Below are 55583 nucleotides of genomic sequence, written 5' to 3'. Positions count from 1 at the left end.
CGCGTAGCCGACCAGCTGCGGTTTCCCCGGCACCGTCTCCACCTCGACGACGGCCGCCTCCCGTACCGCCGGGTGCCCGCGCAGCACGCCCTCCGCGCGGACCGCCGCCCGGACCCGCGCCAGCACGCTTGTCGGCCGTCTCGTGCCGAGCGGTCCGATCACGGTCGCGGCCCGGGCGGTGAACTCCAGTACGCCGTCCGCCCGCAGCACCCCGAGGTCGCCGGTCAGCAGCACCCGGCCGTCCGGGTCGAAGTCCGCCCGGACGAAGCGACGGGCGGTGTCCGTGGGCCGGTTGAGGTAGCCGCGGGTCAGGCCAGCGCCGGCGATCGCGATCTCGCCCGTCATCCCCTGCTTGGCGGGGGTACCGTTCGGGCCGAGCACGTACACCCGGCTGCCGGGAAAGGGCCGGCCGACCAGCGAGACCCGTTCGGCGCCCTCGGCGGCGGCGGTGCCCTGCGCGTCGAAGTAGGTGCTGTCCACGGTGGCCTCGGCCAGCCCGTAGACGTTCAGCACCCGGGTGCCCGCGCCGAGCAGGCGTTGCAGGCCCAGCTGCTCGTCCAGGTACCACTTCTCGGCGCCGACGGTGAGCAGCCGTACCCCGGGCAGGCCCGCGCCGGCCCCCGCGCCGCCGGCCTCGGCCAGCAGGGCGGTCAGCCGGCGCGCGGTGCGGACGTTCAGCTCCAGGACGGTGATCCGCTCCGCGGCCACCAGGGCGGGCAGCGCCCCGAGGTCGGCGGCGCGGTCCAGGGTGAGGTTGAACGGGGTGACCACCAGGGTGGCGCCGGTGCAGAGCGCACGCACCCAGTCGGCGGTGAAGACGTCGAACTCCAGGCTCGCCGTCTGCAGGATCCGGTCCTCGGCGGTCAGCCCGTACACCTCGCGCCAGCCCTCGTACGCGGCCAGCAGGTTGCGGTGCTCGACCAGCGCGCCGGCGGGCAGGCCGGTGGAACCGGAGGTGTAGAAGACGCAGGCGAGGTCCCCGGGGCCGGTCTCGGGCGGCGCGAACGGCGCCTTCGCGGGTGTCTCCGTCGTGGTTGTCTCCGTCGTGGGTGTCTCCGTGTCGACGCAGACCAGCCGGGCCCTGCCCGCGTCCGCCAGCCGCACCCGGTGGCACTCCTCGGTGACCACCAGGTCCGGTGCGGCGTCCGCGAGCACGTGCCGCAGCAGTGCGTCCGGCGCGGTCGGTTCCAGCGGCACGAAGGCCGCGCCCGCCTTCAGCACGGCCAGCAGCGCCACGTACACCTCGGTGCCCCGGCCGAGCGCGACCGCCGCCCGGCCGCCCGGGGCCAGGCCCCGTTCCGCCAGCACCGCGGCCAGCCGCCCGGCCCGCGCGTCCAGCTCCCCGTAGCTCAGCTCCCGCCCGCCGCAGCGCACGGCCACGGCCTCCGGCGCCAGCCGGGCCTGCCGTTCGACCAGCGCGTGCAGGGTGTCGACCCGCTCCCCGGTCATCCTCGTCCCCCTCGTCCCCGCTTCCCCTCGGAGGCACGATCCTCCTCCCAACTCCCTCCGGGCAACAGGGTTCTGGCGCGTCCACCCCTCGGACGTCCGGGCCCGTCCGCGGCCGACGGTTGTACTCTGCACGCGGACGGACGGCGCCGACCCGTCCGGTGCGGCGCCCCGCCCGCACCCTGCCCGGCGCCGCGATCGGAGTCCCATGAATTCATCCGCCCCCGACTTCGCCGGGCCGCTGCTGCGCACCCGGGACGTGGACGTCGTGCGCGACGGCCGCCACCTGCTGCGCGGGATCACCCTGGAGATCAGGCCGGGCGAGCACTGGGCGCTGCTCGGTCCGAACGGCGCGGGCAAGTCCACCCTGCTCGCGCTGCTCGGCGCGGTCTCCCACCCCACCCGCGGCGAGGTGGACGTGCTCGGGCGCCGGCTCGGCCGGGTGGACGTGCGCGAGCTGCGCGCCCACCTCGGGCACGTCAACCCGCGCCACCCGCTGCGTTCGCCGCTGACCGTGCGCGAGGTGGTGCTCACCGGGCACACCAACACCATCGAGCCGGAGTTCCACCGCAAGCCGGCCCCGGAGGCGCTGGAGCGGGCCGAGCGGCTGATCGACACGCTCGGGATGCGCGCGATGGCCGACGCCGCGTGGACCACGCTGTCCCAGGGCGAGCGCGGCCGGGCGCTGATCGCCCGTGCGCTGATGCCCAGCCCCCGGCTGCTGCTGCTCGACGAGCCCGCCACCGGGCTGGACCTGACCGCCCGCGAACTGCTGCTGGACAGCCTGGACCTGCTGCGCCACCAGCATCCGGAGCTGGCCAGCGTGCTGGTCACCCACCATCTGGAGGAACTGCCGGAGAGCACCACCCACGCCCTGCTGCTGCGCGGCGGCGAGTGCGTCGCGGCCGGGCCGGTGGCGGAGGTGATGACGACGGAGCTGATCAGCGAGACCTTCGGGCACCCGATCAGGATCAGCCGTCACGAGGGCCGCTGGACGGCCCGGGCGGCCGCCCGCCGGACACCGGGAAGGTAACGGTTCAGGGGGTGGGTGTAGACGAAAAATCGTCTTTACGTAAGGTATGCCTTAGCTAATGATGGTCGGCTGGCCCCCAGCCGCCCGCACTGCCATGGCACACCCATGCCCTTTTCCGTTGGAGCCCGCATGTCCGCCCGTCGCCGTTCCACCGCAGCCGCGCTGCTCACCCTCGCCGTGGCGACCGCAACCCTGGCCGGCTGCGCGTCCAAGAAGGACGACAAGGCGGCCTCCTCCGGCGCGGTCACGGTGAACGCGACCGACACCGCGTGCGAGGTCTCCAAGACGACCTTCCCGGCCGGCCACGTCGTGCTGGACATCAGCAACAAGGGCTCCAAGACCACCGAGGTCTACGTCTACGGCGACGGCGACAAGATCGTCACCGAGCGCGAGAACATCGGCCCCGGCACCAAGGCCAGCATCAACGCCGAGATCAAGGCCGGCTCGTACGAGATCGCCTGCAAGCCCGGCATGGTCGGCGACGGCATCCGCCAGAAGATCACCGTCACCGGCGCGGGCGGCAGCGCCGCGCCGGCCGACCCGCGCCTGGCCGCCGCCGTCACCGCCTACCGCACCTACGCCCAGGAGCAGGCCGACGCCACCATCCCGGCCGTCGAGGCCTTCGCCGCCGCGATCAAGTCCGGCGACCTGGAGAAGGCCAAGTCGCTGTACGCGCCCTCGCGCACCGGCTGGGAGCGGACCGAGCCGGTCGCCGAGAGCTTCGGCGACGTCGACCCGAAGACCGACACCCGCGAGGACAAGCTGGAGCAGGGCCAGGAGTGGACCGGCTGGCACAAGCTGGAGAAGTCGCTCTGGGCCGACGCGAAGATCGGCGACGACGAGAAGAAGCTCGCCGACCAGCTGGTCGCCGACCTCAAGGACTGGCAGAAGAAGATCCCCGAGGCCGAGATCACCGCGACCAGCATGGCCAACGGCGCCAAGGAGCTGCTGGACGAGGTCGCCACCAACAAGATCACCGGTGAGGAGGACCGCTACAGCCACACCGACCTGGCCGACTTCCAGGCCAACGTCGAGGGCGCGCAGAAGGCCTACGAGCTGCTGAAGCCGGTCGCCTCCGAGAAGGACGCGGAGCTCGCGAAGACGCTGGACTCCGAGTTCGCCGCCATCAACACCCTGCTGGCCAAGTACAAGCAGGCCGACGGTACCTTCACCTCCTACGACAAGGTCACCGAGACCGAGCGCAAGGCCTTCTCCGACGCGGTCAACTCGCTGGGCGAGCCGCTGTCGAAGCTGGCCGCCGCCGTGGTCGTCAAGTAACCGGCCACCCACCCGAAGTACCCCGCCGACGCCGTGGCGGCCCGCGATCCGGGCCCCACGGCCGCCGCGGGTCAGCGCACAGTCCAGCACAGTAGAAGGGCCCGCCCGCCGATGGACGCGGAGAACGAGCAGCAGAACGGGACGCCGGCCACCGCCGACGCCGCCGGCACCAGGAGCGCGGTCAGCCGACGCGCCGTCATCGGCTGGGCCGGCGCGGGCGTCGCGCTCGGCGCCGCCGCCGTCGGCTCGGTGGCGGCCGCCACCCGGCAGGACGACGCCGTCCCGGTCGCCGCCCCGGTCGGCGCCGAGCTGCCGTTCTACGGCGAGCACCAGGCGGGCATCTCCACCCCGGTCCAGGACCGGCTGCACTTCGCCGCCTTCGACGTCTCCGAGAAGGCCACCCGCGAGTCCCTGGTCAAGCTGCTCAAGGAGTGGACCAAGGCGGCCGCCGCGATGACCGGCGGCCGCGAGGTCGGCACCGGCGCGGTGCCCGGCTCGCCGGAGGCGCCGCCGGACGACACCGGCGAGGCCCTCGGCCTGCCCGCCTCCCGGCTCACCCTGACCATCGGCTTCGGCCCGAGCCTGTTCGAGAAGGACGGCGTGGACCGCTTCGGCCTCCTGGCCAAGCGCCCCGAGGCCCTGATCGACCTGCCGAACTTCAAGGGCGACAAGCTCGACCCGGCCCGCAGCGGCGGCGACCTCTGCGTCCAGGCCTGCGCCGACGACCCGCAGGTCGCCGTGCACGCGATCCGCAACCTGGCCCGGATCGGCATGGGCACCGTCAACATCCGCTGGTCGCAGCTGGGCTTCGGCAAGACCTCCTCGACCACCCCGGACGAGCAGACCCCGCGCAACCTGATGGGGTTCAAGGACGGCACCCACAACATCGCGGGCACCGACACCGGGAAGCTGGCCGACCACGTCTGGGCCGCGCCCGGCGACGGCCCGGAGTGGATGACCGGCGGCTCCTACCTGGTCGCCCGGCGGATCCGGATGCACATCGAGACCTGGGACCGCGCCTCGCTCAAGGACCAGGAGGACACCTTCGGCCGCACCAAGGGCGAGGGCGCCCCGTACGGCAAGGGCAAGGAGCACGACGCGCCGGACCTCAAGGCGATGCCCGCGACCTCGCACGTCGCGCTCGCCCACCCGGACGCCAACGACGGCCTGATGATCCTGCGCCGCGGCTTCTCCTTCACCGACGGCACCGACGGCCTCGGCCGCCTGGACGCCGGGCTGTTCTTCCTCGCCTACCAGCGCGACACCCGCAAGGCCTTCGTTCCGCTGCAGACCCGCCTCGCGGCGAGCGACAAGCTCAACGAGTACATCCAGCACGTCGGCTCCGCCCACTTCGCCTGCCCGGCGGGCGTGCGCAAGCCGGGGGAGTGGTGGGGTCAGGCCCTGCTCGGCTGACCTCACCCGCCCCCGGTACCACCTCTACACCCCCCAGGAGCCCGCGTGTTCGGCAACTACCTGATCGGCCTGCGCGAAGGCCTCGAAGCCAGCCTGGTCGTCTGCATCCTGATCGCCTACCTGGTCAAGACCGGCCGCAAGGACCGGCTGCCGCCGGTGTGGATCGGCGTCGGCTCGGCCGTGGCGCTCTCCATGGCCTTCGGCGCCCTGCTGCAGTTCGGCTCCTCGCAGCTCACCTTCGAGGCCCAGGAGGCGCTCGGCGGCTCGCTGTCGATCATCTCGGTCGGCCTGGTGACCTGGATGGTGTTCTGGATGCGGCGCACCGCCCGGCACCTGAAGACCGAGCTGCACGGCAAGCTGGACGCGGCGATCGCGATGGGCACCACGGCCCTGGTGGTCACCGCCTTCCTGGCCGTCGGCCGCGAGGGCCTGGAGACCTCGCTGTTCATCTGGACCGCGGTCCAGGCCACCGGCGACGGCTGGAACCCGCTGATCGGCGCCGCGCTCGGCCTGCTCACCTCGGTGGTGCTCGGCTGGCTGTTCTACCGGGGCGCGCTGAAGATCAACCTGGCCAAGTTCTTCACCTGGACCGGCGCGATGCTGGTCGTGGTCGCGGCCGGCGTCCTCGCCTACGGTGTGCACGACCTCCAGGAGGCCGGCTGGCTGCCCGGTCTGCAGAGCACGGCCTTCGACATCTCCAGCACCATCCCCAAGGACAGCTGGTACGGCACCCTGCTGAAGGGCGTCTTCAACTTCCAGCCGGACCCGACGGTGCTCCAGCTGGTGGTCTGGCTGCTCTACCTGGTCCCGACCCTGGCCGTGTTCTTCAACGTCCTCGGCGGCGGGAAGAGCGGGAAGCCCGCCCGGCCGGTGGCCGCGAAGCCGGCCGCCTGATCCGGTCCTCCTCCACCCGTAGCCCCGTACCGCCCCGTCCGGCATCCGCCGGGCGGGGCGGTGTCGTGCGGGCGGCGCCGGTTCGCGCCAGCAGCGGCCGAATCCGGTCAGGAAAAGGAAGAAAACGGTCAGCTCTGACAAACTGCAGCCTCAATGGAACCGTTCTGCCACGGCCTTCGTACTTAGGGTGACAGACCCATGCCATTACTCACCCTTGGGGGGACCATGACCGTTCGCAGGCCTGCCAGGTTAGTCGCCGCCGGTGTCGCCGCCCTCGCGGCGACCGTCCTGCTGACCGCGTGCGACGACGTGAAGTACACCGACGACAAGCCGGGCGACCCGAAGGCGAGCGCCGCCGGGGCGACCGTCCCCGGCGACCCGATGGCCGGCCAGGCGGCCGGTTCGCGGTGCAAGAGCGACGAGATCACCGCCACCGTGCAGCTCAAGGGCGCGGGCTCGGCCATGCTGACGATCAAGAACAAGAGCGACCACAACTGCACCCTGTACGGGTACCCGGGCTTCGGCGGCCTGAAGGCCGACAACAGCGCGGACGCGCTGTCGGCCAACCGCGAGGCCCACCCCGGGCCGGCGGTGCTGGTCACCCTGAAGCCCAACAAGTCCGGCTACGCGGGCCTCAAGTGGACTGCCTGCGACAAGTCGGACGCGACCTGCCACGCGCTCACCGGCCTCCAGATCACCGCGCCGGACGAGACCACGCCGGTCACCGCCGAGGTGCTCGGCACCGACGGCAAGCCGGCCGGCCAGCTGCTGGTCTCGGCCGCCGGGGTGACCACCGGCACGCTGCAGCCGAACAACGAGAAGGTCCTGTTCTGACGCGTGCCGTCCACCTGACGCCGCTCGGCCGACGACAGTCGCCCGACGACGCACCGGAGCCCCCGGGGCGGTTCGACGAGAACCGCCCCGGGGGCTCCGGGCTTCCGTACCTCCGGACCGCTACTGGCTCTTGATCGAGTCCAGGATGTCCAGCCTGGCCGCCCGGTGGGCCGGCCAGAGCGCGGCCAGCAGACCGATCACGGCGGCCGCGAGCAGGAAGCCGACGGTCTGCACCGGCGGGACGACGGTGGTGATGTCCTTGAGGCTGTCCGCCAGCGTGCGCACGCCCGCCCAGGCGACCAGGATGCCGAGGCCGACACCCACCAGCCCGCCGAACAGCGCGATCAGCAGCGACTCCAGCCGGACCATCCGGCGGATGCCGAGCCGGTCCAGGCCGATCGCCCGCAGCATGCCGATCTCCCGGCGGCGCTCGAACACCGACATCGCCATGGTGTTGACCACACCGAGTACCGCGATGACCACGGACATGCCGAGCAGGCCGTACATCATGTTCAGGATTCCGGTGATCATCTGGCGGTTCTCCGCCTTGATCTCCTTCGCGCCCTTGACCGCGATCAGCGGGTTGCCGCCGGTCGCGTCGCGCAGCGCCTGCTTCAGCTCCTCGGTCGCGCCGTTCGTGCCCTTGACCAGGACCTTCTCCAGGCCGGTGCCGGGCGCCAGGTGCGGGCCGACCACGGCCTCCGGGACGACGACCGAGGCCAGCGCGGTGTTGGCCTCCAGGATGCCGCCGACGGTCAGCGAGCCCTTGGCGCCGTCCGGGTAGGTGACGGCGAGGGTGTCGCCGACCTTGTAGCCGGCGTGCTCGGCCCGGCCCGAACTGACCAGCAGCTTGCCCTGCTTGAGGGCGTCCGCGGAGCCCTCCTTGACCTTGACGGTGGCCAGCTGGTCGATGGTCGCGGCGTCCACCGCGGTCATCCACTCGCTGTCCTCCCCGTTCTGCCCGGTCTTGACGGTCACGCCGCGCTCGGTGCTGATCACGCCGACGCCGGGCGCCTTGGCGATCTGGGCGGCGACCTCGGGGGAGAGCTTCGAGAAGTTCTGCATCGCGACCGTGTAGTCGGCCTTGAGGTCGCTCTCCGCGGCCTTGTCCACCGCCTGGTTCACCGAGGCGCCGATCACGGTCAGCGAGGTGATCAGGGTGACGCCGATGGTCAGCGCCGAGGCCGTGGCGGCGGTGCGGCGCGGGTTGCGGATCGCGTTCTCCTGGGCCAGCTTGCCCGGTGCGCCGTACACGGCGCGCAGCAGCGGGGCGAACAGCGCGATCAGCGGACGGGACAGCAGCGGGGTCAGCACGAACACGCCGATCAGCAGCGCACCGGCGCCGAGGCCGACCAGCTTGACCTCCTTGCCGGCCACACCGGCCGCCAGCGAGACGAGGCCGGCCAGCGAGAACAGCAGGCCGATGGCGTTGCGGACCCGCAGGCCCTTCTGGGTGGCGGGCTGCTCGGCCGAGCTCATCGCGGCCACCGGGGCGATCCGGGAGGCCCGGCGGGCGGGCAGCCAGGCGGCCAGCACCGTCACCAGCACGCCGACCGCGAGTGCGGCGATCACCGTGCCGGGGGCGACGATCAGCGGGCCGTCCGGAAGGTTGGCGTCCATCGGGCCGTTGAGCAGCGACTTGAGCCCGGCGGCGATGCCGATGCCCGCCAGCAGACCGGTCACCGCGGCGGTCAGACCGACCAGCACGGCCTCGATCAGCACCGAGCGGGTGATCTGGCGGCGGGTGGCGCCGACGGCGCGCAGCAGCGCCAGCTCCTTGGTGCGCTGGGCGACCAGCATGGTGAAGGTGTTGGCGATGATGAAGATCCCGACGAACAGCGCGATGCCCGCGAAGCCCATGAGGACGGTGGTCAGGACGGTGGTGCCCTTCCTGATCATCTCGTCCTGCTCGGCGGCGAGTTCACGGCCGGTCTTCGCCTCGATGAAGTCGCCCTGCGGGACGGCCTGCTTGACGGCGGCGAGCAGCGCGGCGTCGTCGGTGCCCGGCTTGGCCTTGACGTCCAGCTCGGCGTAGCGGCCCGGGGTCAGGTAGAGCTGCTGGGCGGTGGCGGTGTCGAAGGCGGCGAGCGAGCCGCCGGCCACCACACGCGGGTCGTTGGTGGTCAGGGTGCCGGTGAGCTTGAGCTTCATCACCGGGCCGTTGACCGCGACCCGGACGGTGTCGCCGACCTTGTAGCCGCCCTTGTCGGCGGTCTTGCGGTCCAGGGCGATCTCGGTGGCGTCCTTCGGGCCGCGGCCCGCGACCAGCGGGTAGCGCGGGTCGGTGCCGTCGGCGCCCGGCACGTAGTTGGTGCCGGTGGTGGAGAAGCCGTTGCCGATCAGCGCGCCCTTGGTGTCGGCGATGCCGGCGAAGCCGCTGACCACGCCGCGGACCTCGGCGGCGCCGGGCACCGCGGCGACCTTGGTACGGGTCTCCTCCGTGAGGGTCGGGCCGGCGATCCGGCCGCCGTCGTCGTCGCTGAGGTTGCGGGCCTCGCGGTCGCTGACCGTGACGGCGACGTCGGTGTAGCTCTTGGAGTTCTGGGTCCTCAGCGCGTTGCCGAAGGTGTCGGAGAAGACCAGCGTGCCGGACACGAAGGCGGTGCCGAGCATGACGGCCAGTACCGTCATCAGCAGCCGGCCCTTGTGGGCGAGCACATTGCGCAGTGCGGTGCGGAACATGGGGAGGCGTCAGTCCTGGGGGTACTCGGGGACGGGTGGCGTTTCGGGGCCGGGGGCCTTTAGCTGGTGCGGCCCTTGGCGTCGAAGCGGCGCATGCGGTCCAGGACGGTGTCGGCGGTGGGGTGGTGGAGTTCGTCGACGATGCGGCCGTCGGCGAGGAAGACGACGCGGTCGGCGTAGGAGGCGGCGACGGGGTCGTGGGTGACCATGACGACGGTCTGGCCGAGTTCGCGCACCGAGTTGCGCAGGAAGGAGAGGATCTCGGCGCCGGAGCGGGAGTCGAGGTTTCCGGTGGGCTCGTCGGCGAAGATGATGTCGGGCTTGCCGGCCAGGGCGCGGGCGCAGGCGACGCGCTGCTGCTGGCCGCCGGAGAGCTGGGAGGGGCGGTGGCTGAGGCGGCCGGAGAGGCCGACGGTGTCGACGACGCGGTCGAGCCAGGCCTTGTCGGCCTTGCGGCCGGCGATGTCCATCGGGAGGGTGATGTTCTCCAGGGCGGTCAGGGTGGGGAGCAGGTTGAAGGCCTGGAAGATGAAGCCGATGTGGTCGCGGCGCAGCTGGGTGAGCTGCTTGTCCTTGAGGCCGACGAGCTCGGTGTCGCCGATGGTGGAGGAGCCGGAGGAGACGGTGTCCAGGCCGGCCATGCAGTGCATGAGGGTGGACTTGCCGGAGCCGGACGGGCCCATGATGGCGGTGAACTCGCCCTGGGGGAAGGTCACGGTGACGTTGTCGAGGGCGACGACGCGGGTCTCCCCCTCCCCGTAGACCTTGTTCAGGCTGGTGGCTCGGGCGGCCGCCCGCCCGGTGTGGACGGCGGTTGCGGGGAACGTCACGTGGACTCCTGGGACGGATTAACGGAATGTTTAACTCCGTAACATCATCCCAAGCTGTTCGAATGCGATGTGTATGCCGCGCGGACGGTCGGCCCCCGCCCACCCGGCGGGGTGGCGGGGGCGATCTCCTCCTCAGGTATGACGCCGGCCCCTGAGGGATCTGGTTCCGGTGGGCTACTCGACCGCCACGCCGAAGGCCGCCGCCAGCCCGGCCAGACCGTTCGTCACCGCCCGCCCGGACGGGCTGAACTCCCAGCCGCCGGCGCCCCGGCGGAACGCCCCGAGCAGCATCGCGGTGTCCGGCACCCCGCCGGTCGGTCCCGCCCAGGCGTCCGGACCGCCCGCGCCCGGCCCGTACGCGGCGGCGAGGGCCAGCCCGTGCACGTAGCCGAGCGGCAGCGCCGGGTGCTCCTCCTCCTCGGTGGACACGGCGACCACCACCTCGTCGACGGCGGCCGGCAGCCGGTGCAGGTCCAGCGCCAGCCGGGCCGCCCGGGTCGGCTCGCCCGGCACCGAGCGGGTCGGATGCAGCCGGACGGAACCGTCCGGATCCTGCGGGCTGTTGAAGAACACGAAGTGCTCGTCGCTCAGCACCCGGCCGCCCGCGCACAGGAAGGCGGTGACGTCCAGCTCCACCGCGTCCCCGCCGGCCGTCCGGCTCTGCCAGCTCACCGTGAGGGCGGTCTCGCCCGCCCCCTCGGGACCGCCGTCCGCGGCGGTGGTGGCGGCGGCAGCGGCGGCCCCGGACCCGCCGCCGAGCCGGCCGCGCAGACCCTGCTCGGCGAGCAGGACGACCAGCTCCGGACCGCTCACCAGCGTCAGCGGCTTGCCCTCGATGTAGCTGTACGAGCCGCGGCCGAAGCCCGCGGTGGTGACCAGGATGCCCTTGTTCGCGCCGTGGTGGCGGACGGTGGACTCCAGGTCGCGCACCGCCGTCGGCGGGACGGTCTTCTTGTAGCGCTTCGCCTGGATCACGATCTTGCCGCCGGTCACCGGGTCCAGGTCCTCCGCCACCACGTCCACCCCGACGTCGCCGCTGCGGGCCGTGGTCATCACCCGGAAACCGCGCAGCCGGAACAGCTCGGCGATCAGGTCCTCGAACTCCAGCGGGTCCATCTCGAACAGGTCCGGCTCGTCCTCGCCGCCGTGCCCGGCCAGGCTCCCGCCGACGCTCTCCGGCCGCCGGTCCGGGCGCACCTCGTCCAGCCGCTCCGGGCGCGCCGACAACCGGCCGCCCAGGCCCTGGAAGCACTCCAGCGGATCCACCCGGTCCAGTGCCAGGCCGGCGAAGCCGGCCCGGGTCGCGGTCAGGGTGGACAGGAAGCGCTCGGCCTCCCGGCCGGTCGCCGGGTCGATGCCGAGGACGAAGCCGTTCAGCACCACCGAGTCCAGCAGCCCGTCCCGGTCCGCCCGGAACAGCTCCGCCGCCACCCGCAGCGCCGACTGCGCCAGCACCTGCCGGTACAGCGCCTTGCGCTCCGTCGCCGGGCGGGCCACCTCGGCCTCGCGGTCGTCCGACTTCACGTACCGCACCCGCGCGGCGGCCGGCACCACGTCCGGCCCGGGCAGCTCCCAGTCCACCACCAACTGGCGGCTCCCGGCGTCGAACGCCGCCGCCAGCCGGTGCGGGAAGCCCTCCGGCCAGGCCGCCGAGGCGTACAGGCCCGCGGTGAAGTACTCCTGCACCGCCTCCGGCTCACCCGCCCGCAGCCGGCGCAGCAGCTCCTCGGTCCGCGCGGCCAGCTCCTCCTGCTGCCGGCGGGACTGCTCGGCCCAGGCCAGGTACTCCTGGTGGTACCCGGCCAGCCGCTGCTGCCGGTCCGCCTCCCGGGCCTGGGCGGCGTACCAGTCCTGCTCGAACCGGGCCCGGGCCTGGGTCAGGTACTGCTCGTACTGCTGCCGCACCCCCGGGTTGCGGGCCTGGACCGGGTCCGGCGGCGGCACGAAGTACCGGGCCGAGGACTGGTCCGGCATCGGCACCGGCTCGCCCAGCGGACCCGGATCGAACGGCGGCACCGCCGGCGGCGCCAGCAGGGCCTGCGGGCCGAAGGCCGGCGCGGCCAGCCCGGCGGCCAGCAGCCCCCTCAACTCCTCCACCCGGGCGTCCAGTTCGGCCGTCCGCCGGGCCACCTCCGCCTCCCGCGACTGCTGGTGGGCGCGCAGCGCCTCGCGCTCGTCGCGGGCCGCCGCCTTCTGCGTCTCGCGCTGCTCCCGCTCCCGGCGGCGCAGTTCCGCCGCCTCGGCGCGCCACCGGGCCTCCTCCCGGCGCTGCTGCTGTCGCTGCGCCTCCGCCCAGATCGCCAGCACCCCGCTGCTCCGCCGCCCCGACACCGTCCGCCCACCCCATTCGCCTCGCGCCGACCGGCCGCCGCGGCACCGCCTCCCGGCTGCGCCGCCGACCGCGCCCGCAAGAATAGAACGTGAACACCCCGCCGGGCCAAGCGCCGGTGACCTGCGGGGCTTTCGGGCGGGGCGACGGCGCCGGAGGGCGTGGTGGCCGAGGTGGCGGAAAGCCGACGTGGGCCCGCCCGGCGGTGTGTCGCCGGACAGGCCCACGGTCTCCCGCGCCGTGCTGCCGCAGGGTCAGGAGGAGGCGGCGTCGGCCTTCTGGATCGTCGCGCCGAGGTCGCACCAGGTGGTCGAGGTGCCGCCGGACTCGACGCGGTTGCCGTAGTGGGTGTAGTTGCCGTAGCCCGGCTTGTAACAGACGATCCGGCCGGTGAAGGCCGAGCCGACGCAGCGGATCGAGGCGCCCGCGTGGCCGCCGCTGCCGGTGAAGTAGGACGGCGCGTTGCAGCTCAACGCGGTCGTGGTGGCCGAGGCCGGGCCGGCGGCCAGGAGCAGGCCCGAGGCGGCGAGGGCGAGAGCGCCGGTGGTGGCGGCGGCACGCTGGAGAATGCGCATGGCTGTTCCCTTCCCGAGGGGGTCGTTCGTGGGGGATTCACTGCCGAGGACGCTAGCCGTGTGTTTTGACGGGGTCACGTCGACTGGAGGGTCCGTCGAGCGGGGTTCGAGCGGAGGTCCGGCCGCCGCCCGCCCACCAGGGCCCGGAGGCTGCGCGGGAGCGACCGGCCTGTCGGCGGCACCGGGTAGTCTCGACGGCTACCGAAAGCAAGGAGAGACGTGACGATCCCCCCGCACCACCCGGAGCCCCAGGGCCGCCCCGCCGGCTGGATCTCCACCGGCCTGAGCTGGCAGGACGGCCGCGCCCTGCTCGGGGCCGCGTGCGGCGCCCGGGTGCACGAGCGCGCGGTGGCGCCGGGGGCGGAGGTCGGCTGGCTGCTGGGCGGCCCGCGCCGCTGCGTCGGGGCGTGGCTGGCGGGGGCGACGGAGCGCACGCCCTGCCCGCACCACGCGGTGATCGATCCGGCCGGCGGGGCGACCCAGTGCCCGGCGTGCCAGAGCGTGGACCGCGGCCTCGCCCTCGCCCGGGACCAGATCCTCGACGACGGCCGCACCTACCTGCTCTACCTCGCCTGGTTCGGCGAGGGCCTGCTCAAGGTCGGCCTCACCGCCGAGCAGCGCGGCGACAGCCGACTGCTCGAACAGGGCGCGCTGGCCTACGCGTTCACCGCGCGCGGCGCCCTGCCGGCGGTTCGGCGCGCCGAACTCACCGTCGCCGCCTCGGGCCTGGCCCGCGAGCGGTACAAGTCCCGGCTCAAGACCGAGCACTGGTGGTCGCAGGGTGACGCCCCGTACCGCCGCACGGTGCTCGCCGAGGCCCGCGCCCGGGCGCACCGGCTGCTGGACGGCCACGCCGTGGAGCTGCTCGCCGACCGCCCGGTGGTCGACCACGTCGAGCGCTACGGCCTGGCCGGCGGCGCCCCGGAGGCGTACCGGGAGATCGTCGGGCTGGCCGACGGCGCGGTCGTCGCGGGCCGGCTCCGCCCGCCGGTGGGCCGGCACCTCTTCCTCGACCAGGCGGACGGCTCCGGCCCGCTGCTGCTGGACACCCGGCTGCTCACCGGCTGGACGCTCGGCCCGGTCACCGGCCGCGGTTCTACGGGTCTGACCCTGCGCGAGCGACTGCGTCCGCCGGAGCCGGACACCCAGGAGGCGCTGTTCTGAGAGCGGTCGCGGAACCGCCCCGACCAGCGTGGTTGTGTAATAAAACCACAAGGGCCTAGCCTCGGCCTTTCGGTTTTCATTCCGATCGCCCGGGTGGTGAGCGTCAACGGGCCCACGCCCTTCGGCCAGCCAGGCCTCGGCGCGGCGCTCGCCGCCCGGCCCGCGCTCGCCCTGTGGGGCGCGGCCGACCGCACGCTCGCCGCCCGGCACTTCCTGCCGCTGTTCGCCGAGGCGTTCCCCCGCGGCCGGATCGTCGAACTGCCCGGCGTCGGCCACTGCAGCCCCGAGGACGCCCCGGACGCCGTCGGCGACCTGGTACAGCGCTTCCTCGCCGAGACGGAGACGGAGACGAAGACGGAGGCGGAGGCGGAGGCGGAGACGAGGGGCGCGGCATAGACCGGCGCCCGGCACGGCCGGGCGCCGGCGGACGGTCAGCCGCTGAGCAGGGCCAGGAGCTGGTTCGCCAGGCCCAGCGCCGGGGCGGCCGCCTCGCCGAGGCTCTGGGCCACACCGGCCAGCAGCAGCAGGGTGTTGCGCCGGCTCCTCGGCTCCTCGGCGGCCGGGCTGGTCAGCACCGGCAGGGCCTCGGCGAGGCTCTGCCGGTCCGCCTCGTGCAGCCGGCCGTCCCGGGCCAGCTCGGTGACCACGGCGGCGAGCCGGGCGAACAGCGCGGCGACCTCCGGCGGCAGGGCCTGGTCGGCGGCCGGGCCGTTGTTGTGCTGGATGCCGATGTTGTTGCTGCCGCCGTGCATGGTGACCCGGTCGCCGTACTGGACGTCCGGACGCTGGTTGTCGTTCACTTGCTGACTCCCGTGTTTCCCTGGCCGCCGTAGATGTTGACGCTGTCGCCGAACTGGTACTGCCGCAGGTCCACGCTGATGGTCTGGACGACCTGCTGGAACTCGGCCTGCGGGTTCTCGATCGCGCGGGTGATGGTGGCCTGCAGCTCGAACGCCGGCTCCGCGGTGAGCCAGGCCAGCACCGCGGTCGGCGGGCCGGCCGTGTCCACGGCCAGCACGTACAGGTCGGGCCGGCGCAGCACCGGCCAGGTGAAGATCAGGAAGTAGATCGCCACGAGGATCACCGCGACGAGGACCAGCGTGCCGGACCCGGAGTCCGAGGACGAGCTGTCGGCGGCCTGCGCGATCACGAACACGGGCAGGAAGACGACCACGGCGAAGCCGAGCAGCCGCAGGAGCGCGCGGCGCCGGCCGGGCACGATCAGGGAGGTGCCGACCCGGGCCACGTTGGCCAGCGGGTACGCGGCCTGCCCGATCCAGAGGATGCGGTTGGTGACCGCGACGCGGGTGGTGGTCGGGGTGCCGCTGGGACCGCCCGCGAAGGCCGGCGGGGCGGTGGGCGGGGGCGGCCCGAACGGGGCCGGTGTCGGCGGCCCGCCGGGCGGAGGCGGCGGAACGAACGGGAAGGAGCCGGTCTGGCCGGCCCGGGTCGAATCGGTAGGATCGGTCGGCTGCATGGCCATGTCCCCCAATACTGTCGTGCAGGGGAGGACAATGTGCCAGCACGGTCCGGGTCTGCACAAGTTCATTGCCGTACCCGGTAACTGACATATCGTCGGTTCGTATGCCCTGGCCCCGCCGACCGCGGTCCGTCAGCTCAGCTTGCCCCGGACCACGCCCGGGCCGGAGCGGGCCCGGCGGGACAGCGGCGGGCGGGACGGGCGGACGTCGGCGCGGGCCGGTTGCTCGGCCGCCTCCGCGGCCCGCCCGGCCAGCGCGGCCCGGGCGGCGGCCAGGGCGACCCGGGCGAGCAGCGGGTCCTCCCGGACACCGGCCGCGTGCTTGGCGCTCTGGCAGGCGGTGCACCAGACCGGAGAGGCCGGCCCGTCCGGGTACACCATCTCCTCGGGCGGCAGGTAGTGCCCACCGCACTCGACGCACTCGAAGACGAACCTCATCCGACGATCACCGTCCCGGATCCGTGGCACCGACCGCAGGGCGACCAGAACGTGTGGACGCTGGGCACCATGCTTCCTTCCTCGTCCAGTTCGACCGTTGCCTCGGTCTTCTGGGTCCCCCCGGACCCGCCGCAACCGGAACAGGACTGAACCTCGGGCATATGCCGTCCTTCCGTGGCGGAGCACCACCGTAGCGCGATTCTCCGTCAGGAAGCACCGCCCGCCGGGATCCGCCACCCGTACGGGTAGCGCGAACCACCGCCGCACGCCCCGCCACACAGCAAGTGTCGGCCCCTGCCTGAGCACCAGAACAGGGGCCGACCGCAGGAGGGGAGTTGTCAGCCGCGGGCGGCCCGCAGGAACTCCCGGTTCATCGCCGCGATGCTGGGCAGCGGGATGCCCTTGGGGCAGGCGGTGGCGCACTCGCCGGTGTTGGTGCAGCCGCCGAAGCCCTCGGCGTCCATGGCCGAGACCATGTTCCGCACCCGGGCGGCCCGTTCCGGCGCGCCCTGCGGCAGCACGTTGAGGTGCACCACCTTGGCGGAGGTGAAGAGCATCGCCGAGCCGTTCGGGCAGGCCGCCACACAGGCGCCGCAGCCGATGCACTCGGCGTGCTCGAAGGCGGTGTCGGCGACCTCCTTGGGGACGGGCGTGGCGTGCGCCTCGGGGGCGCTGCCGGTGGGGGCGGTGATGTAGCCGCCGGAGCCGATGATCCGGTCGAAGGCCGAGCGGTCCACCACCAGGTCCTTGACCACCGGGAAGGCCGCCGCCCGCCAGGGCTCGACGTCGATGGTGTCGCCGTCCTGGAAGTGCCGCATGTGCAACTGGCAGGTGGTGGTGCGCTCGGGGCCGTGCGCCCGGCCGTTGATGACCATGCCGCAGGCGCCGCAGATGCCCTCGCGGCAGTCGTGGTCGAAGGCGACGGGCTGGTCGCCGCGGGTGATCAGTTCTTCGTTGAGGGTGTCCAGCATCTCCAGGAAGGACATGTCCGGGCTGATCCCGCTGACCTGGTAGGTGGTCATCGAGCCAGGTGCGTCCGGGCCGGCCTGGCGCCAGATGCGCAGGGTGAGGTTCACGCGTAGCTCCGCTGGGTGGGGTGGACGTGCTCGAAGTCGAGTTCCTCGCGGTGGAGGACGGGTGCCGCGCCGGTGGCGGTGAACTCCCAGGCGGCGGCGTAGGAGAAGTCCTCGTCGCGGCGGGCGGCCTCGCCGTCCGGGGTCTGGCTCTCGGTGCGGAAGTGGCCGCCGCAGGATTCGGCGCGGTGCAGTGCGTCCAGGCACATCAGTTCGGCCAGTTCGAAGTAGTCGACGAGCCGGTTGGCCTTCTCCAGCGACTGGTTGAGCTCCTGCCCGGTGCCGGGCACCTTGATCCGGCGCCAGAACTCCTCGCGCAGCCGCGGGATCCGCTCCAGCGCCCGCCGTAGTCCGGCCTCGTCGCGGGCCATCCCGCACTCGTTCCAGAGCAGTTCGCCGAGTTCGCGGTGGAAGGAGTCCGGGGTGCGGTCGCCGTTCACCGCGAGGATCAGGTTGAGCCGGTCCTCGACCTCGGCCTCCACCTCGGCGAGCACCGGGTGGTCGGCGGGCACGGCCGGCAGCGGGTGGCGGGCCAGGTAGTCGTTGATGGTCGGCGGCAGCACGAAGTAGCCGTCGGCCAGGCCCTGCATCAGGGCGCTGGCGCCGAGCCGGTTGGCGCCGTGGTCGGAGAAGTTGGCCTCCCCGATCGCGAACAGGCCGGGGACGGTGGTCTGCAGGTCGTAGTCGACCCAGAGCCCGCCCATCGTGTAGTGGATCGCCGGGTAGATCCGCATCGGCACCCGGTACGGGTCCTCGGCGGTGATCCGCTCGTACATCTCGAAGAGGTTGCCGTACCTGGCCTCGACGGCGTCCCGGCCCAGCCGGCGGATCGCGTCGGCGAAGTCCAGGTAGACGCCCTGGCCGCCGGGGCCGACACCGCGGCCCTCGTCGCAGACGTTCTTGGCGGCCCGGGAGGCGATGTCGCGGGGCACCAGGTTGCCGAACGACGGGTAGATCCGCTCCAGGTAGTAGTCCCGCTCCTCCTCGGGGATCTCGGCCGGCGGCCGGGTGTCGCCCTGCGCCTTGGGCACCCAGATCCGGCCGTCGTTGCGCAGCGATTCGCTCATCAGGGTGAGCTTGGACTGGTGGTCGCCGGAGCGCGGGATGCAGGTCGGGTGGATCTGGGTGAAGCACGGGTTGGCGAAGTACGCGCCGCGCCGGTGCGCCCGCCAGATCGCGGTGGTGTTGGAGTTCTTGGCGTTGGTGGAGAGGTAGAACACGTTGCCGTAGCCGCCGCTGGCGAGCACCACGGCGTCCGCGGTGTGGCTGCGGATCTCGCCGGTGACGAGGTCGCGGGCGACGATGCCGCGGGCCCGGCCGTCGACCACCAGCAGGTCGAGCATCTCGGTGCGCGGGTGCAGTTCCACGTTCCCGGCGGCGATCTGCCGGGAGAGCGCCTGGTAGGCGCCGAGCAGCAGCTGCTGGCCGGTCTGGCCGCGGGCGTAGAAGGTCCGGGAGACCTGCACGCCGCCGAAGGACCGGGTGTCGAGCAGGCCGCCGTACTCGCGGGCGAAGGGCACGCCCTGGGCCACGCACTGGTCGATGATCTCCACCGACACCTGGGCCAGCCGGTGCACGTTGGACTCGCGGGCGCGGAAGTCGCCGCCCTTGACGGTGTCGTAGAACAGCCGGCGGACGGAGTCGCCGTCGTTGCGGTAGTTCTTGGCCGCGTTGATGCCGCCCTGGGCGGCGATCGAGTGGGCGCGCCTGGGGGAGTCCTGGAAGCAGAACTGGACGACGTGGTAGCCCTGTTCGGCCAGGGTGGCGCCGGCCGCGCCGCCGGCCAGGCCGGTGCCGACCACGATCACGGTGTGCTTGCGCCGGTTGGCCGGGTTGACCAGCTTGGCGTCGAACCGCCGCTGGTCCCAGCGCTGTTCGATCGGGCCGGCCGGGGCCCTGGTGTCGGCGACCGGTTCGCCGAGGGTGTACTCCAGGTAGCTCATGTCACCACTGCTCGCTTCACCACTGCTCACTCCACGACTGCTCACTTCACGACTCCGGTCATCACGGCCACGGGGACGGACAGGAACCCGGCCGTCAGCACCAGGGCCAGGCCGTTCGCGATCAGCTTGAGCGCCCGGTCGCGGCGGGCGTTGTTGGCGCCGAGGGTCTGCGCGGCGCTCCAGAACCCGTGCCGGATGTGCAGGCCGACGGCCAGCATCGCGACGACGTAGAACACGTCGACGTACCAGCGGCCGAAGGAGGCCACGATGTTCTGGTACGGGTGGCCGTGCTCGGCGGCCGGGTTCACGGTCAGCGTGGTGAGGTCCAGGACGTGCCAGACGATGAACAGCGCCAGGATCACCCCGCCCCAGCGCATGGTCCTGGTCGCGTAGCTCGCCCGGCGGCGCTTGTGCACGTACCGGCTCGGGCGGGCCGCGAGGTCGCGGCGGCTGAGCTGGTACGCGGAGACGCCGTGCAGCACCACGGCGGCCAGCAGGCCGGCCCGGGCGATCCACAGGAACCACTCGTGGCCCAGGAAGGGCTGCCCGATGGTGCGCAGCCAGGCCGCGTAGCCGTTGATGTCGTCCGGGCCGAAGAACACCTTGAGGTTCCCCAGCATGTGTGCGACCAGGTACAGCAGCATGGCCAGTCCGGTGACGGCCATGACCGCCTTCTTGCCGACGGTCGACCGCCACAGGGTCGCCAGGGTGGACGGGTGCCGGGCCGTCCGAGTCGCGGTTGTCATGGCTGCAACGGTAGGGACGGTGGGTCGGGTGCGTCCAAGACATGATGCGGCTGGTGACGATAGGCACCGGCTATCGATGCGGCCTATCCTGGCCCTGTGCAGCTCCAGCAACTCCGCTACTTCCTGGCCGTCGCCGAGACCCGGCACTTCACCCGGGCCGCCGAGGCGGCGCACGTCGCCCAGCCGTCGCTCTCGCAGCAGATCCGTTCGCTGGAGCGGGAGTTGGGCGCCGAACTGTTCCACCGCACCCGGGGCAACATCGCGCTGACCGACGCCGGGGACGCCCTCCTGCCGCTGGCCCGGCGCATCCTCGCGGACACCGAGAGCGCCCGGCTGGCCGTGCAGGAGACGGTCCAGCTGCGCCGCGGCCGGGTCCGGCTGGGCGCGCCGCCGAGCCTGTGCACCAGCCTGGTGCCGGACGTGCTGCGGGTCTTCCGGGACCGTTACCCGGGGGTGACGCTGGTGGTCCGGGAGGGCGGCTCGCGCGATCTGGTCGGCTGGCTGGCGGCGGGGGAACTGGACCTCGCGCTGATCATCACCCGGCCGGGCGGGGAGCAGGAGCCCGCGCTGTCGGTCACCGAACTGCTGCACGAGGAACTGGTGCTGGTCGCCGCCGAGGGGCGGGCCCGGCGCAAGGTCCGGGTGACGGAGCTGAAGGACCGGCCGCTGGTGATGTTCCGGGAGGGCTACGACGTCCGGGAGGCGACCCTGGCGGCCTGCCGGGCGGCCGGGTTCGAGCCGCGGTTCGCGGTGGAGGGCGGCGAGATGGACGCGGTGCTGGGCTTCGTCCGGGCCGGGCTCGGCCCCGCCGTCGTCCCCGGGATGGTGGCCGCCCGCTCCGGCCTCGCGGTGACCGCGTTCGCCGGGCCCGGCCTCGGTCGCACCATCGCCGTCGCGCACGGCCACGAGGTGCCGCCCACCCGCGCGGCGGAGGCCCTGCGGGAGACCCTGCTGGCGCACCTGCGCGACGCCGCACGCGACGGCGAACTGCCGCCGGGCACCCGGCTGTTGCTGCCCTGAGCCCTGCCGCGAGCCGGCGGACGGGGAGCGGGCGTCCCGCGAGCATCGGATCCGGCGGGCGACGGGCCCGCTACGCGGCGGGCGGGGTTCCGCCCGAGCGCAGCGTGAGCAGAGTGATCTCGCTCGGGGCGAAGACCCGGAAGGGCGGGCCCCAGAAGCCGGTGCCGCGGCTGGTGTAGAGCTGGGTCCGCTCCCCGTGCCGGCTCAGGCCGTGCACCACCGGCTGATCGATGCGGACGAGGAAGTTGAACGGCCAGATCTGGCCGCCGTGGGTGTGCCCGGAGACCTGCAGGTCGATGCCGGCGGCAGCGGCATGCGGGACGTACTTGGGCTGGTGGGCGACGAGCAGGACCGGCAGGGCCGGGTCCGCCCCCGCCAGTGCGCCGAGCAGGTTCGCGCGGTGTCCGGCCAGGCCGGAGGACTCCGCGGTCACGTCGTCCACGCCGGCGAGGACGAGGGCGTCCCCGCCGCGCTCCACGACCACGTGGCGGTTGTGCAGCGGCTCCCAGCCCAGGTCCGCCATCCGGTCCAGCCAGCCCTGGGCCTCGCTGCCGTACTCGTGGTTCCCCGTGACGTAGACCCTGGCCAGCCGCGACCGGATCGTCCCGAGGGGCGCGGACTGCTCCCGGCGCTGGGCGGGGGTGCCGTCGGCGATGTCGCCGGCGTGGACCACGATGTCCGCGTCGAGCGCGTTGACCGCCTCGGTGACCCGCGCCGACCAGTCCGCCCGGTCGATCGGCCCGTAGTGGGTGTCGGCCAGCACCACGACCCGGGTCCCGTCCAGGCCTGCGCCGAGCCGCGGGACGTGGACGTCCACCCGCTTCACCCGGGGCACGCGCATCGCCTCGTGGTGCCCCCAGCCCAGCAGCCCGGCCGAGACCAGGGCGACGGCCACGGCCACCGCCCTGGCCCGGTCGGTTCCGCCGACGTCGAGCCCGACGAGCACCAGGTCCACCGCGCCGCCCAGCACCGACCAGGTGAACAGCACCCAGATCATCCCGAGGCTGGTGTCCGCGACGCGGGCGGCCCGGTCGCTGCGCCGCCGCCCGTGGCCCGCGACCATCAGGAAGGGGAAGGAGACCAGCCAGCCGGCGAGGACGACCGTGCCGGCCAGGAAGACCGGGAACGGCCAGTCGGCGCCGGAGGCGAACAGCGTCCACCAGGGCGGGAGGCACAGCAGGACGAGGACGAGCACGAGGACCGTCAGCCGCCGGACCAGGGAACGCCGGCGCCGCGCGCCCCCGCCCGGGGGCTCCGTGCCCGCCGCGGGCCGGGGAGCGGCCACGACGGTCTCCGGGCCCTCGCGGTCCGCCGACCGGTGTCCCGACTCCAACTCCATGGATTCGCCTGCTGTCACCGCGTTGCCCTCACATCCGCTGCCGTGCCCTCGCTCCCATCATCCGGCAGACCGTTGCCGCCGGGCCCGCCCGGGGGCCGCCCTCGTCATCCGGTCCGTGCGCCACGGCGCCGGTCCGTGAATTCGGGCCCGGGCCCGGGGCTCAGCCGCCGCCGTAGGTGGACTGGGTGACCGCGAAGACGTTGCGTCCGCCCGTGGTCTCCTGCAGCGACCACAGCAGGTCGGGCTCGGTGGCGTCCTCCCAGTACGAGAGGCTCTCGCCGCCGCCCACCCAGGCGAAGGTCGAGGGGCCGGCGGTCGGGGTCCAGTAGTAGAGCTTCTTCTGCCCGGAGGAGTTGAACCACCAGCGGCCGTTGTGGGAGGCCACGCCGTTGAGGTTGTACCAGGGCAGTTGGAGGGCCTGGCCGGCGGTCGTCGTCGCGGCGAACGTCGTCGCCCCGGAGGCGAAGGGGAAGCGGACGGCCCGCGGCGGGCGGTTGGGGTAGTCGACGCAGTTCGCCTGGCAGGTGTACTCCGTCATCACGATCGACTTGCTGACCCGGTCGAGGGAGATCGACGACCACACCAGTTTGGCTCCGGTGGCGGCCTGCGCGGTGACCGTGCCGATCTGGGGCAGCACGTACGCGTAGTTGTGGGCGTAGTAGACGGAGCCGGACTGGCGGCCGATCTGGTCGGCGGTGCCGCCGGTGTCGGTGTTGAGGATCTTGCGCATGTCGAAGACGCGCATGCCGCGGCCGGTGTCGGCGACGTAGAGGTAGTCGCCGTACCAGGAGACGCCGCCGGCGTGGATCGGGATGTCCTTGAAGTCCGGCGCGGCCGCGGTTCCGGTCGGCTCCACCAGGAGGATCTTGCGGTACTTGTTGGGGTAGGTGGCGTCCCAGTCGGCCAGGGTGATCCGGCTGCGCTGCTGGGCGCCGTCGCAGCCGTCCTTGGTGTACCAGCTCACCAGCACGAGCTGGTGGCCGTCGTAGTTGCCGCTGTTCGCCGTCCCCACGGCGTCCCGGCTCGTGGTGATGCCCTGGGGGAAGCTCTGGCAGTCGGAGTTGTCGCCGTCGTCGAACCGGAAGCCGGTGGAGAGGCCGGCCACGGAGAAGGACGCGGGGAGCGGCTGCCGGTCGTGGTTCGCGTTCTCCATCACCGTGTGGACGGCGGAGGTCCCCAGCGTCGTGGCGAGTGCCGAGTTGAGCGTGTCGTACTGGTGGTAGTCCGAGGTGAGGGTGTAGTCGGACGCGGTCAGGGCCGTCGGCGCCGCAGCGGCCGCCGCCGGCGAGGCACTCGCGATCGTGCCGGTGACGAGCAGGCCGGCCGCGAGCAGCGCGCGTGCCGCTGTTCTGACTTGACGGAACATCAAGGTGAGCCCTCCGTACGCAATGGATCAACAGGGCCACACACGGTAGGGCGGGTTGAGCATGTCCGCAACACCCGGAGGAGGGCCGACGCGGACCCCGGGTGCGCGCACGGCGAAGGCCCGGACCGTGCCCCCTTGGGTTCCAACGGTCCGGGCCTTCATGGTGCGCGCGGTCAGGCCGGCAGTGCGGCCTCGATGGCAGTGATCAGCTCCGGCGCCTCCGGGTCGACCGGGGGGCGCAGGCGGGCGACGACGGTGCCGTCCGGGGAGATCAGGAACTTCTCGAAGTTCCAGGAGACGTCCCCGGCCTGGCCGTCGGCGTCGGCGACCTCGGTGAGCTTGGCGTACAGCGGGTGGCGGTCCTCGCCGTTGACGTCGATCTTCTCGAACAGCGGGAAGGTCACGCCGTAGGTGGTGGAGCAGAAGGTGCGGATCTCCTCGGCGCTGCCCGGCTCCTGCCCGGCGAACTGGTTGCAGGGGAAGCCCAGCACGGTGAACCCGCGCCCGGCGTACCGCTGCTGGAGCCGCTCCAGGCCCTCGTACTGCGGGGTCAGGCCGCACCGGGAGGCGACGTTGACGATGAGCAGCGCCTTGCCCTTGTGGTCGGCCAGCGAGGTGGGCGCGCCGTCGAGGGTGCGCAGCGGGATGTCGTACAGGCTCACGGGAGTGGTCCTTTCGGGGAGTCGTCGGGCCGGGCCTCTTCCGGGGCCACGGTAGCGGCCGTGACCTGATCAACCGCGGTCGGCGTGCCGGTGTTCCAGGCGCGGGGGCGCGTGGGGGCGCACGGAGCGGCTCGTCCGCCCCCGCACGACCGGTGCGCGCGACCGGCCGCGGCGCGTTCGGAGCGGGTCGGTGGCGGGTCGGTGGCGGGTCGGGCGCGCGTAGGGCGCGGGTTCAGAGCGCCAGCGGCCTGATGGCCGTCGGGGCGTGCTCCGGGAGAGTGGCCGTCTCCTCGAACTCGTTGACCTTGTCGATGTCGGCGGCGGCCATCGAGATGTTGGTGACCCGCTCCAGGATCGCCTCGACCACCACCGGGACGCGGAACTCCGCGGCCAGCTTCTTGGCCTCCTCGAACGCGGGCAGCAGGCCCTGCGGTTCGGTGACCCGGATCGCCTTGCAGCCCAGGCCCTCGACGACCTTGACGTGGTCGACGCCGTAGCCGCCCAGCTCCGGGGAGTTGACATTCTCGAACTCCAGGTTGACCTGGTAGTCGATGTCGAAGGTGCGCTGCGCCTGGCGGATCAGGCCCAGGTAGGAGTTGTTCACCAGCACGTGGACGTACGGGATGCGGTGCTGGGCGCCGACCGCCAGCTCCTCGATCATGAACTGGAAGTCGTAGTCGCCGGAGAGCGCGACGACCTGGCCCGCGGGGTCGGCGGTGGCGACGCCCAGCGCGGCCGGGACGGTCCAGCCGAGCGGGCCGGCCTGGCCGCAGTTGATCCAGTGCCGCGGCCGGTAGACGTGCAGCAGCTGCGCGCCGGCGATCTGGGACAGGCCGATGGTGGTGACGTAGCGGGTCTCCGGGCCGAAGGCCCTGTTCATCTCCTCGTACACGCGCTGCGGCTTGAGCGGCACGTCGTCGAAGTGGGTGCGGCGCTGGAGCAGGGCCTTGCGCTCCTGGGTGGAGGCGGCCCAGGCGCCGCGGTCCTTGAGGGTGCCGGCGGCCCGCAGCTCGCGCGCCACTTCGACGAACAGTTCCAGCGCGGCCTTGGCGTCGGAGGCGATGCCGAGGTCCGGGGCGAAGATCCGGCCGAGCTGGGTGGGCTCGATGTCGACGTGGACGAAGGTGCGGCCCGCGGTGTAGACGTCCAGGCCGCCGGTGTGGCGGTTGGCCCAGCGGTTGCCGATGCCGAGGACGAAGTCGGAGGCGAGGAAGTTCTCGTTGCCGTAGCGGTGCGAGGTCTGCAGGCCGACCATGCCGGCGTTCAGCCGGTGGTCGTCCGGGACGATGCCCCAGCCCATCAGGGTCGGGACCACCGGGACTCCGGTGAGCTCGGCGAACTCCAGCAGCAGCTCGCAGGCGTCGGCGTTGACGACGCCGCCACCGGCGACGATCAGCGGGCGTTCGGACCGCTGGAGCAGCGCGAGGGCCTTCTCGATCTGGGTGCGGTTGGCGGCGGGCTTGTAGACCGGCAGCGGCTGGTAGGCCTCCGGGTCGAAGTCGATCTCGGTGAGCTGGACGTCGATCGGCAGGTCGATCAGGACCGGGCCGGGTCGGCCGGAGCGCATCAGGTGGAAGGCCTGCTGGAACACGCCGGGGACCTGCGCGGCCTCCAGCACGGTGGTGGCGGCCTTGGTGACCGGCCGTGCGATGGAGACGATGTCGACGGCCTGGAAATCCTCCTTGTGCAGCCGGGCGACGGGCGCCTGGCCGGTGATGCAGAGGATCGGGACGGAGTCGGCGATCGCCGAGTACAGGCCGGTGATCATGTCGGTGCCCGCCGGGCCGGAGGTGCCGATGCAGACCCCGATGTTGCCGGCCTCGGCGCGGGTGTAGCCCTCGGCCATGTGGGAGGCGCCCTCGACGTGCCGGGCCAGCGTGTGCCCGATCCCGCCGGAGGCCTTGAGCGCGGCGTAGAACGGGTTGATGGCTGCGCCCGGCACGCCGAACGCGACCTCGACGCCTTCGAGCTTGAGGATCTCCACGGCCGCGCGGGCGGCTGTCATACGAGGCATCGGATCTCTCCTGCTTCGGCCCGCAGTGGCTCGGAGGGCTCATCTCTCGAATTCCACCATACGGAAGAACGGTTTCTGTATGCGGAAACACGGTAGGGCGGGGTCCGTCGGGGCGTCAAGAGGACTTCAACAGAATGTGGAAGCCTCGGGCGGGGTCGGCGGTGGGCCGGCGGCGGGGCGGCGGCGGGTCGGCGGCGGGGCGGGAATCGGGCCGGGAGCAGGGCCGCGCAGCGCGGCCGGACCGGTGGGGATTCGCACGCCCGAACGGCAGTCGCGCTGGTGTGCCCGGGGAAGCGGACGCTCCGCGCCGGGAAGCGCAGCCGGTGTGCAGTGGCGGTGAAGGGACGGTGCCGGTCGTTGGCCCGCCCCGCCGCGCTGGGTACCGTCGGTGGCACGCCGGGCCCGTGATGTCCAACTGAGGCCGCGGCAGGGGGGTTTGGGAGCGCCGCGGAGCGGGGGAACTCCGCCGGTGGCCCCGTCCAGGACCAGCGTGCCCGGTCCGCCGCACCCGAGCGAGGGACGCACCCCCCCGGCCGCACCGACCCGACACCCGCCGCCGCGCTCTGGTCCGCCCGGACCCGCGGCCGTACCGCTGTCGCCGCCCCCGGCGCGGTCCCTTCCCCCTTCTTCCTCGTGCTCCCCGCCCTTGCAACGGCGCGCCCGCTGCGGCGGGCGCGCGGAAGGAACGTCCCCATGCGCTGCTGCACCCCTGCCCGGTCCCTGGTGGTGACCGGGTGAACCCGCCGCCCCACCGGAGCGACAGCCCGCCGGGCCGGCCCCGCACCCCGGTCGCCGTCCTGCGCGCAATCCCCTGGCGTCATGACCTGCCGGCCTCGCTGGTGGTGTTCCTGGTCGCCCTCCCGCTCTGCGTCGGCGTCGCCGTCGCCTCCGGCGTCCCGGCCGAACTCGGGCTGGTCACCGGGATCGTCGGCGGCCTGGTCGCCGGCCTGCTGCCCGGCAGCAGCCTCCAGGTCAGCGGTCCCGCCGCCGGGCTGACCGTCCTGGTCGCCGACGCCGTCCACCGCTTCGGCGTCGGCGCGCTCGGCCTGCTGGTGCTCGCCACCGGCCTGCTCCAGCTGGCGATGGGCGCCCTGCGGCTCGGCCGCTGGTTCCGGGCGATGTCCGCCTCGGTGGTGCACGGCATGCTGGCCGGCATCGGACTGACCCTGGTGTTCGGCCAGCTCTACGCGCTCGCCGACCGCCGCGCCCCCGCCACCGGGCCGGAGAAGATCGCCGGCCTGCCCGCCCTGCTGGGCGACGTGCTGACCGCCGCGGCCAACCCGAGCGCGGTCGCCCTCGGCCTCGGCACCCTGCTGGTCCTGGTCGGCTGGAAGTACCTGCCGGAGCGCGCCGCCCGGGCCGTCCCCGCCCCGCTGGCCGCCGTCGGACTGGCCGCAGCCGTCACCGCGGTCGCCGACCTGCCGGTGGCCAGGATCCGGGTGGCCGGACTGTTCGACGTGGTGCACCTGCCCGACCGCGAGTCGCTGACCGCCCTGGCCGGCACCGCCGGGATCGGCACGGTCGTCGCCTTCACCCTGATCGCCTCCGCCGAGACGCTGTTCAGCGCCGCCGCCGTCGACCGGATGCACCACGGCCCGCGCACCCACTACGACCGCGAACTCACCGCCCAGGGCGTCGGCAACACCGTCTGCGGACTGCTCGGCGCGCTGCCGATGACCGCCGTGATCGTGCGCAGCGCCACCAACGTCCAGGCCGGCGCGCGCACCAAGGCCTCGCGGGTGCTGCACGGCGCCTGGCTGCTGCTGTTCACCGCGCTGCTGCCCGGCGTGCTCGGGCTGGTGCCGCTCACCGCGCTGGCCGCCGTCCTGGTGCACGCCGGCGCCAAGCTGGTGCCGCTGCGCCGGATCGTCGCGCTCTGCCGCGGGCACCTGGGCGAGGCGCTGGTGCTGGTGGTGACGGCGGCCGCGATCATCGCCACCGATCTGTTCGACGGGGTGCTGATCGGCGTCGGCCTGGCGGTGGCCAAGTCCGCCTGGCAGACCTCGCACCTGCAGATCGCGGTGGAGGAGCAGCCGCAGCCGACCGGGGAGGCGCTGCACCGGGTGCGGCTGAGCGGCAACGCCACCTTCCTGCGGCTGCCCCGGCTGCTGGACACCCTGGAGCGGCTGCCGGCGGACCGGCCGGTGGAACTGGACTGGTCCGGGCTGCGCCACCTGGACCACGCCTGCACGGTGGCGCTGGTCTCCTGGGCCGCCCAGCACCGGGCCCGCTCCACCGCGCCGCTGGCGGTCGACCCGCCGCTGCCGAGCGTCGCCTGAGGTCAGGAGGCAGGCTCTAGCCTGGTCGCTGGTCCGGGTCGGCCCGGACCAGCGACCCGTGTCGTCCAGCACAAGGAGCGCAGAGCCGTGATCGCAGCTTTTTCGGTGACCCCGCTGGGGATCGGCGAGGACGTGGGGGAGGCGGTGGCCGCCGCCGTCCGGGTGGTGCGGGAGAGCGGTCTCCCGAACCGCACGGACGCGATGTTCACCAGCATCGAGGGGGAGTGGGACGAGGTGATGCCGGTGATCAGGGCGGCGATCGAGGCGGTGAAGGCGTACGGCAACCGGGTGAGCACGGTCATCAAGATCGACGACCGGGCCGGGGTCACCGACGGCCTCACCGCCAAGGTCGCCTCGGTCGAGCGGCACCTGGCCGCTGCGAGCCCGTCGGACCGCTGAGAGCCCGTCGGGCCGCTGACGGCCGACGTACCGTCAGGTGAGCTTTTCCGGGCGGTGGTTGGTGCGGGCCGGCCGGTCAGACCGTCGACGTCGGCCGGACCGCCGGTTCGGCCGCGGCGGCCGGCGGCCGGCGGGTGGGCAGCCGGTCCAGGGCGTACGGGCCGGAGCCGAGCGTCGCGATGGCCAGGAAGGCCCAGCAGAACAGCACCGAGGCCTCGCCCCCGTTCTGCAGGGGCAGCAGGGCGTGCTCCTGGTGGACGGTGAAGTAGGCGTAGGCCATCGAGCCGGAGCAGAGCAGGGCGGCCACCCTGGTGCCGGCGCCGAGCAGCACCAGGGCGCCGCCGACCAGCTGGATCAGCGCGGCCCACCAGCCGGGCCATTGGCCGAGCGGGACGGTGCCGCCGCCCTTGGCGCCGCCGAGTACGCCGAACAGCGAGGCGGCGCCGTGGCAGGCGAAGAGCAGGCCGACGACGATCCGAAAGGCCGTCAGCACGACGGGTCTGGCGGCGTCGGCGGTCTGCCGGGGGTGGTTGGGGCGGTGTGCGGGCATGCGAAACGCCTCCTGTGGGGGAAGGAGGTGGATGGGAGCGGTAAGGGTAGCCTTGGTCTAGTCCACTTGGCAATGCTCCGTCAGAGATCAGGTCTGGACCAATAGTTGCTCTTTCTTGACCGCTCGGTCCAGAAAGGGCTACTGTTCCCGGCATGGCGCGAACGAAGGAATTCGACCCGGACGCGGCGCTGCAGGCGGCCCTGGAGCTGTTCTGGCAGCGCGGCTACGAGGCGACGTCGATGGCCGACCTGGTCGAGCGGCTCGGCATCGCCCGGGCGAGCATCTACGCGACCTTCGGCAGCAAGCGCGAGCTGTACCTGCGAGCGCTGGAGCGCTACTGCGAGCAGAGCGACTCGGCGCGGCTGCTCGACCTCTCCCAGCCCGGTCCGGCGCTGCCGGCGGTCAGGGCGCTGGTCCGCCGGTACGCCGTGACGGGTGAGGAGGAGGGGCGGCGCGGCTGCTTCGTCACCAACACGGCGGTGGAGCTGGCCCCGCACGACCCGGCGGCGTCCCGTCGGGTGGAGGCGAGTCTCGACCGCCTGGAGACGCTGCTCACCGCCGCCCTGGCGCGGGCCGCCGCGCAGGGCGAACTGCCCGCCGGGCGGGATCCTCGGACGCTCGCCCGGATGCTGGTCGTGCTGCTCCAGGGCATCCGGGTGGTGGGCAAGACCGCCGACGGCGCGCCCCGGGCGCGGGACGCCGCCGAGCAGGCGCTGGCACTGCTGGACTGACGCCGGCCGGCCCGGGCCGGCGTCTTTTTCGGGGCTCATTCTGGACCGAACGGTCTTTATAGGGGGGAGGGTTTTACATGGCCGTCATCATTACCGGCCGGTACGGCTTCGCGCTGCTCGGCGTCGTCCAGGCGGTGCTGATCTTCACGATCATGATCCTGACCGTGCCGCTGCCGCTGGTGGCGCGGGAGTTCGGACTCGGCCCGTCCGGGGTGCTGCTGCTCAGCGCCGCCTACGGGCTCTCCTTCAGCTCCCTGCTGCTGCTCGGCGGCCGCTTGACGGACCGCCACGGCGGCCGCCCGGTGCTCCGCGCCGGCCTGGCACTGCTCGCCGCCGCCTCGATCGCCTGCGCCCTCGCGCCCGGCTACCCCGTCCTGCTGGCGAGCCGCTTCGTGCAGGGCGTCGGCGCCGCCCTCACCGCCCCGGCGGCGGTCGCGGTGGTCCGGGTGCTGCACCCCGAACCGGCCGCCTACCGGCGGGCGATGGCCACCTGGGGCGGTCTGTCGGTGCTCGGCGCCACCGTCGGCAGCGTCGTCTCGGGTGCGGTCGCCGCGGCGGTCTCCTGGCGCTGGCTGTTCGCGGTGCCCGTACTGGTCGCGCTGCTCGGCCTCGTCCGTTCCGCGGCCCTGCCCGCGGCCGCCCCGGCCGGCGCCCGCCCGGCGCTGGACCTGCGCGGTGCCGCCCTCGCCACCGCCGGTGTCTGCGCGGCGAGTTACGCCCTGGTGGCCTCCACCGAACACGGCTGGCGCAGCCCCGGGACGTACGGTCCGCTGGTCGCCGGGGCGCTCCTGCTGTCGGCCTTCGCCGCCGCCGAACGCCGCACCGCCGACCCGCTGCTGCCGCCCGGCTTCCTCGCCGACCGGCGCCGGGCCACCACGCTCGCGGCCGTCATGGCCACCGCCGCCGGCACCGCGCTCACCTTCGTCCTGCTCTCGCTCTACCTCCAGCAGCTGCGCGGCTGGAGCGCCGCGGCCACCTCCGCCGCCTTCCTGCCGTACGCGGCCGTCCTGCTGCTCTCCGGTCGGCTCGCCGGCCCGCTGAGCGTCCGGTACGGCCCGGTGGCGGTCACCGCCGGCGGCCTCGCCCTGGCGGCCGCCGGGCTCGGACTGCTGGCCGGGCTCGGCCCCGGCAGCGGCTACGCCCTCGGACTGCTGCCCGGACTGCTCCTGCTGCCCGCCGGCGCCGCCGCGGCCTTCGCCGGTGCGACCGTGCTCGCCACCGGCGGGGTGCCGCCCGAGCGCACCGGACTGGCCGCGGGAGTGTTCAACACGGCCATGGAACTCGGCCCCACCGCCGGACTGGCCGCCCTGATGGCGCTCGCCGCCACCCGCCCGAGCGTGGTCGGCGGCTATGCCGCGGCCTTCGCGGCGGCCGCCGTCGGGCTGGCGCTCACCGCCGTCGCGGTCGCCGCCCTGCCCCGGACCATCGGACCCACTGGCCCCACCGCAACCGAACACACCGACCGCATCAAGGAGTTCACCTCATGACCACGCGTTTCGCCGACAAGTCCGTCCTGGTGACCGGCGCCGGCAGCGGCATCGGCCGGGCCATCGCGCTCGCCTTCGCCCGTGAGGGCGCCCGGGTCGCGGTCGCCGGCCGCGGCGCCGGCCCGCTCGCCGGGACCGTCGAGCTGATCGAGCGGGCCGGTGGCAAGGCGGTCGCGCTCACCGGCGACGTGACGAACGCCCAGGACGCCGCCCGGCTGGTCCGGGAGGCCGTCGAGCGGTTCGGCGGCCTGGACGTCGCGGTCAACAACGCCGGAGTGTTCGGCGCCGCCGGCCCGGTCGCCGACATCGACGAGGCGGAGTGGCAGCGGGTGATCGGTGTCAACGTCACCGGAACCCTGCTCGCCATGCAGGCGCAGATCGCCCACATGCGGGCCCACGGCGGCGGCGCGATCGTCAACGTCTCGTCCAACATCGGTGCCCACAAGCGGATCGCGGGCGTCGGCGCCTACGCCGCCAGCAAGGCCGCGGTCACCGTGCTGACCCGGGCCGCCGCCCTCGACCACATCGCCGAGGGCGTGCGGATCAACACCGTCAGCCCCGGCGCGGTGGACACCCCGATGTCCTCCCGGCCGGGCGAGGACGCCGAGGCCAAGGCCGAGCGGATGAGGGCCGAGGTCCCGGTCGGCCGGGTCGGCGCGACGGAGGAGGTGGCCGCCGCGGTGCTCTACCTGGCCTCCGACGAGGCGGGCTACACCGTCGGCAGCGACCTGGTGCTGGACGGCGGCTCCTCCGCCTGACCCGCCCCTCCGCCGGGCAGCCCCTCCGACCCTCCGCCCGGCAACCTCCTTCGCCCGGCCGGCCGGCTACTCGCCCAGCCACTCCCCGGGCAGCACCCCGTAGAGCGCGTCCAGCGCCTGCGGGGTGCGGGCGCGGGCCACCACCCAGGCCTGCTCGGCCACCCCGACCAGCACCTCCGGGCCCTGGTACCAGCGGAAGTTGCGGCCGAGAGCGGGCAACTCCCGCAGAACGTCCGGCAGTTCGTCCTCCAATTCGAGGAAGTCGGTCAGCTCGTGCTCCTCCAGCAGCTTCTCCATCAGCGCCATCGCCGCGGCCGCCGTGGAGAAGCGCTCCTCCCAGGGCTCCCACCGCTCCTGTGACTTGTCCGCCAGGTCGAGCCGGCCCACCGTCGGCGGGTCCTCCAGGTCGAGGGCGTCCAGCGGCACGCCCCAGTGCGCACAGCCCTGGTTCTCCGCCCGGTACACCAGCGCGCCGTCCAGCACGTGCAGCTCGTCCGGCGTCAGCAGCACATCCTGGCTGCTGGTCAGATCCGCCCGGCGGCCGAACAGCCGGTACGCCTCGCGCAGCGCCACCGGCAGCCGCAGGCCCAGCCGCCGCTCGGCCGCGTCCAGCTCCGCGTCCGTGAAGCCGTCGCCCGGCCCCAGCGGCTCGCCCCAGTAGGCGGCGAAGCCCCTGACGAGCGCCCAGGCACCCGCGCGGGAGCGCACACTTTCGGCCATTGCCGCCGGGATGTCGAATTCCGTTTCGTCCACCCGCGCACCGTACGCCACCCCTCCGACAACGCGGTGAACCGCTCGACAGCCCGCCCGCCGCCGGTGCGCAGCCCCTCCGCCGCCCGTCCGGGCACGACCGGCCGGATCTGACGCGAACGCGTAATCCCGGCGACACCCGTTGATCACCACGGGGTTTCCACGCCGTCGTTCGGGCAAGACACGGTTTCGGCCGGAACCGACATCACGAAAGGCGGACGCGCGAAAGATGCCGACCGCACCGCACACCGGGCCCCTCCCGGGCCGCCGCTCCCCACGGGGAGGGCGCTGGGGCGAACACGGGCTCGCCTGGGCCTTCCTGCTGCCCTCCCTGGTTGTCTTCGTCCTCTTCATCGGCTACCCGCTGGGCCGGACCGTCTACCTCAGCGGGCACGCCAACGACCTCTTCGGCGCGCCCTCCCGCTACGTGGGGACGAAGCACTACACCGACCTGTTCGCCTCGGCCGACTTCGGCCGCACCCTGACGACCACGGCCCTGTTCACCCTGCTCACCGTGGTGCCCGGGGTGCTCGGCGCGCTGGCGCTGGTGCTGCTCCTGGAGAACCGGATCCGCGGCGTTCGGCTGCTGCGCTCGGCGTTCGCGCTGCCCTTCGCCTTCTCGGTGGCCAGCGCCTCGGTGGTCTTCGCGGTGTTCTTCAACCCCGCCAGCGGGGTGCTCAACGGCCTGCTCTCGCACGTCGGCCTCGGCCCGGTCGGCTGGCTGACCGACTCCCGGTACGCGCTGCTCTCGGTGGCCGTCACCACGGTGTGGATGAACCTCGGCTACAACGTGCTGGTGCTCTCCGCGGGCATCGGCTCGATCCCGGGGGAGGTCCTGGAGGCGGCCCGCATCGACGGCGCCTCCGGCCTGCGGCTGGCCCGCTCGATCACCGTCCCGATGCTCGGCCCGAACCTGTTCTTCCTGACCGTGGTCTCCACCGTCCACGCGCTCCAGAGCTTCGGCCAGATCCACATCCTCACCAAGGGCGGGCCGGACGGCTCCACCCGGACCCTCGTCTACTCCGTCTACGAGAAGGCCTTCGCCTACGGCTCCAGCGACTTCGGCACCGCGAGCGCCCAGGCCGTGGTGCTGCTCGTGGTCGTCCTCGCCTGCACGGCCGTCCAGTTCGGCGTCCTGGAGCGGAAGGTGCACTACGCATGACCACCATGACCACCGAGACCGAGACCGAGACCGGGGCCCGGGCCGGGACGCCCCGCCCGCGCGCCCGTGCCCTCGCCGGGCGCTCCCCGCGCGACCTGCTCGGCCGCGCCGCCGTCTACCTGCTGCTCGCCGTCGCGGTCGTCACCGTGGCCTTCCCGGTCTACTACGCGATCGCCGGCGCCTTCATGGGCCCGTCCGAACTCTCCTCCTACCCGCCGGCCCTGGTGCCGCACTCGGTCACCGGACGGAACTTCTCCGGCGCCGTGGAGGCCATCCCGCTGGCCCGCCAGTACGCCAACTCGGCGATCGTGGCGACCGCCATCACGCTCGCCCAGCTGTTCACCTCGGTGCTCGCCGCGTACGCGTTCGTGTTCCTGCCGATGAAGGCCCGGGCCGTGGTGTTCGGGGTGTTCCTGGCCACGCTGATGGTCCCGTGGGAGGCCATCATCATCCCCAACTACCTGACGCTGTCCGGCTGGGGCCTCGGCAACACCTACTTCGGCCTGGTGCTGCCCTTCCTGGCCTCCGGCTTCGGCACCTTCATGCTGCGCCAGGCCTTCCGCCAGCTGCCCGGCGAACTGCGCGACGCGGCCCGGATCGACGGGGCCGGCCACTGGCGCTTCCTGTGGCGGATCGTCGTCCCGCTCAACAAGCCGGCCCTCGCGGCGCTGTCGATCTACGTCTTCCTGTCGGCCTGGAACCAGTACTTCTGGCCGCTGATCATCACCCGCACGGCGAACATGCAGACCCTCCAGATCGGTCTGACCTCGCTGCGCGACTCCGAGATGGCCGATCCCGGGCTGATCCTGGCCGGTGTCGTGCTCTCCCTGCTGCCCACCCTCGCCCTGGTGGTCTTCGGCCAGCGCTTCATCGTCCGCGGCCTCACCGCGGGCGCCGTCCGCTGACCGCGTGTCCCGTCCACGTCCCCCGCTTTCCCGGATAGAGAGAGAACCCTCGTGAAGAAGAGTGCGCGCGCGCTCGCGGCCCTGCTGGTGGCCGGCCTTTCCCTGACCGCCTGCAGCTCCAGCGGCTCCGGTTCCGGCTCCGGAGGCTCCTCCGACGCCGGAGCGCCCGGCGCCCAGGCGCTCGACCAGGCCTCCGGTGTCACCAGCGTGGAGTTCTGGCACTCGATGACCGGCAAGAACGCCGACGTGCTGAACGGGCTGGTCGGCCAGTTCAACGCCGCCCACCAGGGCAAGATCGAGGTCAAGGCGCAGTTCCAGGGGAAGTACGACGAGCTGGTCACCAAGTACAAGGCCGCGGTGCAGCAGAAGGGCACCCCCGCCCTGGCACAGGTCTACGACATCGGCACCCGGTTCATGATCGACTCCAAGCAGACCGTCCCGGCCCAGGCCTTCGCCGACAAGGACGGCTACTCGCTGGACGACCTCGACGCCAACATCCGCAACTACTACTCGGTCGGCGGCAAGCTCCAGTCGATGCCGTTCAACTCCTCGATGCCGCTGCTCTACCTGAACACCGATGCCTTCAAGGAGGCCGGCGTCGACCCGGCGCAGGCGCCCAAGGACCTCAACGAGCTGGGCGAGCTGGCCAAGAAGCTGACGAAGAAGGACGCCGACGGCAAGACCGTCCGGTACGGCTTCGGCGCCGCCATCTACGGCTGGTTCGTGGAGCAGCTGCTCGCCGAGTCCGGCGCCATGTACTGCGACAACGACAACGGCCGCGGCAACAAGGCGGGCAAGGTCGTCTTCGACTCCGCCCAGGGCGCCAAGATCGTCCAGTGGTGGGCCGACCTGGTCAAGGGCGGCTACGCGGCCAACACCGGCCGCACCACCGACGACGCCCAGGCCGCGTTCAAGGCCGGCACGGTCGCGATGCACCTGGAGTCCACCGGCGTGCTGCGCGGCTACACCGAGGCCGCGAAGTTCGGCGTCGGCACCGCGGCCTTCCCCAAGGTCGACGCCGCCGACCAGGGCGGCCCGGTGATCGGCGGCGCCTCGCTGTGGATCAGCGGCCCCGGCCACTCGGACGCCGAGAAGCGCGCCGCCTGGGAGTTCGAGAAGTTCGTCTCCGCCCCCGAGCAGCAGGCCGTCTGGCATACCGGCACCGGCTACTTCCCGGTCAACACCAAGTCCCTGGACGACCCCAAGGACAAGGAGTGGGTGGCCAAGTACCCGCAGTTCCAGACCGCGATCGACCAGCTGAAGGCCACCAAGCCGACCCCGGCCACGGCCGGCTGCCTGCTCGGCGTGATGCCGCAGGCCCGCAAGGGCGTGGAGACCGCGATCGAGCAGGCCATCGCGGGCACCAAGCCGGCCCAGCAGGCCCTGGCCGACGCCGCGAAGGAGCTCCAGCCGGCGATCGAGAGCTACAACAGCTCGGTCGGCTGAACCGCCCCGGCCGAACGCCGGAGCCGCCGCGGCTGACCCCGGTCGAACGCCGGAACCGCCGCGGCTGACCCCCGGCCGGACGCCGGCACGACGACGGCCCGCCCCGCGCACCGCGCGCAGGGCGGGCCGCCGCCGTCGGGGCCGCCGCTACGCCGTGTCCGCCTCGGAGAAGAGGAAGATCCCGGCCAGGATCAGCGCGGCCCCGCCGTACTGCCAGGCGTCGATGCGCTCGCCCAGCAGCAGCACCGCGAAGGCGAGTCCGAACACCGGGATGATGTTCAGCAGCACGCCCGCCGTGGTGACCGGGGTCCGGGTCACGGCGCGGTTGTACATCAGGAACGCGCCCGCCAGCCCGCCGCCGCAGACCCCGGCCGCGACCAGCCAGTGCAGCGGGTCGGCCCCGCCGGTGGTCAGGCCGCCGCCCAGCAGCCACTGACCGGCGATCAGCGGCACGGTGAACAGCAGCCCGAAGCCGAACTGGTAGGCCGTGGCGACCAGCGGATCGGTGTCCCGGACGATCCGTCCGGTGAGGATGGTGGCCGCCGCGGCCGCCACCGTGCCGAGCAGGACGAGGAGGTCCCCCGTACCGAGCCCGAACACGGTGTGGCTCCCGCCCAGCGCCGCGATGCCCACCGCGCCCAGCACCACGCCGCCGACGGCGCGCGGCGTGGGTGCCCGGCGGCCGACCAGCGCGGCCAGCGCGACCACGAAGCACGCCTCCGAGCCGCGCAGGACGGAGGCCTGGGTCGCGTCGATGTGCGCCATCCCCAGTCCGATCGCCCCGTACCCGACCATCGGCTCGAACAGCCCGAGGAGGGCGAGCCGCCGCAGCTGGTCGCGCGGCGGGCGCCGGTGGCCCCGGTGGAGCAGGAGGGCCCAGGGCAGGGCGGCGGCGGTGACCAGGGAGACGGCGAGCACCGTCACGACCGGGAGCCCGCGCAGGGCGTACTTCTCCGCGGTGGTCCACAGGCCCCAGATCGCCGAGGCCCCGATCAGGGTCAGCGTTCCGCCCGGGTGGCGGACGGCGTTGCCGATCACGCCGGTCGCGGAGCTCCGGGAGCGGGTCGGGAGGGCGGGGTCCGGTCGGCACGGGGTGGGCTCGGTGACCATGGGCCGGTGGGTTCCCTTCGGTGCTCGTCGGACCGGTCGGCCGGTCGGCTCCCCGGGCACTGTCGCAGGATCAGTCCGTGCTGCTCCGGGGCGGGTAGGTGTGGGTGATGCCCCACGGGTCGGTCACGGTCCCGTCGCCGTTCAGGTAGCCAGGGCCGATCGGCACCTTGCCGTGGCCGCCGGGGATGTCGAGCACGTACGTCGGCTGGCACATGCCCGAGACCCGGCCGCGCAGCCGGCGGACGAGCGCCTGCCCCTCCGCGATGGTGGTGCGGAAGTGGCTGGTGCCGACGGCGAGGTCGCCGTGGTGCAGGTAGTACGGCTTGACCCGGTTCACGATCAGGGTGCGGAACAGGTCCTCCAGTGCCTCGGGGGTGTCGTTGACCCCCTTGAGCAGCACCGTCTGGCTGACCAGCGGGATGCCGGAGCCGGCCAGCAGCCGCAGCGCGCGACGGGCGCCGGGGCCGATCTCCTGGCTGTGGTTGGTGTGCACGACGACCCAGACCGGGGTGTCCAGGGTGAGGGCCCCGACCAGTTCCTCGGTCACCCGGTCCGGATCCACCACCGGTACCCGGGTGTGGAAGCGGATCACCTTGACGTGCTCGATCGCGTCGAGCGCCGCGAGGATCGGCCGCAGCCGGCCCGGGGACATGATCAGCGGGTCGCCCCCGGTGAAGATCACCTCCCAGATCTCCGGGTGACTGCGGATGTAGTCCAGAGCGGTGGCGAGCTGGCCCTCCTTCAGCATGGAGTCGCCGGGGCCGACCACCTCCCGGCGGAAGCAGAACCGGCAGTACACGGGGCACACCAGCACCGGCTTGAGCAGCACCCGGTCCGGGTAGCGGTGGGTGATGCCCTTGACGGGGGTGAAGGGGTCGTCGCCGATCGGGTCCTCCCGCTCCTCCGGCAGGGAGATCAATTCCTGGCCGGTGGGCACGAACTGACGGGCGATCGGATCGTCGAGCTCGACGATCCGGTCGCGCATGGCGGGAGTGATGCTCAGGGCGTACTTCTTGGCGACGTCGGTGATCGTCGCGAATTCTTCCTCGGGGACGAGTTGCTGTGCGAGCAGTTCCTTGGGCGTGCGAATCGGGCGCGGGGCGACCATGTCTTCAGCTCCTGGGGAAACCGATGAAGATCGTTCGGCGGACGGTGTCGCGCCGCGTTTCGACGGACACCGAAATTCCCGCGAGCGACGTCATCACGGGATTTGAGGAGGGCTTCGGAAATCGATTCGGCGGTGAAAACCAAGAAGGCCGACGAATGACGACGCTAGTCCTGTGGCATAAACGCGTCAAGTTTTGATTGTGACAATATCCGGGAGACCGCGTCACCGGATGTTAACGGTCCGCGTACGGGCGCCGCGGAGCGGTGCGCTAGGCGGAGAGCGCCTCGCCGCTCTCCGGGGGCGCGCACGCGGCGGCCAGGTCGTCCATGGACAGGTCGAGCGCGAAGGCCAGCGCCGCGATGGTGAAGAAGGACGGTGTCGGTGCCCGGCCGGTCTCGATCTTCCGCAGTGTCTCGGCCGAGACGCCGGCCGCCGCGGCCACCTCGACCATGCTGCGCTCGCCGCGCGCCTCGCGCAGCAGCGCCCCGAAGCGCTCGCCGCGCTCGCGCTCCCACGGGGTCAGCGGAGTCCTCACCATGCCGACGAGTCTACGGCCCCCTCGCCGCCCGGCGCCCACGCCCCCGCGACCGTGATACAAATACCGGTATAAGAATTGGATCCATAGGAGAGAAGCACCATGGTCGAACTCAAGTCGGACGCCGGGCTGGCCGCGATGCGCGAGGCCGGGCGGGTGGTCGCGCAGGCGCTGGCAGCCGTCCGGGAGCAGGCGACGGCCGGCGTGAGCCTGCTGGAGCTGGACGAGGTGGCGCGGGGCGTGCTCAAGGCCGCCGGGGCCGCCTCGCCGTTCCTCGGCTACCGCCCGTCCTTCGCGCCCGTCCCGTTCCCGGCCGTCATCTGCGCCTCGGTGAACGACGCCGTGGTGCACGGCATCCCGAACGGCTACCGGCTGCGCGACGGCGACCTGGTGAGCATCGACTGCGGCGCCCTCCTGGACGGCTGGGCCGGGGACTCGGCGATCAGCTTCACCGTCGGCACCGCCCGCCCCGAGGACACCGCCCTGATCGAGACCACCCGGCGCGCCCTGGAAGCGGGCATCGCCGCCGCCGTGGTCGGCAACCGGACCGGGGACATCGCCCACGCCATCGGCACCGTCGCCCGCGCCGGCCGCTACGGCCTGCTGGACGGCTACGGCGGGCACGGCATCGGCCGCCGGATGCACGAGGACCCGCACGTGGCCAACGAGGGCAGCCCGGGGCGGGGTTACCCGCTGCGCCCCGGCCTGGTGCTGGCGATCGAGCCGATGCTGCTGGCCGGCGGGCGCGACGACCACCGCACCGATCCGGACGGCTGGACCCTGCGCACCGTCGACGGCAGCCGCGCCGCCCACGTCGAGCACACCGTCGCCATCACCGAGGACGGCCCGCGCATTCTCACCCTGCCCTGATCCGACCCTGCCCTGCTCCGACAAGATCCACAAGGCACGCCCTAAGCTCGGGGTCCATGACCAAAGGCGTGATGTTCGATTTCTCCGGCACCCTCTTCAGCGTCGTCTCCACCGCCGAGTGGCTGGCGGCCCACACCGCCGCCACCGGCCTCGTCCTGCCGGCCCGGGAGGAGGCCGAACTGGTGGCCCGGCTGGAGGAGTTCGGTGCCCTGCCCGGCGGGGTGCCGCCGCGGCGGATCCGGCCGGAGGTCCAGCCGGCGTGGGACACCCGGGACTTGACCCCCGAGCTGCACCGGACCGCGTACACCGCGCTGACCCGCGACGCCGAGCCGCCCGCCGCCCTCGACGTGGACGCCCTCTACGAGTCCCACTGGGCGCCCGCGAACTGGCGGCCGTACCCGGACACCGCCGCCGTGCTGCGCGAGCTGCGCCGCCGGGGCGTGCCGGTCGCGGTGGTGAGCAACATCGGCTGGGACCTGCGGCCGGTCTTCCGCGCGTACGGCCTGGCGGAGCTGGTCGACGTCTACGTGCTGTCGTACGAGGTCGGCGCGCAGAAGCCCGATCCGGTGATCTTCGAGATCGCCTGCGAGCGGCTCGGGCTCGCCCCGGCCGACGTCCTGATGGTCGGCGACGACCGCACCTGCGACGGCGGTGCGACCGCGCTCGGCTGCGGCTTCCACCCCGTCGAGCACCTGCCCGTCGACCGGCGCCCGGACGCCCTCGCGCCGGTGCTGGACGTCCTGACCGGGTGATCCCGGAGGCCGGACCTGACGGCATGACGGCATGACGGCACGAGGGCGTGACGGCGTGACGGGGTGACGCAGGACGCGAGGTGGCACGCCCGCGGCCCGGAGTAGCGTGCGGGCATGAGTGATCAGGACTTCACCACGCGCATCACCGTCCGCGGGTACGAGACCGACTCCCAGGGGCACCTCAACCAGGCGGTCTACCTCCAGTACGCCGAGCACGCCCGCTGGGAGTACCTCCGGGCGGCCGGGATCCGCCAGGCGGACCTGGTCGCCGAGGGGGTCGGCCCGGTCGTCCTGGAGACCACGGTCAAGTACCTGCGGGAGCTGCGCGCGGGAGACTCGGTGGAGGTGGGCTGCTCGTTCACCTGGCGGGAGGGCAAGACCTTCCAGCTGGTGCAGCGGCTGGTCCGCGAGGACGGCGTGCTGGCCGCCGAGATCACCGGTGTCGGCGGCATCCTCGACCTGACGGAGCGCAGGCTGGTCGCCGACCCGCGCGAGCCGCTGCGCGCCCTGGCCGCCGACCCGGGCCTGCTCGGCCTCTGAGCGAACGGGCCCGGCGAACCCGGCCCCGCCCGGCGAACCCGGCCCCGCCCGGCGAACCCGGCCCCGCCCGGCGAACCCGGCCCCGCCCACCGCCCTCACGCTCCACGGCTGGAGACCGCGACCGGCGGCGGTCTCCATCCCGTCCCCGGGGGATTTCCCCACCCCTGACCGGCCCGCTGTCCGGATGGGACCAAGTCCCGTGCCGCAGCAGACTCTTGGGCATGACGAAGCCCACCCGCACCATCGCCGCCGCGGTCACCGCGGCCGCCGCCCTCGCCGTGACCGCGCTGAGCGCCCTGCCCGCCGGCGCGGCCGGCACCGCGTCGCCCGGAAGGGACGGCCTGGCCTGGGCCGCCTGCCCGGACGCCCCGGCCGACAGCCCCCAGCGCTGCGCCGAGGTCACCGTCCCGCTGGACTACGCCGACCCGAACGGCCCCCGCATCACCCTCGCCGTCTCCCGGATCACCGCCGCCGATCCCGGCCTGCGCCGCGGCGTGCTGCTGGCCGTCCCCGGCGGACCGGGCGGCTCCAGCCTCGACCTCGTCCACGGCATGGCGGGGCACCTGCCGCAGTCCGTCCGGGACCGCTACGACGTGGTCGGCTTCGACCCGCGCGGCGTCGGCCGTTCCACCCCGGTCAGCTGCGGACTGGACACCGCCGACCTGTCGATGGTCAAGGTGCGTCCCTGGCCGGCCGCCGACGGCTCGATCGACGGGAACCTGGCCACCGCCCGCCGCGTCGCCGAGACCTGCGCGCGCAACGGCGGCCCGGTGCTGCGCAGCATCTCCACCGCCAACGAGGCCCGCGACATGGACAGCGTGCGCCGCGCCCTCGGTGAGCGCCGCCTCTCCGTGTGGGGCGTCTCGTACGGCACCTACGCGGGCGCGGTCTACGCCACCATGTTCCCCGAGCGCACCGACCGGATCGTGCTGGACAGCAACGACGACCCGGACCCGACCCGGGTCGGGCGCGGCTGGCTGGACAACTACGGCCGGGGCGTGGAGGACCGCTTCCCCGACTTCGCCGCCTGGGCGTCGGCCCCGGACAACCCGGACCGGGTCGCGGACACCCCCGAGGAGGTCCGCCCGCTCTTCCTCGACCTCGCCGCCCGCCTCGACCGGGCCCCGCTGCCCTGGGAGGGCGCCAACCCGGCGGAGCTGAACGGCAACGTGCTGCGCGAGACCCTGCTGGAGAGCATGTACGCGGACGCGAAGTTCCCGGTCCTCGCCCGGCTGATGCTGGCCGGTCTCGGCCGTGCTCCGCTGCCCGTCCCGCCCAAGCCGGGCGAGCGGGAGCTGAAGGCGGTGCAGAACACCCTCGCCGTCTCGGTCGGCACCCTCTGCAACGACGTCAAGTGGCCCACCGACCCGGCGGGCTACGCCAAGGCCGTCACCGCGGACCGCGCCGCCCGTCCGCTCACCGCCGGCCTGCCGGTGAACGTGATGCCCTGCGCCTTCTGGCCGTTCGCGCCCGCCGAGCCGCCGGTGCGGGTGACCGGCCGCGGCCCGGCCAATGTGCTGCTCACCCAGAACCTGCGCGACCCCGCGACGCCGTACGCCGGTGCGCTCAAGCTGCGGGCGGCCTTCGGGGACCGGGCGCGGATGGTGGCGGTGGACTCGGGCGGCCACGACGTGTACCGGGCCAACGGGAACGCCTGCGGCGACCAGGTGGTGACGGACTACCTGGTCACCGGCCGCCGCCCGGCCCGGGACGTCTTCTGCCCGGCGGGCTGAGCGGGGGCGCGAGGTGGCGTGCGGGGGCAACGGGCCGTGGACGAACGGCCCTTGTTCCTGCGTGCACGCCCGTTCGGCCCCCGGGAATGAGTCGAATCCGTCGCGATTTTGTGACAATCCTTCACCGGCACCCGCCCCCCACGGCCTGTTGACGGCCGTAATGTTCGATCTATGTCACCGAAGAGCCGCATACCCGCCGCCTCGGACCCGGGCGACACCTGGGTGCCGCGCCCGAGGCGCCGCGAGACCCCGCTCGGCATCCTGGGCCACGCGGCCACCTTCCTCGGCGCCAGCGTGCTGGGCGGCATCCTGCTGGCGGGCCTGATCCTCCCGGCGGCCGGGGCGGTCGGACTCGGGGCGAAGAACGGCGCCGAGGGCTTCGAGAGCATCCCCGACGACTTCAGGACCCCGCCACTGAGCCAGGCGACCCAGATCTTCGACGCCAACGGCGGTCTGATCGCCAAGGTGTACGAGCGCGACCGGACCGTCATACCCGCCGACCAGATGTCCCCGCTGATCCGTACGGCGCAGGTCGACATCGAGGACGCCCGGTTCTACGAGCACGGCGCCGTCGACCTCAAGGGCATCCTGCGCGCGATCACCAAGAACGCGGAGAGTGGCGCCGCCGTCCAGGGCGCCTCCACCCTGACCCAGCAGTACGTCAAGAACGTCAACGTCGAGAAGGCCGGGGACGACCCGGACGCGGTGCGCGAGGCGCAGCGCAAGACGCTCGGCCGCAAGATCCAGGAACTCCGGTACGCCATCAAGCTGGAGGAGGACCTGACCAAGGAGCAGATCCTCACCAACTACCTCAACATCACCTTCTACGGCCACCAGGCGTACGGCATCCAGGCCGCCTCCCAGCGCTACTTCGGCAAGGACGCCAAGGACCTCGTCCTGCCCGAGGCGGCGATGCTCGCCGGGCTGGTGCAGAACCCGTCCCAGTACGACCCGAAGCTGCACCCGGTGGCCGCCCAGAAGCGCCGCGACACCGTCATCGACAAGATGGTGGAGAACAAGCACATCACCGCGGAGCAGGCCAGGGAGGCGAAGGCCGCCCCGCTCGGCCTCAACTACAAGGACCCGCGCAACGGTTGCATCACCGCCCAGGCCGGGATGGGCTTCTTCTGCGACTACGTGCGCCACGTGGTCAAGCAGGACCCGTCGTTCGGCAAGAGCGCGGCGGAGCGCAAGAAGCTGTGGGACACCGGCGGCCTGAACATCTACACCACGCTGGACCCGGACAAGCAGGCCGCGGCCCAGAACGCCGTCTCCACCAAGGTGTACGTCACCGACCCGGTCTCGGCCGCGATGACGATGGTCGAGCCCGGCAGCGGCAAGATCCTGGCGATGGCGCAGACCCGCCCGTACGGCCTGGCCAAGGAGAAGAACGAGACCGTCGTCAACTACAACGTGGACGCGGCGATGGGCGGTGGCATCGGCTTCCAGCCCGGCTCCAACTTCAAGCCGATCGTGGCCGCAGCCGCCCTGGAGGCCGGGCTGTCGAAGACCCAGCGGTACGACTCGCCCAACCGGATGGACTGGCCGACGATGCGGACCTGCGACGGCACCTGGAAGAACCTCAGCAAGGGGAAGAAGGAGGGGACCATCCCCAACGAGAGCACCTCCGAGGTCGGCCCGTACGAGCTCAAGCAGGCCATGGCGCTCTCCGTGAACACCTACTTCGTGCAGATGGAGCAGGAGATCGGCCTCTGCGCGGTCAAGCAGATGGCCAACAAGCTGGGCATGGAGGGCAAGGCCGACGGCTCGGCGCTGCAGGAGGTGCCGGCGCTCGGCCTGGGCACCCAGGAGGTCAGCCCGCTGACCATGGCCAACGTGTACGCGACCTTCGCCGCCCGGGGCACCTACTGCACGCCGATGGCGATCAACCGGATCACCACGGTGGACGGCGCCGACGTGCCGGTGCCCCCGGCCCGGTGCACCCCGGTGATGTCCGAGGACACCGCCGACGTGATCAACAGCGTGCTGCTCGGGGTGACCGAGAAGGGCGGCACCGCGCGGGACCTCGGCCTGGACGACCGCCGCCAGATCGCCGGCAAGACCGGGACGACGGACGAGAAGAAGTCGGCCTGGTTCACCGGCTACACGGGCAACCTGGCGGGCTCGGTCTGGCTGGGCAGCCCCGGTACCAAGGTGCCGATGCGCAACATCCGGATCGGCGGCAAGTACCAGGCCGAGGTCTTCGGGGCCACCGGCCCCGGCCCGATCTGGCAGCAGGCGATGAGCGACGCGGTGCGGAGCATGCCGGAGAAGGACTTCACCACCGTCTACATCCCGGACCCGGTGCGGCGGGACACCAACTGCCCCACTCCCGGCGGCACGCCGGGCTCGGCCGGCTGCACCGTCGCCCCCGCCACCGGCGGCCCGGGGAACACCGGCAGGCCGCGCGGGGGCACCCCGACCCCCGGCCGCACCGGGCCCTTCGCCCCGCCCGGCACCGCGGACCCCGAGGACCGGTGAGCCGCCCGGCCCCGCACGAGTACCCGTACTCGTGCGGGGCCGCGGCGCGCGGGCGGACGGGGGTGCCGCCGTGCGTCCGGGCGGCGGCAGGCCGTCAGGCCGTCGGAGCGGTGGTGACGGGCTCGGTGGTGCCGGGCTCGGCGGGCCGGAGCGGCGAACCGTCCAGGAGCGCCCGGGCCGGGCGCACCGCGCCGACCGGTTCGCCGTGTCCGAGGACGGGGACGACGGCCAGTTCGGCGAGGGTGTCGTCGGTGTCCACGGGGACGCCGAGCCGTCGCAGCGCGGCGGCCAGCACCACGGGACGGGCCCGGGTGGAGCCGTCCGCGATCTTGAGCGCGACGGCGGAGCCGTCGGGCAGCGCCAGGGCGTAGACCCCTTCCGCGCCGTCCTTGGCGACCGAGCCGGGAAGCGCGCGCATCAGGCGGGTCACGTCCCGACCGGTCCCGCCGACGTACTCGGCGTGCCGGTTCATCGCCCGGGCGACCCGCCGTTCCGGGGATCCGGCGGGGCCGGTCGCCAGTGCGGCGAAGGCCCGGGCCAGGCCGCGGTAGCCGATGGCGAACAGGGGGGCTCCGCAGCCGTCCACGCCGGTCGCGGCGACCTTCTCGCCGGCCAGGTCCTCGACGGTGTCGCGCAGGGCCCGCTGCAGGGGATGGCCGGGGTCGAGGTAGGTGGCCGTGTCCCAGCCGTTGGCGACGCAGGTGGCGAGCATCGCGGCGTGCTTGCCCGAGCAGTTCATCGTCAGCGCGGTGGGGCCGCCGCCGGCCGCCAGGTGGTCCCGCAGTGCGGCTTCCCCGATGGGCAGCGCGGCCGTGCACCGCAGAGCGCCGGTGTCGAGGCCGGCGCCCCCGAGGATCTCGCGGACGCCGTCGAGGTGGAAGGCCTCGCCGGAGTGGCTGGCGCAGGCCAGGGCCAGCAGTTCGCCGTCCAGGTCGAGTCCGGCCCGCAGCATGCCGAGGGCCTGGAGCGGCTTGTTGGACGACCGGGGGTACATCGGGCGGTCGGTCTCGCCGACGCTCAGCACCGTCCGCCCGTCAGGACCGAGTGCGAGGACCGTCCCGTGGTGCACCGACTCCAGGAAGTCACCTCGCCACACCTCCGCCACCATCGCGTGCACAGCGCATTCCCCTCTCCTCGGCCCCACGGCCGAAAGGACGACTCGAAGTGTCAACAGTTATCACTTTAACGTGGTCCGCGCCGGTGCCCCCGCCGGGTGCTGACATACTCGGACGCGGCCCTGTGCCACCGTCGGCCGCCGACGCCACGGCGCTCCGGCCCATCACCCCGGGCACACCCCCCGACCTGGCCGGACGACAGCGGCGGCCAGTCCCGAACGGACGGACACCACCCATGCCAGAGACCCTCCGGCGCGGCCTGGCGGGCCAGCTCGTGGGCACGCTCCGCGAGCGCGTCCTCACCGGCGAGATCCCGTCCGGAACCCGGATCAACGAGGTGGAGGTCGCCCGCGAGCTGGGCATCAGCAGGGGGCCGCTGCGCGAGGCCATCCGGCAGCTCGTCAGCGAGGGCCTGCTCGTGCACGTGCCCAACAAGGGCGCCGTCGTCTTCGAGGCCGGCCCGCGGGAGGTCGAGGCCCTCTTCGAGCTGCGGTCCGCGCTGGAGACCGCCGCCGCGCGCCTGGCCGCCGAGCGGCGCGACCGCAAGGACGTCACGGCCCTGCGCCGGGCGTGCGAACAGTCGAGGAAGCTGATGAGCGGGGGCCGCCGGTTCGCCCACCGCAGCAGTCTCGACTTCCATCAGGCGCTGCTCGACGCGGCCCGCAGCCCCCGGATCGCCGAACAGGTGGAGCGCGTGCACCAGCAGATCGCGGTGCTCCGCAGCCGGCACAACGTGCCGGCCTCGCACACCGAGGCCTCGATAGCCGACCACGAGCACCTCGCGGAGGCCGTCGCCGAGGGCCGGGCCGACCGCGCCGCCGAGGTGATGGCCCGCCACCTCGACCGGGTCCGGGAGCAGATGATCGCGCACATGACGGAGCAGTGACGCCCAGCTGCCCAGCTGCCCACGGGCGACGGGCGACGGGCGACGGGCGACGGGCGACGGGCGACGGGCGACGGCCTCGGGCCGGGCCGGGCTACCGCGCCGCGACCGGCTCCCCGCTGTCCTGGTCGAGGTTGAAAACCCGCCGGTAGGAGTCGGTCACCACGGTGATCTGCGCCCGCCCGGTCCAGCTCGCCTCCACCAGCCGGGCGTCGCCCTGGTCCCTGCCGACGTCCGCCAGCGACCAGCGCCGGGCCGACCAGCCCTCACCGCTCTCCAGCAGCACCTGCCAGTGCTCGCCCGACTCCGGCCCGGTGGCGTACGAGCGGTGCACCACCACCAGGGCGCGCTCGGCCCCGGCCGGGGCGTCCTCCCGGCTGCGGGTCTCGGCCGCCGACACCTTGTGCGCGGCCACCACGCCGAGCAGGAACACCACCCCGGCGGTCACCGTGACGGCCCGGGTGGCCGTCCGCACCGCGGCCCGCAGGTCGCCCAGCCAGGCGGCCGCGATCAGCGCCGCCAGCGCGCCGCCGAGCAGCAGCTCCGGCCGGTTGAACAGGTCGGCCACCAGCATCCGCCCGCCCGACCGGCTCTCCCACTGCCCCTCGGTGTAGAGCAGCACGGCGGCCAGTCCGCCGGCCGCCAGCAGCCGGACCAGGACGCGCCTGGACCGGGACGTGCGTCGGTTCGTCGTCCCCCGGTTCATCGTCCCTCCGCCCCCGTTCCCCGTTCCCCCGTGGTCGCGGTCACAGCTCGGCGAGCAGCTTCCGGCCCTCCGGCCAGTCGCCCAGTCCGGAGTCGGAGTTGAGGTGCCCGTACGCGCCCGGCTCGACGTACCGGGCGCCCCAGGCGGCGGCGAACGCGCGGGCCCGCTCGGGGGAGACCCACGGGTCGTCGGTCGAGGAGACCACCACGGCCGGGAACGGCAGGGGCTCCAGCGCCACCGGGCGGAAGCCCACCAGCTCCGGGACCTCGGCGGTGTCGACGTCCGCCGGGGCCACCAGCAGCGCGCCCCGGACGGCGGCGGTCCGCGCGCCGACGGCGGTGGCCGCCCAGTGGGCCGCCGTGACGCAGCCCAGGCTGTGGGCGACCAGTACCACCGGGCCCCGGGCGGCGGCCTCGGCCACCGCCGCGTCCACCCGGGCCACCCAGTCCGTCCGCTCCGGGTGGTCCCAGTCCGCCTGTTCGACCCGGCGGAAGGAGTCCGGCTCGGCCGCCTCCCAGCGGGTCTGCCAGTGCTCGGGGCCGGAGTTCTGGTAGCCGGGCAGGACGAGATAGGTGGTGCGGTCGGGCATGGGCTTCTCCGGGAGGGGGACGGTCGTGGGCAGCAGGATTCTAGGACCCGGGCCGCCGGCCTCCGCAGCCGGGCGTCCCACCGGCGCTCACTCCCCGCAACCGGCGCGCGCACGTCCGCATGCGCTGTTGCGCGCCCGGTGCGCCCCGTTGCCAACGGTGACCCCGGTACGGGAGGTTGGACCGGGCCCGGGCCGGCTGCCACCGCCCGGGGCCCGTACCCGACCTGAGGCTCGACCACGTGGAGGGATGTCGGCGATGACATCGAAGATCCTGCTCGTCACCGGGGACGCCGCCGAGTCACTGGAGGTGTTCTACCCGTACCAGCGGCTGCGCGAGGAGGGCTACCAGGTCGACATCGCGGCCCCGACGAAGAAGCGCCTCCAGTTCGTGGTGCACGACTTCGTCGAGGGGTTCGACACCTACACCGAGAAGCCCGGCTACACCTGGCCCGCCGACGTGGCCCTCGCCGACGTCGACCCGGCCGACTACGTGGCCCTGGTCATCCCCGGCGGCCGCGCCCCCGAGTACCTGCGCAACGACCCGGACGTGCAGCGGATCGCGCAGCACTTCTTCGCCGAGGACAAGCCCGTCGCCCAGATCTGCCACGGCCCGCTGATCACCGCCGCCGCCGGCGTGCTGAACGGCCGCCGCACCTCGGCCTACCCGGCACTGGCCCCCGACATCAAGGCGGCGGGCGCCGAGTTCGTGGACGGCGAGGCCGTGGTGGACGGCACGGTCGTCTCGGCCCGCGCCTGGCCCGACCACCCGGGATGGCTGCGCGCCTTCGTCGAGGTCCTGCGCACCAAGGCGCCGCTCGCCTGACGCGTCCCGGAGCCGTACCCGGAGCCGCACCCCGAGCCGTCTCGGGGTACGGCTCCGGGGCCGTTCCGGGTTCGCTCCGGGTCGGACCCCGCCCCCAGGCCGAGGACCGGCGGCGGAAGGCCTGGCAGAGTGTCAGAAGTCGGGGCCCGCGCTCCGGTTGACGACTCTGCCACGACCCAGACCAGGGAGGCCGGCATGACCGCCGCCCCGACCGTTCCGTCCACCGCCCGGACCGCGCCGACCACCGGGCGCCGCCGGCCGATCCTGCGCACCGCCGTCGCGGCCGCCGTCGGCGCGGGCCTGCTGGTCGCGCTCGCCCCCGCCGCCGTCGCCCGGCCCGCCGCCGGTCCGGCCGCCGCCGGGTGCGGAGGCCCGCACGGCTCCGCCGCCGTCCGCGCCGGCGCCGTCGCGACCCCCGAGGGCCGCGCCGACTGGGAGGCCGCCGACGCCGCCCTCGCCGGGATGACCGACCCCGGCTACGCGACCTCCGCCCTCGCCGCCGTCCGCCAGGACGGCCGGGTGGTCTGGCGCAACGCCACCGGCGTCGCCGAACTCGCCACCGGCGCGCCCGCCGACCCCCGGGGCTCCTTCCGGATCGGCAGCGCCACCAAGCCCTTCGTCGCCACCACGCTGCTCCAACTGGTCGGCGAGCACCGGCTGGACCTCGACGACCGCCTGGAGTGCCTGCTGCCGGGCGTCGTCCCCAACAGCACCGCGATCACCGTCCGGCAACTGCTCAACCACACCAGCGGCGTCGCCGACTACACCCAGGACCAGGCCTTCGACTTCCGGCGGCCGCAGTGGCTCGACGGCGGCCGCTTCCGTCACTACGGCCTCCAGGACCTGGTGGACATCGCCAACCGGTACCCGTCCGCCTTCCCGCCCGGCCGGGACTGGCAGTACTCCAACACCAACTACATCCTGATCGGGATGATCATCGAGAAGCTCACCGGCCACAGCTGGAACGAGGAGGTGACCCGCCGGATCATCCGCCCGCTCGGCCTCACCGGCACCTGGATGCCCGGCGACTCGCCCTTCCTCCCCGGCCGGTACGCCCACGGCTACTACAAGGCCGACACCGGCCCGGTGGACGTCACCCTGTTCAACCCCTCGATGGCCGGCCCCTCCGGCGCCGGCGTCTCCACCACGGCCGACCTGACCGCCTTCCTCGACGCCCTGCTCGGCGGCCGCCTGCTGCGCCCGGCCGAACTCGCCGCCATGCAGCAGACCACCGCCAACGGCGAGGGCCGCAGCTACGGCCTCGGCCTGCAGCGCCTGGACACCCCCTGCGGCTCCTTCTGGGGCCACGCCGGCGGCATCCCCGGCTACAGCACGATGATGCTCGGCTCGGCGGACGGCAGGCGCGAGTTCGCCGCGAACGCCACCGTCTACGACGCCCCGGACGACGCCGTCAACGCCGCCTGGAACAAGGTGATCGAGACCGCGCTGTGCGGAGCCCGGCCGGCGGCCGCCGGAACCGACCTCGCCCGCACGGCGCCGTGACCGACCCCCTACGCTGACCGGCGGGCGAACGGCCCACCGTCACCAGGAGGACGAGACATGGCAGAGCCGCTGATCGCCGCCGTCGGGGGCAGGGTGCCCGCCGTCGACCCGGGCGCCTTCGTGGCGCCGAACGCCGTCGTGGTCGGGGACGTGACCGTCGCCGCCGGCGCCGGTGTCTGGTACGGCGCGGTGCTGCGCGGCGACGCCGAGTCGATCAGTGTCGGCGCGGGCAGCAACATCCAGGACAACTGCACCCTGCACGCCGACCCGGGCTTCCCGCTGGTGGTCGGCGAGCGGATCTCGGTCGGCCACAACGCCGTGCTGCACGGCTGCACCGTCGAGGACGACGTGCTGGTGGGCATGAACGCCACCGTGCTCAACGGCGCCCGGATCGGCACCGGCTCGCTGGTCGCGGCCGGCGCGGTGGTGCCGCAGGGCATGGTCGTCCCGCCCGGCTCGCTGGTCGCCGGCGTCCCGGCCAGGGTCCGCCGGGAGCTGACCGAGGACGAGAAGGCGGGCATCAGGGCCAACGGCGCCGGCTACCAGCTGCTCGCCGAGGCCCACCGGGAGATATGAGGCCCACCGGAAGACACCGGGCCAGCCCTAGGCGGTGGTCATCGCGGCCGCCGCCGGTTCCGTCGCCACGGGGGCGGGCCGGCGGCGGTCGACCACCCAGGCGAGCACCGCGATCAGCGTCCCCGCGGCGGCCAGGACCGCGCCGACCAGCGTCGGCGCGGTCCAGCCGAGCCCGGCGTCCAGCGCCAGCCCGCCGAAGTACGCGCCCTGGGCGTTGGCCAGGTTGAAGGCGCCCTGGACCGTCGCCGAGGCGAGGGTCGGCGCGCTGCGCGCCTTCCGGAGCACCAGGGTCTGCACGGCCGGCACGATCGCGAAGCCGAACAGCCCGATCAGCACCACCGTGACGGCCGCCGACCAGCGGGCGTGCGCGGTCACCGCGAACAGTGCCAGGGTGGCGGAGAGCAGCACGAAGGCCGCGCACACGGTGGGGCGCAGCGCCCGGTCGGCGGCGAACCCGCCCAGCACGTTGCCGATCGTCATGCCGACGCCGAACAGCGCGAGCACCAGGGTCACCGAGCCGGTGGCGTAGCCGGAGACGTTGGTGAGCAGCGGGGCGATGTAGCTGTAGCAGGCGAAGAAGCCGCCGCAGCCGAACACCACGGTGGCCAGCGCCAGCCAGAGCTGCCCGCTGCGGAAGGCCCGCAGCTCGTTCCGGAGCCCGGACTGGCCGGAGGAGGGCAGCGCGGGCACCAGCCGGGCGATGGCGAGCGTCCCGGCGGCCGCGATCAGCACGACCACCAGCATGGTCGCCCGCCAGCCCAGGTGCTGGCCGAGCAGGGTCGCGGCCGGGACGCCGACGATGTTGGCGACGGTCAGGCCGGAGAACATCACGGCCACCGCCCGGGCCCGGCGGTCCGGTGCGACCAGCTCGGCCGCCGCCACCGCGCCCGCCCCGAAGAAGGCGCCGTGCGGCAGCCCGGTGATCAGCCGGGCGGCGGCCAGGGTCCAGAAGTCCGGCGCCACCGCGCACAGCAGGTTGCCGGTCGCGAACAGTCCGGCCAGCGCCACCAGCACCGCCTTGCGGGGCCGCCCGGCGGCCAGCGCGGTCAGCAGCGGCGCACCGACCACTACCCCCAGGGCGTACGCCGAGATCAGCCAGCCCGCCTGCGGGATGGAGACGTGGAGGCTGTCGGCGACCTGGGGGAGCAGCCCCATGGCGGCGAACTCGGTGGTTCCGATGGCGAACGCGGTGACGGCCAGCGCGAGCAGCGCGAGAGGCAAGGGGGTGACTCCGGAGTGATGCCGACGGACCGGGGAAGCGCGCGGCGGGACGAAGGTGGAACCGAGGTGGGACGGCGGTGGCACGGTGATGGGACGAATTCGTTCGTCCGGCATCCTAATCCGGCCGGATGACGGCGCTGTGAGGTGCGTGTGACGAAAGGGGGTCGCCGACACGGCTCCCGCGCGCGAGACTGGGAGCATGTGCCGCAACATCAAGACGCTGCGACCCCCCGTCACGCCCGACGCCGACGAGGAGGACTTCCACGCCGCCGCGCTCCAGTACGTCCGCAAGGTCTCCGGGTTCCGCGCCCCCGCGGCGCACAACCGGGAGGCCTTCGACCGGGCGGTGGAGGCGGTCGCGGAGGCCACCGCCCGGCTGCTCGCGGAACTGGAGGTCCGCGGCCCGCACACGCGGGCCGCCGTGCCGGCCGAGGCCGCCGGGTAGGCAGGAGCGTGTGATGAAACCCGCCGAGCGCTATGCCCTCACCTTCCCCGGGACGCCGGGCACCCAGGCCCCGCAGGACGTCGTGGTGGTCACCCGCACCGACGCGAGCGGGCCGGGCGGCCATCCGGTGTACGAGGACGAGAGCGGCATCGTCCGGGCCGAGATCAGCGGCACCGGCGAGGTCCGGATGCTCGCCAGCGGCGGCCACCAGAGTCCCCACGTGCCGGTGCACGCCCACCCGCTGACCTGACCGGCGCGGCTGGACCGCCCGGAACCGGGAAGGGGTGAGGTCACCCGTGGTCGGGAACAATCGCCGTATGACCACAGCGAGTTGGCAGGGCGTCGTCATCGCCGAGAGCGACGACACCGTCGTCGTCGAGGGCAACCACTACTTTCCGGCCGAGGCGGTGCGCGCCGAGTACCTGCGCCCCTCGGACACCACCACGGTGTGCGGCTGGAAGGGCACCGCCGGCTACCACACCCTGGAGGTGGACGGGCGGACCAACCCGGACGCCGCCTGGTTCTACGCCGACCCCGAGCCCGGGGCCGAGCACGTGCGCGGCCGGATCGCCTTCTGGCGCGGGGTGGAGGTCGCCGAGTGAGCGGCCCAGGGCCGTGCCGTCGTCGCGAAAGGGGCACCGGGTTCCCATGGCAGTCTTCCGCAGGCCGGGCCGCTCCCGGCCGGCTCCCGAGCCGGATCTGAGCGAGCAGCTCGCCGAACTGGTCGAGGAGTCCGAGCAGCCCGTCGGTCCGGTCGCCGAGTACGCCGCGAAGCAGCGCGGCCGCGGCCGGACCGTGGTGCTGCACACCGCCCGGCTGCTCGGCCACGGCGGGCGGGCCGCCGCCAGGGGAACGGCCAAGGGCGCCGCGTACGGCGGCCGGGCCCTGACCGAACAGCTGGTGCGGACCGCGCCCCGGATCCCGGTGCGCGACCTCGCCACCCTGCGGGCGCAGCACCCGGACGCGGCCTTCCCGGAGCAGCTGGCCGACCTGCTGGTCACCGGCGCCGTCCGGGCCTCCAGCGCGCTCGGCGCGGGCGTCGGCGCGGCGGCGATGCTGCCGGTGCCGCCCGCGATGCCGCTGGAGATCGCCGCCGAGACGCTCGCGGTGGCGGCCGTGGAGATCAAGCTGATCGCCGAGCTGCACGAGGTCTACGGCACTCCGGCGCAGGGCGGTGCCACCCAGCGGGCCGGCGCCTACCTCGGCGCCTGGGCCAACCGCCGGGGGATCGACGCGAACCTGCTGGTGCGGCCGGCCGGCTTCGCCGCGCTGGCGATCAGCTCGGAGGTGCGCCAGCAGGTCCGCCGCCGGCTGACCCGCAGCTCGCTGCGCCACCTGCCGGCGGTGATACCGCTGCTGGTCGGCGCCGGCATCGGCGCGACCATGAACCGCCGCGACACCCGCCGGCTGGCCGGCGAGGTGCGGGCGGACCTGCGCGAGCGCCGCCCGGCGGACGGCGGCTACTGGGCCGAGGCCGCGCCGGTGCCGAAGGGCGGGGCGGTGGAGGCCGACGGGAAGGCTCCGTAGCGGCGAGGAGCAGGACGGCGCGCCCGGGACCGGTCCCGGG

At 73.5% G+C, this 55583-nt stretch carries 53 protein-coding genes (1 of these 53 running past the window's edge); 29 read left to right on the top strand and 24 right to left on the bottom strand.

The features are described from left to right. Nucleotides 1–1449 carry the 5' portion of an amino acid adenylation domain-containing protein gene (locus tag ACFVUY_RS18990; RefSeq protein WP_387731190.1) on the bottom strand. The gene continues 744 nt to the left of window position 1, outside the view, so 1449 of the gene's 2193 nt are visible here — the first part of the coding sequence; its start codon is at nt 1447–1449; the stop codon falls past the left edge of the window. A 205-nt stretch (nt 1450–1654) separates the two neighbouring features. Between ACFVUY_RS18990 and ACFVUY_RS18985 the strand changes: the two genes are divergently transcribed. The 5 genes from ACFVUY_RS18985 to ACFVUY_RS18965 all read left to right on the top strand — a co-directional run bounded on the left by ACFVUY_RS18985 (nt 1655) and on the right by ACFVUY_RS18965 (nt 6898). Then, complete coding sequence (locus ACFVUY_RS18985) at nt 1655–2479, top strand: ABC transporter ATP-binding protein (protein WP_380549262.1); 825 nt, start codon at nt 1655–1657, stop codon at nt 2477–2479. A 129-nt stretch (nt 2480–2608) separates the two neighbouring features. Further along, nucleotides 2609–3757 carry an iron uptake system protein EfeO gene (gene efeO, locus ACFVUY_RS18980; RefSeq protein WP_387731188.1) on the top strand — a complete coding sequence of 383 codons (1149 nt, stop codon included), beginning with the start codon at nt 2609–2611 and terminating at the stop codon, nt 3755–3757. 111 nt (nt 3758–3868) lie between these two features. Beyond that, entirely contained in the window at nt 3869–5170 is a 1302-nt protein-coding gene (gene efeB / locus ACFVUY_RS18975; RefSeq protein WP_387687379.1) for an iron uptake transporter deferrochelatase/peroxidase subunit, read from the top strand. A 45-nt stretch (nt 5171–5215) separates the two neighbouring features. Continuing rightward, the gene (efeU, locus tag ACFVUY_RS18970) at nt 5216–6064 is read left to right on the top strand and encodes an iron uptake transporter permease EfeU (RefSeq protein WP_387731186.1); all 849 of its coding nucleotides are present in this window, start codon (nt 5216–5218) and stop codon (nt 6062–6064) included. 225 nt (nt 6065–6289) lie between these two features. After that, a complete protein-coding gene (locus ACFVUY_RS18965) occupies nt 6290–6898 on the top strand; it encodes a DUF4232 domain-containing protein (protein WP_387687383.1) in 609 nt (202 codons plus the stop codon). 120 nt (nt 6899–7018) lie between these two features. Here ACFVUY_RS18965 and ACFVUY_RS18960 read toward each other — a convergent pair whose 3' ends face one another. The 4 genes from ACFVUY_RS18960 to ACFVUY_RS18945 form a co-directional block, all read right to left on the bottom strand. Next, entirely contained in the window at nt 7019–9580 is a 2562-nt protein-coding gene (locus tag ACFVUY_RS18960; RefSeq protein ID WP_387731184.1) for an ABC transporter permease, read from the bottom strand. A 59-nt stretch (nt 9581–9639) separates the two neighbouring features. Next, a complete protein-coding gene (locus ACFVUY_RS18955) occupies nt 9640–10410 on the bottom strand; it encodes an ABC transporter ATP-binding protein (RefSeq protein WP_387731181.1) in 771 nt (256 codons plus the stop codon). 174 nt (nt 10411–10584) lie between these two features. Next, nucleotides 10585–12717, bottom strand: a complete 2133-nt coding sequence (locus tag ACFVUY_RS18950; RefSeq protein WP_387731178.1) for a restriction endonuclease — start codon at nt 12715–12717, stop codon at nt 10585–10587. A gap of 276 nt (nt 12718–12993) precedes the next feature. Next, nucleotides 12994–13314 carry a hypothetical protein gene (locus ACFVUY_RS18945; RefSeq protein ID WP_387731176.1) on the bottom strand — a complete coding sequence of 107 codons (321 nt, stop codon included), beginning with the start codon at nt 13312–13314 and terminating at the stop codon, nt 12994–12996. A gap of 219 nt (nt 13315–13533) precedes the next feature. Here ACFVUY_RS18945 and ACFVUY_RS18940 point away from each other — a divergent pair, with 219 nt between their 5' ends. Next, nucleotides 13534–14478 carry a DUF2797 domain-containing protein gene (locus tag ACFVUY_RS18940; RefSeq protein ID WP_387731173.1) on the top strand — a complete coding sequence of 315 codons (945 nt, stop codon included), beginning with the start codon at nt 13534–13536 and terminating at the stop codon, nt 14476–14478. 93 nt (nt 14479–14571) lie between these two features. Beyond that, nucleotides 14572–14874 (top strand): alpha/beta fold hydrolase, encoded by a 303-nt coding sequence (locus ACFVUY_RS18935; RefSeq protein ID WP_387731171.1) that lies wholly within the window; start codon nt 14572–14574, stop codon nt 14872–14874. A gap of 35 nt (nt 14875–14909) precedes the next feature. Here the strand turns inward: ACFVUY_RS18935 and ACFVUY_RS18930 are convergent, their stop codons facing one another. The 6 genes from ACFVUY_RS18930 to ACFVUY_RS18905 all read right to left on the bottom strand — a co-directional run bounded on the left by ACFVUY_RS18930 (nt 14910) and on the right by ACFVUY_RS18905 (nt 20158). Continuing rightward, the gene (locus tag ACFVUY_RS18930) at nt 14910–15278 is read right to left on the bottom strand and encodes a hypothetical protein (RefSeq protein ID WP_387695463.1); all 369 of its coding nucleotides are present in this window, start codon (nt 15276–15278) and stop codon (nt 14910–14912) included. After that, nucleotides 15275–15961 (bottom strand): DUF6232 family protein, encoded by a 687-nt coding sequence (locus ACFVUY_RS18925; protein ID WP_387731168.1) that lies wholly within the window; start codon nt 15959–15961, stop codon nt 15275–15277. Before ACFVUY_RS18925 ends, ACFVUY_RS18930 begins: the two co-directional genes overlap by 4 nt. A gap of 129 nt (nt 15962–16090) precedes the next feature. Then, nucleotides 16091–16396, bottom strand: coding sequence for a hypothetical protein (locus tag ACFVUY_RS18920; RefSeq protein WP_387695465.1), 306 nt, complete (start codon nt 16394–16396; stop codon nt 16091–16093). Nucleotides 16397–16734: 338 nt separating this feature from the next. Then, entirely contained in the window at nt 16735–17472 is a 738-nt protein-coding gene (locus ACFVUY_RS18915) for a succinate dehydrogenase/fumarate reductase iron-sulfur subunit (protein WP_359913819.1), read from the bottom strand. Beyond that, the gene (locus tag ACFVUY_RS18910) at nt 17469–19412 is read right to left on the bottom strand and encodes a fumarate reductase/succinate dehydrogenase flavoprotein subunit (RefSeq protein WP_387731627.1); all 1944 of its coding nucleotides are present in this window, start codon (nt 19410–19412) and stop codon (nt 17469–17471) included. Before ACFVUY_RS18910 ends, ACFVUY_RS18915 begins: the two co-directional genes overlap by 4 nt. A gap of 41 nt (nt 19413–19453) precedes the next feature. Continuing rightward, nucleotides 19454–20158 (bottom strand): succinate dehydrogenase cytochrome b subunit, encoded by a 705-nt coding sequence (locus ACFVUY_RS18905; protein WP_380354559.1) that lies wholly within the window; start codon nt 20156–20158, stop codon nt 19454–19456. Between the two features lie 96 nt (nt 20159–20254). On the opposite strand from ACFVUY_RS18905, the gene ACFVUY_RS18900 reads away from it, so the two are divergent. Further along, nucleotides 20255–21178, top strand: a complete 924-nt coding sequence (locus tag ACFVUY_RS18900; protein WP_387695466.1) for a LysR family transcriptional regulator — start codon at nt 20255–20257, stop codon at nt 21176–21178. A 70-nt stretch (nt 21179–21248) separates the two neighbouring features. On the opposite strand, the gene ACFVUY_RS18895 is transcribed toward ACFVUY_RS18900, so the two are convergent. The 4 genes from ACFVUY_RS18895 to gcl all read right to left on the bottom strand — a co-directional run bounded on the left by ACFVUY_RS18895 (nt 21249) and on the right by gcl (nt 26559). Further along, nucleotides 21249–22517, bottom strand: a complete 1269-nt coding sequence (locus tag ACFVUY_RS18895; protein ID WP_387731165.1) for a metallophosphoesterase — start codon at nt 22515–22517, stop codon at nt 21249–21251. Between the two features lie 160 nt (nt 22518–22677). Next, entirely contained in the window at nt 22678–23883 is a 1206-nt protein-coding gene (locus tag ACFVUY_RS18890) for a hypothetical protein (protein WP_387731162.1), read from the bottom strand. 173 nt (nt 23884–24056) lie between these two features. Continuing rightward, on the bottom strand, nt 24057–24545 hold the full coding sequence (locus ACFVUY_RS18885) for a glutathione peroxidase (protein WP_387695470.1): 489 nt from the start codon (nt 24543–24545) through the stop codon (nt 24057–24059). Nucleotides 24546–24777: 232 nt separating this feature from the next. Continuing rightward, nucleotides 24778–26559, bottom strand: a complete 1782-nt coding sequence (gcl, locus tag ACFVUY_RS18880) for a glyoxylate carboligase (RefSeq protein ID WP_387731159.1) — start codon at nt 26557–26559, stop codon at nt 24778–24780. A 797-nt stretch (nt 26560–27356) separates the two neighbouring features. On the opposite strand from gcl, the gene ACFVUY_RS18875 reads away from it, so the two are divergent. Together ACFVUY_RS18875 and ACFVUY_RS18870 are read left to right on the top strand one after the other, a co-directional pair. Then, nucleotides 27357–28838: a SulP family inorganic anion transporter gene (locus tag ACFVUY_RS18875; protein ID WP_387695496.1), complete on the top strand. Its 1482-nt coding sequence runs from the start codon at nt 27357–27359 to the stop codon at nt 28836–28838. A gap of 87 nt (nt 28839–28925) precedes the next feature. Next, on the top strand, nt 28926–29237 hold the full coding sequence (locus tag ACFVUY_RS18870) for an MTH1187 family thiamine-binding protein (RefSeq protein ID WP_387731156.1): 312 nt from the start codon (nt 28926–28928) through the stop codon (nt 29235–29237). A gap of 76 nt (nt 29238–29313) precedes the next feature. Here ACFVUY_RS18870 and ACFVUY_RS18865 read toward each other — a convergent pair whose 3' ends face one another. Further along, nucleotides 29314–29787: a DoxX family protein gene (locus ACFVUY_RS18865; protein ID WP_387731154.1), complete on the bottom strand. Its 474-nt coding sequence runs from the start codon at nt 29785–29787 to the stop codon at nt 29314–29316. Nucleotides 29788–29939: 152 nt separating this feature from the next. Between ACFVUY_RS18865 and ACFVUY_RS18860 the strand changes: the two genes are divergently transcribed. The 3 genes from ACFVUY_RS18860 to ACFVUY_RS18850 all read left to right on the top strand — a co-directional run bounded on the left by ACFVUY_RS18860 (nt 29940) and on the right by ACFVUY_RS18850 (nt 32763). Continuing rightward, entirely contained in the window at nt 29940–30518 is a 579-nt protein-coding gene (locus tag ACFVUY_RS18860) for a TetR/AcrR family transcriptional regulator (RefSeq protein WP_387731152.1), read from the top strand. 77 nt (nt 30519–30595) lie between these two features. Continuing rightward, nucleotides 30596–32005 carry an MFS transporter gene (locus ACFVUY_RS18855; protein ID WP_387731149.1) on the top strand — a complete coding sequence of 470 codons (1410 nt, stop codon included), beginning with the start codon at nt 30596–30598 and terminating at the stop codon, nt 32003–32005. Continuing rightward, nucleotides 32002–32763, top strand: a complete 762-nt coding sequence (locus ACFVUY_RS18850) for an SDR family NAD(P)-dependent oxidoreductase (protein ID WP_387695476.1) — start codon at nt 32002–32004, stop codon at nt 32761–32763. Before ACFVUY_RS18855 ends, ACFVUY_RS18850 begins: the two co-directional genes overlap by 4 nt. 66 nt (nt 32764–32829) lie before the next feature. Here ACFVUY_RS18850 and ACFVUY_RS18845 read toward each other — a convergent pair whose 3' ends face one another. Next, complete coding sequence (locus ACFVUY_RS18845) at nt 32830–33516, bottom strand: SMI1/KNR4 family protein (RefSeq protein ID WP_387731147.1); 687 nt, start codon at nt 33514–33516, stop codon at nt 32830–32832. Nucleotides 33517–33742: 226 nt separating this feature from the next. On the opposite strand from ACFVUY_RS18845, the gene ACFVUY_RS18840 reads away from it, so the two are divergent. From ACFVUY_RS18840 to ACFVUY_RS18830, 3 genes are read left to right on the top strand one after another with little or no spacing between them, the layout of a single operon-like run. Next, on the top strand, nt 33743–34675 hold the full coding sequence (locus ACFVUY_RS18840) for a sugar ABC transporter permease (protein ID WP_359912458.1): 933 nt from the start codon (nt 33743–33745) through the stop codon (nt 34673–34675). Then, nucleotides 34672–35580 carry a carbohydrate ABC transporter permease gene (locus ACFVUY_RS18835; protein WP_387731145.1) on the top strand — a complete coding sequence of 303 codons (909 nt, stop codon included), beginning with the start codon at nt 34672–34674 and terminating at the stop codon, nt 35578–35580. The genes ACFVUY_RS18840 and ACFVUY_RS18835 overlap by 4 nt, the downstream gene beginning before the upstream one ends. Before the next feature lie 51 nt (nt 35581–35631). Continuing rightward, nucleotides 35632–37026: an ABC transporter substrate-binding protein gene (locus ACFVUY_RS18830; protein ID WP_387731142.1), complete on the top strand. Its 1395-nt coding sequence runs from the start codon at nt 35632–35634 to the stop codon at nt 37024–37026. Between the two features lie 147 nt (nt 37027–37173). Here the strand turns inward: ACFVUY_RS18830 and ACFVUY_RS18825 are convergent, their stop codons facing one another. From ACFVUY_RS18825 to ACFVUY_RS18815, 3 genes are all read right to left on the bottom strand, one after another. Then, nucleotides 37174–38136: a DMT family transporter gene (locus tag ACFVUY_RS18825; protein WP_387731140.1), complete on the bottom strand. Its 963-nt coding sequence runs from the start codon at nt 38134–38136 to the stop codon at nt 37174–37176. 70 nt (nt 38137–38206) lie between these two features. Beyond that, the gene (locus ACFVUY_RS18820) at nt 38207–39244 is read right to left on the bottom strand and encodes a lysine-2,3-aminomutase-like protein (protein ID WP_387731138.1); all 1038 of its coding nucleotides are present in this window, start codon (nt 39242–39244) and stop codon (nt 38207–38209) included. A 268-nt stretch (nt 39245–39512) separates the two neighbouring features. Further along, nucleotides 39513–39782, bottom strand: coding sequence for a helix-turn-helix domain-containing protein (locus ACFVUY_RS18815; protein WP_387695482.1), 270 nt, complete (start codon nt 39780–39782; stop codon nt 39513–39515). Between the two features lie 99 nt (nt 39783–39881). Between ACFVUY_RS18815 and map the strand changes: the two genes are divergently transcribed. From map to ACFVUY_RS18790, 5 genes are all read left to right on the top strand, one after another. After that, nucleotides 39882–40649, top strand: a complete 768-nt coding sequence (map, locus tag ACFVUY_RS18810; protein ID WP_387731136.1) for a type I methionyl aminopeptidase — start codon at nt 39882–39884, stop codon at nt 40647–40649. Nucleotides 40650–40705: 56 nt separating this feature from the next. Beyond that, nucleotides 40706–41401: an HAD family hydrolase gene (locus ACFVUY_RS18805; RefSeq protein ID WP_387695484.1), complete on the top strand. Its 696-nt coding sequence runs from the start codon at nt 40706–40708 to the stop codon at nt 41399–41401. Nucleotides 41402–41515: 114 nt separating this feature from the next. Beyond that, nucleotides 41516–41941, top strand: a complete 426-nt coding sequence (locus tag ACFVUY_RS18800) for a thioesterase family protein (RefSeq protein WP_359912486.1) — start codon at nt 41516–41518, stop codon at nt 41939–41941. Between the two features lie 221 nt (nt 41942–42162). Further along, nucleotides 42163–43674, top strand: a complete 1512-nt coding sequence (locus ACFVUY_RS18795) for an alpha/beta hydrolase (RefSeq protein WP_387731134.1) — start codon at nt 42163–42165, stop codon at nt 43672–43674. Nucleotides 43675–43845: 171 nt separating this feature from the next. Next, on the top strand, nt 43846–46155 hold the full coding sequence (locus tag ACFVUY_RS18790) for a transglycosylase domain-containing protein (RefSeq protein WP_387731132.1): 2310 nt from the start codon (nt 43846–43848) through the stop codon (nt 46153–46155). A 94-nt stretch (nt 46156–46249) separates the two neighbouring features. On the opposite strand, the gene ACFVUY_RS18785 is transcribed toward ACFVUY_RS18790, so the two are convergent. Continuing rightward, nucleotides 46250–47263 carry an asparaginase gene (locus ACFVUY_RS18785; protein WP_387731624.1) on the bottom strand — a complete coding sequence of 338 codons (1014 nt, stop codon included), beginning with the start codon at nt 47261–47263 and terminating at the stop codon, nt 46250–46252. Between the two features lie 242 nt (nt 47264–47505). On the opposite strand from ACFVUY_RS18785, the gene ACFVUY_RS18780 reads away from it, so the two are divergent. After that, nucleotides 47506–48156: a GntR family transcriptional regulator gene (locus tag ACFVUY_RS18780; protein WP_387731130.1), complete on the top strand. Its 651-nt coding sequence runs from the start codon at nt 47506–47508 to the stop codon at nt 48154–48156. Nucleotides 48157–48247: 91 nt separating this feature from the next. Here ACFVUY_RS18780 and ACFVUY_RS18775 read toward each other — a convergent pair whose 3' ends face one another. Together ACFVUY_RS18775 and ACFVUY_RS18770 are read right to left on the bottom strand one after the other, a co-directional pair. Continuing rightward, nucleotides 48248–48859 carry a hypothetical protein gene (locus tag ACFVUY_RS18775; RefSeq protein WP_387695488.1) on the bottom strand — a complete coding sequence of 204 codons (612 nt, stop codon included), beginning with the start codon at nt 48857–48859 and terminating at the stop codon, nt 48248–48250. A gap of 40 nt (nt 48860–48899) precedes the next feature. Next, nucleotides 48900–49448, bottom strand: a complete 549-nt coding sequence (locus ACFVUY_RS18770; RefSeq protein WP_387731128.1) for an RBBP9/YdeN family alpha/beta hydrolase — start codon at nt 49446–49448, stop codon at nt 48900–48902. A 256-nt stretch (nt 49449–49704) separates the two neighbouring features. On the opposite strand from ACFVUY_RS18770, the gene ACFVUY_RS18765 reads away from it, so the two are divergent. From ACFVUY_RS18765 to ACFVUY_RS18755, 3 genes are all read left to right on the top strand, one after another. Continuing rightward, nucleotides 49705–50271 (top strand): DJ-1/PfpI family protein, encoded by a 567-nt coding sequence (locus ACFVUY_RS18765; RefSeq protein ID WP_359912504.1) that lies wholly within the window; start codon nt 49705–49707, stop codon nt 50269–50271. A gap of 195 nt (nt 50272–50466) precedes the next feature. Then, entirely contained in the window at nt 50467–51774 is a 1308-nt protein-coding gene (locus tag ACFVUY_RS18760; protein WP_387731125.1) for a serine hydrolase domain-containing protein, read from the top strand. Nucleotides 51775–51831: 57 nt separating this feature from the next. Continuing rightward, nucleotides 51832–52350, top strand: a complete 519-nt coding sequence (locus ACFVUY_RS18755; RefSeq protein WP_359912510.1) for a gamma carbonic anhydrase family protein — start codon at nt 51832–51834, stop codon at nt 52348–52350. Between the two features lie 27 nt (nt 52351–52377). Here the strand turns inward: ACFVUY_RS18755 and ACFVUY_RS18750 are convergent, their stop codons facing one another. Beyond that, nucleotides 52378–53571 (bottom strand): MFS transporter, encoded by a 1194-nt coding sequence (locus ACFVUY_RS18750; RefSeq protein WP_359912513.1) that lies wholly within the window; start codon nt 53569–53571, stop codon nt 52378–52380. Nucleotides 53572–53770: 199 nt separating this feature from the next. Between ACFVUY_RS18750 and ACFVUY_RS18745 the strand changes: the two genes are divergently transcribed. From ACFVUY_RS18745 to ACFVUY_RS18730, 4 genes are all read left to right on the top strand, one after another. Next, nucleotides 53771–54016, top strand: a complete 246-nt coding sequence (locus ACFVUY_RS18745; RefSeq protein ID WP_359912516.1) for a DUF2277 domain-containing protein — start codon at nt 53771–53773, stop codon at nt 54014–54016. Between the two features lie 13 nt (nt 54017–54029). Continuing rightward, nucleotides 54030–54266 carry a DUF6296 family protein gene (locus ACFVUY_RS18740; protein WP_359912519.1) on the top strand — a complete coding sequence of 79 codons (237 nt, stop codon included), beginning with the start codon at nt 54030–54032 and terminating at the stop codon, nt 54264–54266. Between the two features lie 67 nt (nt 54267–54333). After that, nucleotides 54334–54618: a DUF427 domain-containing protein gene (locus ACFVUY_RS18735; protein WP_387695493.1), complete on the top strand. Its 285-nt coding sequence runs from the start codon at nt 54334–54336 to the stop codon at nt 54616–54618. Nucleotides 54619–54664: 46 nt separating this feature from the next. Next, a complete protein-coding gene (locus ACFVUY_RS18730) occupies nt 54665–55543 on the top strand; it encodes a hypothetical protein (protein WP_387731121.1) in 879 nt (292 codons plus the stop codon). Nucleotides 55544–55583: the final 40 nt, after the last annotated feature.

This window comes from Kitasatospora sp. NPDC058063, from assembly GCF_042885395.1.
Lineage (GTDB): Bacteria > Actinomycetota > Actinomycetes > Streptomycetales > Streptomycetaceae > Kitasatospora > Kitasatospora lactacystinica.
This window is presented reverse-complemented; position numbering and strand designations above follow the sequence as displayed.

What these genes read in the sequence shown, in the direction of transcription:
- ACFVUY_RS18985 (WP_380549262.1), top strand. Translation starts at nt 1,655, where the DNA reads ATGAATTCATCCGCCCCCGACTTCGCCGGGCCGCTGCTGCGCACCCGG.
- efeO (WP_387731188.1), top strand. Translation starts at nt 2,609, where the DNA reads ATGTCCGCCCGTCGCCGTTCCACCGCAGCCGCGCTGCTCACCCTCGCC.
- efeB (WP_387687379.1), top strand. Translation starts at nt 3,869, where the DNA reads ATGGACGCGGAGAACGAGCAGCAGAACGGGACGCCGGCCACCGCCGAC.
- ACFVUY_RS18965 (WP_387687383.1), top strand. Translation starts at nt 6,290, where the DNA reads ATGACCGTTCGCAGGCCTGCCAGGTTAGTCGCCGCCGGTGTCGCCGCC.
- ACFVUY_RS18960 (WP_387731184.1), bottom strand. Translation starts at nt 9,580, where the DNA reads ATGTTCCGCACCGCACTGCGCAATGTGCTCGCCCACAAGGGCCGGCTG.
- ACFVUY_RS18945 (WP_387731176.1), bottom strand. Translation starts at nt 13,314, where the DNA reads ATGCGCATTCTCCAGCGTGCCGCCGCCACCACCGGCGCTCTCGCCCTC.
- ACFVUY_RS18925 (WP_387731168.1), bottom strand. Translation starts at nt 15,961, where the DNA reads ATGGCCATGCAGCCGACCGATCCTACCGATTCGACCCGGGCCGGCCAG.
- ACFVUY_RS18920 (WP_387695465.1), bottom strand. Translation starts at nt 16,396, where the DNA reads ATGAGGTTCGTCTTCGAGTGCGTCGAGTGCGGTGGGCACTACCTGCCG.
- ACFVUY_RS18910 (WP_387731627.1), bottom strand. Translation starts at nt 19,412, where the DNA reads ATGAGCTACCTGGAGTACACCCTCGGCGAACCGGTCGCCGACACCAGG.
- ACFVUY_RS18905 (WP_380354559.1), bottom strand. Translation starts at nt 20,158, where the DNA reads ATGACAACCGCGACTCGGACGGCCCGGCACCCGTCCACCCTGGCGACC.
- ACFVUY_RS18895 (WP_387731165.1), bottom strand. Translation starts at nt 22,517, where the DNA reads ATGGAGTTGGAGTCGGGACACCGGTCGGCGGACCGCGAGGGCCCGGAG.
- ACFVUY_RS18890 (WP_387731162.1), bottom strand. Translation starts at nt 23,883, where the DNA reads ATGTTCCGTCAAGTCAGAACAGCGGCACGCGCGCTGCTCGCGGCCGGC.
- gcl (WP_387731159.1), bottom strand. Translation starts at nt 26,559, where the DNA reads ATGCCTCGTATGACAGCCGCCCGCGCGGCCGTGGAGATCCTCAAGCTC.
- ACFVUY_RS18865 (WP_387731154.1), bottom strand. Translation starts at nt 29,787, where the DNA reads ATGCCCGCACACCGCCCCAACCACCCCCGGCAGACCGCCGACGCCGCC.
- ACFVUY_RS18860 (WP_387731152.1), top strand. Translation starts at nt 29,940, where the DNA reads ATGGCGCGAACGAAGGAATTCGACCCGGACGCGGCGCTGCAGGCGGCC.
- ACFVUY_RS18855 (WP_387731149.1), top strand. Translation starts at nt 30,596, where the DNA reads ATGGCCGTCATCATTACCGGCCGGTACGGCTTCGCGCTGCTCGGCGTC.
- ACFVUY_RS18850 (WP_387695476.1), top strand. Translation starts at nt 32,002, where the DNA reads ATGACCACGCGTTTCGCCGACAAGTCCGTCCTGGTGACCGGCGCCGGC.
- ACFVUY_RS18840 (WP_359912458.1), top strand. Translation starts at nt 33,743, where the DNA reads ATGCCGACCGCACCGCACACCGGGCCCCTCCCGGGCCGCCGCTCCCCA.
- ACFVUY_RS18835 (WP_387731145.1), top strand. Translation starts at nt 34,672, where the DNA reads ATGACCACCATGACCACCGAGACCGAGACCGAGACCGGGGCCCGGGCC.
- ACFVUY_RS18825 (WP_387731140.1), bottom strand. Translation starts at nt 38,136, where the DNA reads ATGGTCACCGAGCCCACCCCGTGCCGACCGGACCCCGCCCTCCCGACC.
- ACFVUY_RS18820 (WP_387731138.1), bottom strand. Translation starts at nt 39,244, where the DNA reads ATGGTCGCCCCGCGCCCGATTCGCACGCCCAAGGAACTGCTCGCACAG.
- ACFVUY_RS18815 (WP_387695482.1), bottom strand. Translation starts at nt 39,782, where the DNA reads ATGGTGAGGACTCCGCTGACCCCGTGGGAGCGCGAGCGCGGCGAGCGC.
- map (WP_387731136.1), top strand. Translation starts at nt 39,882, where the DNA reads ATGGTCGAACTCAAGTCGGACGCCGGGCTGGCCGCGATGCGCGAGGCC.
- ACFVUY_RS18805 (WP_387695484.1), top strand. Translation starts at nt 40,706, where the DNA reads ATGACCAAAGGCGTGATGTTCGATTTCTCCGGCACCCTCTTCAGCGTC.
- ACFVUY_RS18800 (WP_359912486.1), top strand. Translation starts at nt 41,516, where the DNA reads ATGAGTGATCAGGACTTCACCACGCGCATCACCGTCCGCGGGTACGAG.
- ACFVUY_RS18795 (WP_387731134.1), top strand. Translation starts at nt 42,163, where the DNA reads ATGACGAAGCCCACCCGCACCATCGCCGCCGCGGTCACCGCGGCCGCC.
- ACFVUY_RS18790 (WP_387731132.1), top strand. Translation starts at nt 43,846, where the DNA reads ATGTCACCGAAGAGCCGCATACCCGCCGCCTCGGACCCGGGCGACACC.
- ACFVUY_RS18785 (WP_387731624.1), bottom strand. Translation starts at nt 47,263, where the DNA reads ATGGTGGCGGAGGTGTGGCGAGGTGACTTCCTGGAGTCGGTGCACCAC.
- ACFVUY_RS18780 (WP_387731130.1), top strand. Translation starts at nt 47,506, where the DNA reads ATGCCAGAGACCCTCCGGCGCGGCCTGGCGGGCCAGCTCGTGGGCACG.
- ACFVUY_RS18775 (WP_387695488.1), bottom strand. Translation starts at nt 48,859, where the DNA reads ATGAACCGGGGGACGACGAACCGACGCACGTCCCGGTCCAGGCGCGTC.
- ACFVUY_RS18770 (WP_387731128.1), bottom strand. Translation starts at nt 49,448, where the DNA reads ATGCCCGACCGCACCACCTATCTCGTCCTGCCCGGCTACCAGAACTCC.
- ACFVUY_RS18765 (WP_359912504.1), top strand. Translation starts at nt 49,705, where the DNA reads ATGACATCGAAGATCCTGCTCGTCACCGGGGACGCCGCCGAGTCACTG.
- ACFVUY_RS18760 (WP_387731125.1), top strand. Translation starts at nt 50,467, where the DNA reads ATGACCGCCGCCCCGACCGTTCCGTCCACCGCCCGGACCGCGCCGACC.
- ACFVUY_RS18755 (WP_359912510.1), top strand. Translation starts at nt 51,832, where the DNA reads ATGGCAGAGCCGCTGATCGCCGCCGTCGGGGGCAGGGTGCCCGCCGTC.
- ACFVUY_RS18745 (WP_359912516.1), top strand. Translation starts at nt 53,771, where the DNA reads ATGTGCCGCAACATCAAGACGCTGCGACCCCCCGTCACGCCCGACGCC.
- ACFVUY_RS18740 (WP_359912519.1), top strand. Translation starts at nt 54,030, where the DNA reads ATGAAACCCGCCGAGCGCTATGCCCTCACCTTCCCCGGGACGCCGGGC.
- ACFVUY_RS18735 (WP_387695493.1), top strand. Translation starts at nt 54,334, where the DNA reads ATGACCACAGCGAGTTGGCAGGGCGTCGTCATCGCCGAGAGCGACGAC.
- ACFVUY_RS18730 (WP_387731121.1), top strand. Translation starts at nt 54,665, where the DNA reads ATGGCAGTCTTCCGCAGGCCGGGCCGCTCCCGGCCGGCTCCCGAGCCG.